Source organism: Pseudomonas sp. GW821-FHT03A09 (genome assembly GCF_059421065.1).
On record NZ_JBWKUX010000002.1, the window covers coordinates 315,534 to 373,204 of the forward strand.

Genomic DNA, 57,671 nt, shown 5'->3' on the forward strand with positions numbered 1-57,671 from the left:
GAAGCTGATCGACCTGCTGAACGAAGCCCAGGAGCGTGCCTACAACCTGGTGAAGGAAAAGAACCCGGAGCTGGCCGAGGCCGACCTGCGCAACATCGCCCGCGTGGTGGGCATTGGTGCGGTGAAGTACGCCGACCTGTCCAAGCACCGCACCAGCGACTACAGCTTCAACTTCGAATTGATGCTCAACTTCGAAGGCAACACCGCGCCGTACCTGCTGTACGCCTATACGCGTGTGGCCGGGGTGTTCCGTAAGCTGGGCAAGGACTTCAGCGAAGTCGAAGGCCAGATCGTTCTGGCAGCGCCGCACGAACAGGAGCTGGCGGCCAAGCTGGCGCAATTCGGCGAAGTGCTGAACAGCGTGGGCGAGAAAGGCACGCCGCACATCCTCTGCACTTACTTGTACGAAGTCGCCGGCCTGTTCTCCAGCTTCTACGAGAACTGCCCGATCCTCACCGCCGACGACGAAGCGCAAAAGCAAAGCCGCCTGCGCCTCGCCGCACTGGCTGGACGGACCCTCAAGCAAGGCCTGGAACTCTTGGGCCTGGAAACTCTGGAGCGTATGTAAGTTGGCTGCCAAGAAAAAACCTGCACCCAAGCGCGGCGCCAGCCGTTACCAGGCTCCGGCGAAGAAACCTATTCCGGGCTGGCTGTGGATGGCCATCGGCCTGGCGGTCGGTGCGTTTGTGGTGATCCTGATGAAACTGGAGCCGGGAAAAGGCGATGACGTCAAACGGGTCAAGCAAGAGCAGCAGAAGGCCACGAAAATAGCCGAGGCCAACAAGACTGTGCCAAGCCCGACCGCACCGGTGAAGCCGAAGTACGACTTCTACACCCTGCTGCCGGAATCGGAAGTGATCGTGCCGCCTGACGCCGTGCCGGAGAAAACCCTGCCGACGCCACAGGTGCCGACCACACCGGTCACGCCAGCGGAAGCGGCGAAGATCGACACTGCGCGTGCCCAGGCGGCACTGGCCGGGATTACCCCACCGCCACCGCCGCCGGTGGCCGCCCCCAAGGCGGCACCGGTGACCAAGTTCTTCCTGCAGGCGGGCTCGTTCCCGAAACAGGCGGATGCGGATCGCGTGCGGGCGCAGATCATTCTGTTGGGCCAGGCGGTGACGGTGGAGTCTGGCACGGTGAAGGATGCGACCTGGTATCGCGTGTTGGTGGGGCCATTCAGCAACCGCGAGCAGTTGACCGTGGCGCAGAAGCAATTGGCCGGTGCTGGCTTCAGCAACCTGTTGTTACAACAACGCCAGAGCCGCTGATCCAGGCACAACGCCGATCAAAATGTGGGAGCTGGCTTGCCTGCGATAGCGGTGTAACAGTCAATATTTTCAGTGACTGGCACACCGCTATCGCAGGCAAGCCAGCTCCCACATTTGTTTTGTAGTGTTCTTGAGCATGTGTAAGACCGATAAACACCACTCGTCCGCCACAACACCCTACGGTTGAAATCCCCCCCGCCACCCCCATATGAGTTTTCACCAGGGCATTTTCGCCCCGCTGCGTGGAGACTCTCCCCTTGACCACCATCGTTTCAGTTCGTCGCCACGGCAAAGTCGTCATGGGCGGCGACGGCCAGGTTTCCCTTGGCAACACCGTGATGAAAGGCAACGCCAAAAAGGTCCGTCGCCTGTACCACGGCCAGGTTCTTGCGGGCTTTGCCGGCGCTACCGCCGACGCCTTCACCCTTTTCGAACGCTTCGAAGGCCAGCTGGAAAAACATCAGGGCCACCTCGTACGTGCCGCTGTCGAACTTGCCAAAGAATGGCGCACCGACCGCTCCCTCAGCCGCCTGGAAGCCATGCTCGCCGTCGCGAACAAAGACGCGTCCCTGATCATCACCGGCAACGGCGATGTGGTTGAGCCTGAACATGGCCTGATCGCCATGGGTTCCGGCGGTGGCTATGCCCAAGCGGCCGCCAGCGCACTGCTGAAGAAAACCGACCTGTCGGCCCGGGAAATCGTCGAAACCGCCTTGGGTATCGCCGGCGATATCTGCGTGTTCACCAACCACAACTTCACCATTGAGGAGCAGGACCTCGCCGAGTAAGCCGTAGGCTTATTCCCGCTTGAGGCCGCCAAACACTATGTCCATGACTCCCCGCGAAATCGTCCATGAACTTAACCGCCATATCATCGGCCAGGACGATGCCAAGCGCGCCGTTGCCATCGCGCTGCGTAACCGCTGGCGCCGGATGCAATTGCCCGAAGAACTGCGCGTTGAAGTAACGCCGAAGAACATCCTGATGATTGGCCCGACCGGCGTCGGTAAAACCGAGATCGCCCGTCGCCTGGCCAAACTGGCCAACGCCCCGTTCATCAAGGTCGAAGCCACCAAGTTCACCGAAGTGGGCTACGTGGGTCGCGATGTCGAATCGATCATCCGCGACCTCGCTGACGCCGCGCTGAAGCTGTTGCGCGAGCAGGAAATGACCAAGGTCAGCCACCGCGCCGAAGATGCAGCCGAAGAACGTATCCTTGACGCCCTGCTGCCACCGGCACGCACGGGCTTCAACGAAGACGCCGCGCCGGCCTCGGATTCCAACACCCGCCAGCTGTTCCGCAAGCGTCTGCGTGAAGGCCAGTTGGACGACAAGGAAATCGAGATCGAAGTGGCCGAGCATGCTGGCGTCGATATTTCCGCGCCACCGGGCATGGAAGAGATGACCAACCAGCTGCAAAGCCTGTTTGCCAACATGGGCAAGGGCAAGAAGAAAAGCCGCAAGCTCAAGGTGAAGGAAGCGCTGAAACTGGTGCGCGACGAAGAAGCCGGGCGCCTGGTCAACGAAGAAGAGCTCAAGGCCAAGGCCCTGGAAGCGGTCGAGCAGCACGGTATCGTGTTTATCGACGAAATCGACAAGGTGGCCAAGCGCGGCAACGCTGGTGGCGTCGATGTATCCCGCGAAGGTGTACAACGCGACCTGCTGCCGCTGATCGAAGGTTGCACCGTGAACACCAAGCTGGGCATGGTCAAGACCGACCACATCCTGTTTATCGCCTCCGGTGCATTCCACCTGAGCAAGCCAAGCGACCTGGTGCCGGAGCTGCAAGGCCGCCTGCCAATTCGCGTGGAACTCAAGGCACTGACGCCGGGCGACTTCGAGCGCATCCTCAGTGAACCGCATGCCTCGCTCACCGAGCAGTACCGTGAGCTGTTGAAAACCGAGGGCCTGGGTATCGAATTCCAGCCGGACGGTATCAAGCGCCTGGCCGAGATCGCGTGGCAGGTCAACGAGAAGACCGAGAACATCGGTGCCCGTCGCCTGCACACCCTGCTTGAGCGCTTGCTGGAGGAAGTGTCCTTCAGCGCCGGCGACATGGCCGGTGCGCAAAATGGCGAAGCGATCAAGATCGACGCCGACTACGTCAACAGCCACTTGGGCGAATTGGCGCAGAACGAAGATCTGTCGCGTTATATCCTGTAAGGCTCATATAGAACTGCTTTGCTTCAAATGTGGGAGGGGGCTTGCCCCCGATGGCGGTCTGTCAGATAGATGTATATTGACTGACACACCGTTATCGGGGGCAAGCCCCCTCCCACACTTTTTAGCTTGGAGCCGGCTCCTCAGGGTTATCTCTAATGTCGAAATTTCCTACTGCTGTAAACCTGCACAAAACCTCCAATACCCTCGGCCTCACCTACGGGCCCGATGAGGTCTATCAGTTGCCCGCCGAACTGCTGCGGGTGCACTCGCCTTCCGCCGAGGTCCAGGGCCACGGCAAACCCATCCTGCAATTCGGCAAGCTCAACGTGCGCTTGATCAAGATCGAACCGGCCGGGCAGTACGCACTGAAACTGACCTTCGACGACGGCCATGACAGCGGACTGTTCACCTGGGACTACCTCTACCAACTAGCTGTACGTCAGGAATCACTGTGGGCCGACTACCTGGCTGAACTCAAGGCCGCCGGAAAAACCCGTGACCCGAACGAGTCTGTCGTACGGCTGATGCTCTAGCTCAGGCCTCTTGCTCTTTAGAGAGCATTTTCTAATTTCATCTGCTTGAATGCCCTGTCTCGTGGCCAACGATTGGCCCGCTTGCGAAAAAAATTAAACTCGGGTAACCAATGGAACTGGCAAGTTCCCTGCATTTGACGATGCGGTATCAACGGTCACCCGAGTCGCGTACCTGGCTTGTGTTGTGCATCGAAACTTGGCGCACAGCGGTACCCGGTACTCGTCTTTCGGACAATGGAGCGTCGTAGATGAGTAACAAGAACAACGATGACTTGAAACGCCAAGCCTCGGAAAACACCCTGGGGCTGAACCCGATCATCGCGTTACGCAAAAAGGATTTATTGGCCTCGGCGAAGATGGTGCTGACCCAAGCCATCAAGCAACCGTTGCACAGCGTCAAACACGTCGCCCACTTCGGCGTTGAATTGAAAAACGTGATGTTCGGCAAATCCCAGTTGGTGCCCGAGGGCGACGACCGTCGCTTCACCGATCCGGCCTGGAGCCAGAACCCACTCTACAAACGCTACCTGCAAACCTACCTGGCGTGGCGCAAGGAGCTGCACGACTGGATCGGCGACAGCAACCTGTCGGAACAGGACATCAGCCGTGGTCACTTCGTGATCAACCTGATGACCGAAGCCATGGCCCCCACCAACAGCGCGGCCAATCCGGCGGCGGTCAAACGTTTCTTTGAAACCGGTGGCAAAAGCCTGCTCGATGGCCTCTCCCATCTCGCCAAAGACTTGGTACACAACGGTGGCATGCCGAGCCAGGTCAACATGGGTGCCTTTGAAGTGGGCAAGACCCTGGGCACCAGCGAAGGCGCGGTGGTGTTTCGCAATGATGTGCTGGAGCTGATCCAGTACAAGCCGATCACCGAACAGGTTCACGAACGCCCGCTGCTGGTGGTGCCGCCGCAGATCAACAAATTCTATGTCTTCGACCTGAGCCCGGATAAAAGCCTGGCGCGTTTTTGCCTGCGCAATAACCAGCAGACCTTTATCGTCAGCTGGCGCAACCCGACCAAGGCCCAGCGTGAATGGGGCCTGTCCACCTACATCGAGGCGCTCAAGGAAGCGGTGGATGTGGTCACGGCGATTACTGGCAGCAAGGACGTCAACATGCTCGGCGCCTGCTCCGGAGGCATCACCTGCACTGCGCTGCTCGGCCACTACGCGGCACTGGGGGAGAAGAAGGTCAACGCCCTGACCCTGCTGGTGAGCGTGCTGGACACCACCCTGGACACCCAGGTGGCGCTGTTCGTCGATGAACAGACTCTGGAGGCGGCCAAGCGCCACTCCTACCAGGCCGGCGTGCTGGAAGGCCGCGATATGGCCAAGGTGTTCGCATGGATGCGCCCCAACGACCTGATCTGGAACTATTGGGTCAACAACTACCTGTTGGGCAACGAGCCACCGGTGTTCGACATCCTGTTCTGGAACAACGACACCACGCGCCTACCCGCCGCCTTTCACGGCGACCTGATCGAACTGTTCAAGAACAACCCGCTGGTGCGCGCCAACGCCCTGGAAGTGTGCGGCACGCCGATCGACCTCAAGCAGGTCACCGCGGATATCTATTCATTGGCCGGCACCAACGACCACATCACACCGTGGCAGTCTTGCTACAAATCGGCGCAACTGTTCGGTGGCAAGGTGGAGTTTGTGCTGTCCAGCAGTGGGCACATCCAGAGCATCCTCAACCCCCCGGGCAACCCCAAGGCGCGTTACCAAACCAGCGAAAGCCTGACCGGCAAGGCCTTGGACTGGCAGGAAAATGCCACCAAGCACACCGATTCCTGGTGGCTGCATTGGCAGGGATGGATGGCGGAGCGGGCGGGTAAATTGAAAAAAGCGCCGACAAGCTTGGGTAACAAGACCTACGCCGCGGCGGAAGCGGCACCGGGTACCTATGTCCATGAGCGATAAGCACGTGTGTGGTTGAAATGAGGTCAGTGTGGGAGCTGGCTTGCCTGCGATGGCGGTGGGTCAGCTGACTGATGGGCTAACTGACAGAATGCTATCGCAGGCAAGCCAGCTCCCACATGAACCGAGCTGTCCATTCGATCTTTGCACCACCTGACAGGGCTTGAGCATGCCGCAACCGTTCATCTTCCGTACCATCGACCTGGATGGCCAAACCATCCGCACGGCGGTACGTCCGGGCAAGCCTCACTTGACGCCGCTGCTGATCTTCAATGGTATCGGCGCCAACCTTGAGCTGGTGTTTCCGTTCGTCCAGGCACTGGACCCGGACCTGGAAGTGATCGCATTCGACGTGCCAGGGGTCGGCGGCTCCTCGACACCCAGCGTGCCCTATCGCTTTCCGGGCCTGGCCAAACTCACCGCGCGCATGCTCGATTACCTCGACTATGGCCAGGTCAATGCGGTGGGTGTGTCCTGGGGCGGAGCGCTGGCGCAGCAGTTTGCCTATGACTACCCGGAGCGCTGCAAAAAGCTGATCCTGGCGGCCACGGCAGCGGGGGCAGTGATGGTGCCGGGCAAACCAAAAGTGCTGTGGCTGATGGCCAGCCCTCGCCGTTATATCCAGCCATCCCACGTGGTGCGCATTGCGCCGATGATTTATGGCGGCTCGTTCCGCCGCGACTCCAAACTCGCCGCCGAACACGCCAGCAAAGTCCGCTCGGCCGGCAAACTGGGTTACTACTGGCAGTTGTTTGCCGGACTGGGCTGGACCAGCATCCACTGGCTGCACAAGATCCGTCAGCCGACCCTGGTGCTGGCGGGGGACGATGACCCACTGATCCCGCTGATCAATATGCGCCTGCTGGCCTGGCGCATTCCCAACGCGCAGTTGCACATCATCGATGACGGCCACCTGTTCCTGATCACCCGGGCCGAAGCCGTGGCACCGATCATCATGAAGTTTCTTGAAGAGGAGCGCCTGCGGGCTGTGATTCACCCGCGTCCTGCGGTGTAAGGACCACACCGCCGCGCAACTTGCCAGGAACCGGCTATGGTTCTGAATTGGCGTGCCTGCTTGATGACTTGACCAAGGAGTGTTGGATCATGCGAGAAAGATCCGTGACGAACCCGGCGCCCACCCCTGCTGCGTTCATTAATGCGCAAAATGCGATCACCGGTCTCAGAGGACGAGACCTGTTGTCGACCTTACGGAGCGTGGCAGCCCATGGCTTGCGCAACCCGGTACATACCGCCCGTCACGCCCTGGCGTTGGGCGGCCAGTTGGGGCGTGTGCTGCTGGGCGAAACCGTACATGAGCCCAACCCCAGCGACAGTCGCTTCATCGACCCCACCTGGAAGCTCAACCCGCTCTACCGGCGCAGCCTACAAGCCTATCTGAGCTGGCAGAAACAGGTGCGCCACTGGATCGATGACAGCTCACTGAACGCTGACGACCGCGCCCGCGCGCACTTCGCCTTCTCGCTGCTCAATGATGCCGTTTCGCCCTCCAACACCCTGCTCAACCCACTGGCCGTCAAGGAGCTGCTGAACTCAGGGGGCAACAGCGTAGTGCGCGGAGTGAGCAACCTGTTCGAAGACCTGCTGCACAACAATGGCCTGCCGCGCCAGGTGAGCAAGCACGCCTTCGAAGTGGGCAAGACAGTGGCCACCACGCCAGGCTCGGTGGTGTTTCGCAATGAGCTGCTGGAGTTGATCCAGTACAAGCCCATGAGTGAAAAACAGTACGCCAAACCGTTACTGATCGTGCCGCCGCAAATCAACAAGTACTACATCTTCGACTTGAGCCCCGCTAATAGCTTTGTGCAATACGCCCTGAAGAACGGCCTGCAAACCTTCATGATCAGTTGGCGCAACCCCGATGTGCGTCACCGCGAATGGGGCCTTTCTACCTATGTCGCAGCGTTGGAGGAAGCACTCAATGTGTGCAGGGCAATCACCGGCGCCCGGGAGGTCAACCTGATGGGCGCCTGCGCCGGCGGCCTGACCATTGCCGCCCTGCAAGGCCACCTGCAAGCCAAGCGCCAGCTGCGGCGCATCTCCAGCGCCACTTATCTGGTCAGCCTGCTCGACAGCCAGATCGATAGCCCCGCCACCCTGTTTGCTGATGAGCAAACCCTGGAAGCCGCCAAGCGCCGCTCCTACCAGCAGGGCGTGCTGGACGGTCGCGACATGGCCAAGGTGTTCGCCTGGATGCGCCCCAACGACTTGATCTGGAATTACTGGATCAACAACTACCTGCTGGGCAAGGAGCCGCCCGCCTTCGACATCCTGTACTGGAACAACGACAACACGCGCCTGCCTGCCGCGCTGCATGGCGACCTGCTGGACTTCTTCAAGCACAACCCCTTGAGCCACCCCGGCGGCCTGGAAGTGTGCGGCACGCCGATCGACTTGCAGAAGGTCACGGTGGACAGCTTCAGCGTGGCCGGAATCAACGACCACATCACACCGTGGGACGCGGTGTATCGCTCCACTCAATTGTTGGGCGGCGAGCGACGCTTCGTGCTGTCCAACAGCGGGCATATCCAAAGCATCCTCAATCCACCTGGCAACCCCAAGGCCAACTATGTCGAGAACCCCAAGCTGAGCAGCGACCCACGCGCCTGGTATTACGACGCCAATCACGTCGAAGGCAGTTGGTGGCCGCAATGGCTGGAGTGGATTACGCAACGTTCGGGCGTGCAGCGCGAAACCCTCACCGCCCTGGGCAACCAGAATTACCCACCGATGGAAGCAGCGCCGGGCACCTATGTGCGGGTGCGCTGAGCCCAACGAACCTTTTAAGAAGACTGGATGAAGACCCGCGACCGTATCCTTGAATGTGCCCTGCAGTTGTTCAACCAGAAGGGCGAGCCCAATGTGTCGACCATGGAGGTGGCCAATGAAATGGGGATCAGTCCAGGCAATCTCTACTACCACTTCCATGGCAAGGAACCGCTGGTGCTCGGGCTGTTCGAGCGCTTTCAATGTGAGCTGGCGCCCCTGCTTGATCCGCCCGCGAACGCGCAGCTGGAGGCCGAAGATTACTGGTTGTTCCTGCACCTGATCGTCGAGCGCATGGCCCACTATCGCTTTCTGTTCCAAGACCTGTCGAACCTGGCCGGACGCCTGCCGAAACTGGCCAAGGGTATTCGCAGTCTGCTCACGGCGCTCAAGCGTACGCTGGCTTCATTGCTGGCGCGGTTGAAGTCGGCAGGACAACTGGTCAGTGAGACCCAGGCACTGGGGCAATTGGTGGAGCAGATCACCATGACCCTGCTGTTTTCCCTGGATTACCAGCGGATTCTCGACCGTGAAGGCGAGGTGCGGGTGGTGGTGTACCAGATCATGATGTTAGTGGCACCGCATCTGCTGCTACCGATACGACAGGCGACCGAGAAGTTCGCCCTGAAGTATCTGGATGACCTGGACTAAAAATGTGGGAAGTGCAGTGCTTATCCGATCGCAATGAAAAACGCCCAACCTTCACAGGCCGGGCGTTTTTTGTGCCCCGAAAGAATCAGGACTGACTGGATGGCGTCGGGGTTACCGGCGTTGCAGTCGAGGCAGTAGCCGCATGCGTCGGCGCGGACACCGAGTTGGCTGTTGAAGCAGCCGGTGCTGGCGTTGCAGGTTTGGCTGCAACAGCAGGCTTCGCTGCGGGCTTCTTGGCCACTGCTGGCTTCTTCGCCGCGGCAGGTTTCGCCGCAGGCTTGGCAGCTACAGGCTTTGCAACAGCTGGCTTGGCGACGGGTTTGGCCACGGCTGGCTTGGCTGCCGATTTCGCAACAGCCGGCTTGGCAGCAGGTTTGGCAGCGGCGGTTTTAGCCGCAGGCTTGGCAACGGCTTTAGCTGCAACTGGTTTAGCCGCAGGCTTGGCGGCCGGTTTAGCTGCCGCAGTTTTGGCGGCGGGTTTGGCCGCTGCTTTAGCCGGAGCCTTGGCCGCAGGTTTGGCAGCCGGCTTGGCGGCAGCTTTTACCAGAGGTTTGGCGGCGGCTTTTGCAGCAGGTTTGGCAGCGGCGGTTTTAGCGGCTGGCTTGGCAGCAGGTTTGGCCGCTGCGGTTTTGGCCGGAGCCACTTTAGCACCGGTGAGTTTTTCGATTTGCTTGGTCAGGGTATCGACCTTGCTGTGCAGCGTCTTCAACTCCGCTTTGCTGGGCACGCCCAGTCGCGAAATGGCACTGTTGAGACGTTTATCGAAAGTCTCTTCCAACTTGCCCCAAGTGTCAGAAATGCTCGACTTGGCAGAACCCGCGCTTGCCTTTGCCGCCTCTACTTTCTTACCCACTGTAGTCTTGGTCAACTTCTCGGCCTTCTCGCCGTCTTTAACCAGGGTCTCGAAGTATTTACCGCCGTCACTGCTAACCTTCGAGTACACGCCTAAACCAGCAAGCCAGATCTTACGGGAATATTTTTCAACTTCCCCGATCCACGAGCTGCCTTCTTTCTGAGTTTTCTTTTGAACAGCCATCCCGTTGTCTCCTTAGTGTTTACGCGCGACACGTTCGAGCAATGCCGTCAGCTCTTCGAGCTTAGCAGAGAGTGTCTCCACGTCATGTTTAGACGCAATGCCGATCCGATTCAAGGCACTTGCAACACGCGTGTCAAAGGCTTTTTCAACTTTATCCAGTTGAACTTCTACCAGGCCTTTGACGCTGGAGACATTACTCTTTACTTGGTCAATCTGACTGTTGGCAGCATCAAGTTGTTCAACCACAACTTTTTTGCCTTTACTTTCAACATGTTGACCAGTCTTGACCAGCTCCTTGAAGTACTCGCTACCCTCGCTGCCGACCTTGGCATACGCGCCAAGACCCGCCAGCCAGATCTTGCGGGCATAGCTTCTAACGTCACTCAGGGCAGTGGACTGAACGTCGGTTTTTTTCTTCAAAATAACTTTGGCCATGGTGCACCTCACGCAAAATAGGGTGGAGGAACGGCCCGCAGGAGTTGAGGGCTTGGGCACAAAGTAGGGCGAAAAATTAGAATCGGCACCCTAAGCGCAGTGAATCAAGCCAGCGCCTTATCCAATGCCTTCTCGATTTCAGACTTGATAGTGCCGCTCATGGCCGACATCAACAGGCCCAGTTCCACATCAATACGCAGCGACTCATCGGCCACTAACACGGTGCCTTTGACCCCCGAGCGCTTGAGGTTCAAGGTATCGCCGGACCACGACGGCTCCAGGCCATATTGCTCCTTGAGTTTGTGCGCCAACTTCTCGGCCTTCGCCCGTGCGCCTTCCTTACCCAAGGTATGTGCACGTTCAACGGTAATACGGGCCATTGCAATGACTCCTCTTTATAGCGAGTGGAACACCTGCCATGCGGCAAAAGGTCTCGATGACCGTCCATCTTACCTGCAGCCTTGCCAAGACAAAGCAGGTCGTGGGGATTATCATGTCCCGCATTCTCTTTTGGTGACAGCGATATGACTGATCAGCGCAAAGGCAGCGATGCCGAACCCACCACTCACTTCGGTTTCAAGAACGTCCCGGAAAGCCAGAAGGCGGAAAAAGTCGCTGAGGTGTTCCACTCCGTGGCCGCCAAGTACGACCTGATGAACGACGTGCTGTCGGGCGGCATGCACCGCCTGTGGAAGCGCTTCACCATCGAGCTGTCGGGCGTGCGCACCGGCAACCGTGTGCTGGACATCGCCGGCGGCACGGGCGATTTGGCCGCCAAGTTCTCCAAGCTCGTCGGCCCCACCGGCCAGGTGGTGCTGGCGGACATCAATGGTTCGATGCTCAAGGTCGGTCGCGACCGCCTGCTGGACAAAGGTGTCGCCGGCAATATCGAATTCGTCCAGGCCGACGCGGAAAAACTGCCGTTCCCGGACAACCATTTCGATTGCGTGACCATCGCCTTCGGCCTGCGCAACGTCACCCACAAGGAAGACGCGATCCGCTCCATGCTGCGCGTGCTCAAACCGGGTGGCCGCCTGTTGGTGCTGGAGTTCTCCAAGCCGACCAACGCGCTGATGTCCAAGGTCTACGACACCTACTCCTTCGCCTTCATGCCGTTGATGGGCAAGCTGATCACCAATGACGCCGAGAGCTATCGCTACCTGGCCGAGTCGATCCGCATGCACCCCGACCAGGAAACCCTGAAGTCGATGATGGTAGAAGCCGGTTTCGACCGCGTGACCTACCACAACATGACCTCCGGCATCGTCGCCCTGCATCGCGGCATCAAGCCCTGATGTTGCTCGCCGGTCTTCTCGCCAGCGTGGAACACGGCCTCAACCGTGTGCTGCGCCTGGACAGCACCGCCCTGGCGCGGCTCGCGCACCTCAACGGCAAGATCATTGCCGTCGACTGCCGCAGCCCTGCCTTGCAGCTGTTCATCCTGCCCAGCGATGAAGGCCTGCTGCTCGCCAGCGACTGGGCCGCCGAAGCCGACTGTACCCTGCGTGCGCCGGCGTCGAGCCTGTTGCACCTGGCCTTGAGCCGCAACAAGACCGCTATCCTGCACAGCGCCGAAGTGGAGCTGGAGGGCGACAGTTCAGTGCTGATGGACCTGGCTGCCGTGCTGCAAGACCTGGAACTGGATTGGGAGTATGAGCTGTCACGTTGGATCGGCCCCGTCGCCACCCAACTGATCAGCGGCCACCTGCGCAGCCGCAAACGCTGGTACCAGCAAGGCTTCGCCAGCCTCAACCAGAACCTTGCCGAATACTTGAGCGAAGAATCGCGCACCCTGGTCGGAGAACGGGAAGCGCAAGCGCGCTTTCGTGAACTCGACAAGGCCAAAATCGACCTGGAACGCCTTGAGGCCCGCTTCGAGCGCCTGAGTCGTTCCCTTGATCCAAGCGATAACGCATGAAGCTGCTCGCCGTCCGCCGTTTGTTTCGTATCCAGCGCGTCGTAATCCGCTACCGCCTCGATGACCTGCTGTTCGCCCTGCCCTTGCCGTGGTTCCTGCTTGCGGTGCGCTACGTGCTGCCGTGGCGCTGGTTCCCGCGCAAGCCGCTGGAGCTGAGCCGTGGCGCACGTCTACGCCTGGCGTTGCAGGACCTGGGGCCGATCTTCATCAAGTTCGGGCAGATCCTCTCCACCCGCCGCGACCTGCTGCCGGAAGACATCGCCGACGAGTTGATGCTGCTGCAGGACCGCGTGCCGCCGTTCGACTCCCAGCAGTCGATGACGCTGATCGAAGAACAGTTAGGCAAGAAGATCAGCGAAGTATTCAGCCGTTTCGATGTCGACCCGCTGGCCTCGGCTTCCGTGGCTCAAGTACACGCCGCGCAACTCAAGACCGGCGAAGAAGTGGTGGTGAAGGTCATCCGCCCGGGCCTCAAGCCCATCATCGGCCAGGACCTGGCGTGGTTGTTCATCCTCGCCCGCGCTGCCGAGCGCTTCTCTGCCGACGCGCGCCTGCTGCATCCGGTGGACGTGGTTGCCGACTACGAGAAAACCATCTACGACGAACTCGACCTGCTGCGCGAAGCGGCCAATGCCAGCCAGCTCAAGCGCAACTTCGAAGGCTCGCCGCTGCTGTACGTGCCGCAAGTGTATTGGGACTGGTGTCGCCCCAAAGTGCTGGTGATGGAGCGCATCTACGGTGTGCAAGTCACCGACCTCGCCACCCTGGCCGACCAGCGTACCGACATGAAGATGCTCGCCGAGCGCGGTGTAGAGATCTTCTTCACCCAGGTATTCCGCGACAGCTTCTTCCACGCCGACATGCACCCGGGCAACATCTTCGTCAGCACCGTGAACCCGTGGAGCCCGCAGTACATTGCGATCGACTGCGGCATCGTCGGCAGCCTGACCCCGGAAGACCAGGACTATCTGGCGCGCAACCTGTTCGCCTTCTTCAAGCGTGACTACCGCCGCGTGGCGCAGTTGCACATTGATTCGGGCTGGGTGCCAGCGGAGACCAAACTCAATGAATTCGAAGCAGCGATCCGCACCGTATGCGAGCCGATCTTTGAAAAACCGTTAAAAGATATTTCCTTTGGCCAGGTGCTGATGCGCCTGTTCCAGACCGCCCGGCGCTTCAATATGGAAGTGCAGCCGCAGTTGGTCTTGCTGCAAAAAACCTTGCTGAACATCGAAGGCCTGGGCCGTCAGTTGTACCCGGACCTCGACCTGTGGAACACCGCCCAGCCGTTCCTGGAACGCTGGATGCGCGAGCGGGTCAGCCCGAAAACCTTGATTGGCAACCTGCACAGCCAGTTCGAACAGCTGCCGCACCTGGCCAACATGACCCGCGACCTGCTTGAGCGTATGTCCCAGCCCCACGCCCAAGACCCGGCACCGACGCGGCAAAAGCGTAAGGACGACTGGTTCCTGCGCCTGCTGGGCGGCGCGCACCTGGCGGGCGGTGTGATACTGGCCATCGGTGGACCGCTGAATGAGCTGGGTCACTGGCCAGCCGGCATCATGATCGCGGTGGGTGTTTATCTGATCGTGCGTCGATAGCCGATCCGGTTATACACTGTCGCAAATTGCCGGAGCCGAACATGAAAGACTGGCTGGACGAGATCAAGTGGGACAATGACGGCCTGGTGCCGGCCATTGCCCAGGACTACAAGACCGGGCGCGTGCTGATGATGGCCTGGATGAACCGCGAGGCCCTGAGCCTCACCGCCGCTGAGCAGCGCGCCATCTACTGGTCACGTTCGCGTGGCAAACTGTGGCGCAAGGGCGAAGAGTCCGGGCACGTGCAGACCCTGCACGAGATGCGCATCGACTGCGACGCCGACGTGGTGATCCTGATGGTCGAGCAGATCGGCGACATCGCCTGCCATACCGGCCGTCACAGCTGCTTCTATCGCGTGTTCGAGAACGGCGCATGGAAGGTTGTGGAACCGGTGCTCAAAGACCCGCACGCCATCTACTCCGCAGGACACTGAACATGAGCGATACCCTGAACCGTGTGGCCCAGGTGCTGGAAGACCGCAAAGGCGCGGACGCCGACAGCTCCTATGTCGCCAGCCTGTACCACAAGGGTCTGAACAAGATTCTGGAAAAACTTGGCGAAGAATCCGTCGAGACAATCATCGCCGCCAAAGATGCGCAAATCAGCGGCGATTACAGCGATGTAATCTATGAGACCGCCGACTTGTGGTTCCATAGCCTGGTCATGCTCGCCCAACTGGGGCAGCACCCACAGGCCGTGCTGGACGAACTGGACCGTCGCTTCGGCTTGTCCGGACACGCCGAGAAGGCCTCGCGCCCGTCCGCCTGAATAACTTTCACAGAGGAATTGCAGCATGGGCATTTTTGACTGGAAACACTGGATCGTCATTCTGGTGGTGGTGGTACTGGTGTTCGGCACCAAGAAACTCAAGAACCTGGGCACCGACGTGGGCGAGTCGATCAAGGGCTTTCGCAAAGCCATGAACGACGACGAAAAACCGGCCGACCCGGCCGCCAACCCGGTGCCACCGGCGCAGCCTGTGCACCCGCAGGCTACCCAGCCGATCACCGAGCGTCGCACCTTCGACGTGCAGGCTGAGAAAGTCCAAGAGCCGACCCGCAAAGACTCGTGAGCACTGACTAATGTTTGGTATCAGCTTCTCTGAACTGCTACTCGTCGGCCTCGTGGCCTTGCTGGTGCTGGGGCCGGAACGCCTGCCCGGTGCAGCGCGCACGGCCGGCCTGTGGATCGGGCGCCTGAAACGCAGTTTCAACGCAATCAAACAGGAAGTTGAACGGGAAATCGGCGCCGACGAGATCCGTCGCCAACTGCACAACGAACACATTCTGTCGTTGGAACAGGAAGCCCGGAAAATCCTGTCGCCGGTACAGGAGCCGGCCAAACCGGTGGAACCTGTGGCCGAAAACAGCATTGCGCCAGCCCCCGTCGCAGAAGCCACGCCCCCTGCGCCAACCGAGCCTGCGCCGACGCCTGTCGCGTCGCCCGCGCCCCATGACCCTACATTGCCGCCGCGAGCCCCATGAGCGCTGATAAACCGGAAAACGACCAGCACATGCCGCTGGTCTCGCACCTCACCGAGCTGCGTACCCGCCTGCTGCGTTGCGTAGCGGCCATCTTCATCATCTTTGCCGGGCTGTTCGCCTTTACCCAGCAGATCTATACCTTCGTCTCCACGCCATTGCGCCAGTACTTGCCGGCAGGCGCGACGATGATCGCCACCGATGTGTCGTCGCCGTTCCTCACGCCGCTGAAGCTGACCATGATGGTCTCGCTGTTCCTGGCGATCCCGGTGATCCTGCATCAGATCTGGGGCTTTATCGCGCCGGGCCTGTACAAGCATGAGAAGCGCATCGCCGTACCGTTGCTGGTGTCGAGCATCCTGCTGTTCTACACCGGCATGGCGTTCGCCTACTTCCTGGTGTTTCCGCTGATCTTCAAATTCTTCGCCGCCGCCACCCCGGCCGGCGTGGAGATGATGACCGACATCACCAGTTACCTCGACTTCGTGATGACGCTGTTCTTTGCCTTTGGCGTGGCCTTCGAAATTCCGGTGGCCGTAGTGCTGCTGGTATGGATCGGTGTGGTCGACGTCAAATACCTGCGCAAGATCCGCCCGTACGTGATCATTGGCTGCTTTGTGGTCGGTATGATCCTGACCCCACCGGATATCTTCTCGCAGACCTTGCTGGCCGTTCCGATGTGGATGTTGTTCGAAATCGGCATCCTGTTCGGCAGCCTGGTGAGCAAGCGCGGCGAGCACCCGGATGACCAAACCGACGACGACCAGCCGCCGGCGACCCAGCCGTGAACCTGCTGCTACTAGAAGAGGCCGACTTTATCGCGGCCGACCGAGTGGTCCTGCGTGATCGCCGCCTGGTGCACATGCAGGAAGTTCACCGTGCCGCCGTCGGCGACAGCCTGCGCGTCGGCCGCATCGGCGGGCTGATGGGCAATGCGCAATTGCTGCGCCTGGAAGCGGCTGAAGCCGAGCTGCAAGTCAGCTTCGACCAGCCGCCGCCGGCCAAGCTGCCCCTGACGCTGTTACTGGCCCTGCCACGCCCGAAAATGCTGCGCCGAGTGCTGCAAACCGTCGCGGCCATGGGCGTGCCGAAAGTGGTGCTGATCAACAGCTACCGCGTGGAAAAAAGTTTCTGGCAAACCCCGTTCCTGGAACCTGAAGCCATTCGTGAGCAATTGATTCTGGGCCTGGAACAGGCGCGAGATACGGTGCTGCCCGAGATCATTATCGAAAAACGCTTCAAGCCGTTCGTTGAAGACCGTTTGCCGGCCATGACCGCAGGCACCCTGGGCCTGATCGGCCATCCCGGTGATTACCCGGCCTGCCCGCGTGGGCTGGATGAAGCGGTCACGCTAGCCATTGGCCCCGAGGGAGGCTGGATTCCCTACGAAGTGGACCTGCTGACCAAGGCCGGCTTGCAGCCCGTGCAACTGGGTGCACGCATCCTGCGGGTCGAAACCGCCGTCACCGCCCTGCTCGCCCGCCTGTTCTAAACACTGTGGGAGGGGGCTTGCCCCCGATAGCGTCGGGTCAGCCAACACTTCTAGTACTGAGCCACCGCCATCGGGAGCAAGCCCCCTCCCACACTGGTGCAGCTTCGCTACAGAATCCCCAATGCAGGCCGATAACCTTTGAATAAGTCCAAGCCTTGTTCCAAAGGAGATCGCAGCATGTATCGTTGGTTAGCCGCAAAACTGGGGAATGTGAGCGTCAATCGCAAGCTGAGCATTGGCTTTGGCTTGGTGTTGATCCTGACGCTGTTGATCACCTTCACCGGCTGGACCGGCCTCGGCGACGTGATCAGCCGCGGCGACAAGCTGGGTTTTATCTCCAGCCTCAACAGCCTGACCAAAGACCTGCGACTGGCACGCCTGGACTTCGAGATGCGTCGCGGCGAGCAAGGCACGGATGCGGTCAATGGCCTGCTCACGCAGTTGGACAGTGGCCTGAAAACCGCCGAAGCCCTGATCGAACAGCCCGACGACAAGGCCCTGGTCGAGCAACAACTGGAAGCCCTGAATCAATTTAAAAAGGCCTTCGCCGCCATGGTCCAGGCCGGTCTCAAGCGCGAAGGCGCCCGCAGCCAACTGGGCGATACCGCCGACAATGCCGTGGCCAAGATCAACGAGATCGAAAAAACCTTGCTGCAGGGCGACAGCGTCGCCCAATTCAATAGCGTGGTGGACTTGAGCAAGCTGATCCAGCAATCGCGCTTCCAGGTTCGCGGCTACACCTACAGCGGCAAGACGGAAGCCGAACAGCCAGCCCTGGATGCCATCGACAACGCCCTGAAAAAAATCAGCGAACTGCAAGGCCAACTACCGGCGCCGTACCAGGCGAACCTGCAAGAATCCGGCGTGTCACTGCAAGCCTATCGCGCTGCCGTCAGCCAGTATCGTGACTCCCAGGTCGCCAGCGCGGCAGCCTTGGCGACGATGAACGCCCAAGGCGACATCCTGCTGAGCCACAGCGAAAAACTCACCACGTCGCAAACGGCAGTGCGTGATGCTGACGCGGCGCAGGCCAAACAACTGTTGCTGCTGGCCACCGTGTTGGCGTTGGTTTTCGGTATGGTCGCCGCCTGGGCCATCACCCGCCAGATCGTCATCCCATTGAACCAGACCCTCAAAGTCGCAGAGCGCGTGGCCTCTGGCGACCTGAGCCACAACCTCGACTCTTTGCGCCAAGACGAATTGGGCCAATTGCAACGCGCCATGCAAAGCATGACCGTGGGCCTGCGCGAGCTGATCGGCGGCATCAGCGACGGCGTGACACAGATCGCCAGCGCCGCCGAGCAGCTGTCAGCCGTGACCGAACAGACCAGCGCCGGGGTCAACAGCCAGAAGGTCGAAACCGACCAGGTGGCCACCGCCATGAACGAAATGGCCGCTACCGTGCAGGAAGTGGCGCGTAACGCCGAAGAAGCCTCCGAAGCCGCCGTGGCCGCTGACCAACAGGCCCGTGAAGGCGACAAGGTAGTCGGTGAAGCCATTGCCCAGATCGAACGCCTGGCCAGCGAAGTCGGCAACTCCACGGCGGCCATGGGCAATCTGAAGCGCGAAAGCGACAAGATCGGCAGCGTGCTCGATGTGATCAAGTCGGTGGCCCAACAAACCAACCTGCTCGCGCTGAACGCGGCGATTGAAGCCGCACGCGCGGGTGAGGCCGGACGCGGTTTCGCGGTGGTGGCTGATGAAGTGCGCAGCCTGGCCCAGCGCACCCAGAAGTCCACCGAAGAGATCGAAGAGCTGATCGTCGGCCTGCAAGGCGGCACCCAGCATGTGGCAACCATCATGGACAACAGCCGCAGCCTGACCGACAGCAGCGTCGAGCTGACCCGCCGCGCAGGCAGCGCCTTGGCGAGCATCACCCGCACGGTCTCGACCATCCAGGCGATGAACTCGCAGATCGCCACCGCCGCCGAACAACAAAGCGCCGTGGCCGAGGAGATCAACCGCAGCGTGCTGAACGTGCGCGACGTGTCGGAGCAAACGTCGTCGGCCAGTGAAGAGACCGCCGCATCCAGTGCAGAACTGGCGCGCCTGGGCATCTATTTGCAGACCTTGGTCGGGCGCTTCCGCGTCTGAGCTTTTAATCGCGGCGGCCAATCAAGGCCGCCGCAATTTATGAAACTTCCTACGCAGTTATCAGCCCGCCATCACCTCGAATCGTTTTAGCGTTTCAACGGAACGCTTTTCTGATTGGAGGTACATCATGTTTTCTCGGCTGACCCGCTTGCTGGTCAATGCCAGTGTCCGCCTTAAGCTCATCCTGGGCTTCGGCCAAGTACTGATCCTCAGCTGCCTGATCGCCGTTACAGGCTGGCAAGCATTGAATGACGCGCTGTATCGCTCCAGCAACTTGACGACCCTAGGGCAGCTGGCTCTCGACACTGAGGCCATGCGCGCTGATCGCATCGTATACCGCACCCTTACGGACGCCGACAGCCTGGGCAAGATGGCGATTAAGATTGAGCAAATTGATAGGCACCTGGCCTACCTTTCAAGCCGTTTGAAAGACCCCGCCGACCTGCAACGCCTGCAAGAAGCGACGCGACTGGTTACCGGTTTCAAGGCGGCATTGGTGGAACTGCCGCCCTTGATCGAGCAACGAGACAGCATTCGCCCTTCACTCAGAAGAGCTGCACTACAGGCCAGCGATACACTCGCCCAGCTCGCCAGCGAACTACCCGACCAACAAGACGAGCAAGCCTTGGAAGCCATTGAGCACCTGCGCCAAGCCATGGAGCAGGCCGAGAATCGCACTCAGAGCCCCGCGTGGGCCGCGCAATCGCTGCAAGCCTACGCCGAGGCCATTACCAAGGCCTTTGAGGCCCTGGAGGTCGCCCAGACCGCCGTCACCACACTGCCCGTCGACTCGGCCCTGCTCAAAACCGACCTGGCCAACTATCGCGAGCAATTGGCCAAGCTCAAGGAAGCTCAGCTCAACACTGAAGCCGTGCAAAACCGTTTTGAACAACAGCTCAATGACCTGCGCCAGCACAACCAACTGCTCAGTGAAGGCCAGAACGCCAGGCGCGATGACGAAGCGAGCCACACACGTCTACTGCTGGTCAGCGTCACAGTGTCTGCCTTGCTATTAGGCGCCCTGGCCGCGTGGTGGATCGCGCGACAGATTGCCGTGCCGCTGCGCGAAATCCTCACGGCCGCCCATCGTGTCGCCGACGGTGACCTGAGCCACGACATCGAGGTGGAGCGCCGCGACGAACTGGGTCAATTACAGCAAAGCATTCGGACAATGACCCGTAACCTGCGCACACTGATCAGCAACATCGGCGACAGCGCACGACAGATCGCCAGCGCCGCTACACAACTGTCCACTGTCACCGAGCAGACCCGTGACGGGATCAGCGTCCAAAAAGACGAAACCGATCAAGTGGCCACAGCCATGAATGAAATGCTCGCCACTGCCCAGGAGATTGCCCGACATGCCGAGCTGGCCTCGACGGCGGCAAATAGTGCTGACCAGCAGACCAGCGCCGGTGACAAAGTGATCACCCAGGCGACTGAGCAAATCGGCTGCTTGGCCAGCGAAATGGCACTCTCCAGCCGGGCCATGCTCGCCTTGCAGCAAGAGGGCCAAAAAATCGGCAGCGTGCTGGACGTGATCAAGTCGGTATCCCAGCAAACCAACCTATTGGCCTTGAACGCCGCCATTGAAGCCGCACGGGCGGGCAGCGCCGGCGAAGGCTTTGCCGTGGTAGCCGACGAAGTACGCAGTCTGGCCCAGCGCACCCAGGAGTCCGCTGAAGAAATCGAAGGGTTGATTCTGGGCTTGCACACCGGCACCCAGCGAGTGGCGGACATCATGGACAGCAGTCGCAACCTCACCGACAACAGCGTCGGCCTGACCCGCGATGCGAGTGATGCACTGGCCGCGATAGCCCGCACTGTGTCGATCATTCAGGAAATGAACCCGCAGATTGCGGCCGCCGCCGAGCAGCAAAGCGCGGTGACTGAGGAGATCAATCGTAGCGTGTTGAAAGTACGGGATGTGACGGAACAAACGGCCGCCGCCAGTGAGGAAACGGCGGCCGCCAGTGTTCAATTGACGAAGTTGAGCCTGGATCTACAGGCCCTAGTGGGCAGATTCCAGCTATAGGACCTGGCGCAGAAAGGCCTGGGCCCGCGGGTCTTTCGGTGCATCGAAGAACTCGGCCGGCGAGGCATCCTCCAGCAACTTGCCGTGATCGAAGAACAGCACCCGGTCCGCCACTTCACGGGCAAAACCCATTTCATGGGTGACGCAGACCATGGTCATGCCTTCCAGGGCCAGGGTTTTCATCACGTCCAACACTTCACCGACCATTTCCGGGTCGAGGGCCGAGGTGGGCTCATCGAACAGCATCACCTTGGGCTCCATTGCCAAGGCGCGAGCGATAGCTACGCGCTGCTGCTGGCCGCCGGACAGGCGTGATGGAAATTCGTTGGCCTTTTGCGCAATGCCGACCTTTTCCAGCAACGCCAGGGCCTTGGCCTCACGCTCTTTCTTACCACGCTTGCGCACGACCTTTTGCGCCAGGCACAGGTTTTCCAGCACGGTCATGTGGGGGAACAGGTTGAAGTGCTGGAACACCATGCCGACTTCGCGGCGATAAGCGTTCACGTCGGTTTTCGGGTCGGCCAGTTGCAGGCCGTCGATGCTTACCGAGCCCGAGTCGAACTCCTCCAGGCCATTGAGACAGCGCAGGAAGGTGGACTTGCCGGAGCCTGATGGGCCGATCACCACCAGCACTTCGCCCTTGGCCACCTGGGTGGTCACATGGTCCACCGCACGCACGACATGACCACGGGTGTCGAAGACTTTTACCAGATCGCGGACTTCAATCACTTTGCGCGAGCCTCCGCTCAAGCCGGCTGGCCATTTTCGACAGCGGCAGGTTGATCAGCAGGTACAGGCCTGCCACACAGAACAGGATTTCAAATGGCGAGAACGAGGTGGTGATCACTTCACGGCCGCTTTTGAGCAGCTCGGTAATGGCGATCACCGACACCAGCGACGTGTCTTTGACCAGGCTGATAAATTGCCCGGCCAGTGGCGGCAGCACGCGCTTGAAGGCTTGCGGCAACACCACATGGCGCATCGACTGGCTGGCGCTCAAGCCCAGGGAACGTGCGGCTTCGTTCTGGCCACGGGTGATGGACTGCACACCCGCACGGACGATTTCCGCCACATAGGCACCGGTGAACAGCGACAACGCAGCAACCCCGGCGAACTCCCGGGACAGGTTGAGAACCGTACCGATGAAGAAATAGAAAATGAAAATCTGCACCAACAGGGGTGTGCCGCGTACCAGTTCGACGTAGATCGTCGACAGATCGCGCAAAGTCGGATTATTGGAGAGGCGGCACAAACCGGTCGCCAAGCCAATCGCCAAGCCCAATATCCCGGACACCACCGACAGCCACAAGGTGGTCCACAAGCCCCACATCAGTGGCCCCAATGCCCAATGCCGGGTCACGCCGACCACGTCGCCTTCGGCCACGTCATCGCCACGTGCCACTTGCAGGCTGTTGTCAGCCACGGTCAGCTTTTGTTCCGCGCCGGCGTCGTTGCGCAGGGTGACTTCGGCCACATCGCCTTTGCGCACCAATTCAACGACGGTGGAAATATCAGCGGCACGCTGGGATGTTTCGGCCTGATAAGCGAAGTACTGCGGCACGCGATTCCAGCGCCATTCGTAGGACATCAACGAAGTGGCGTAGTACAAGGCACCGGCCAGGCCAACCAGCACGACCACGGTCAGCAGGTGCCAGGGCCATTGGGCTTTTTTCTGTTTCATTTCACTTTCCGGGATTGGTGTCGCTTGTCAGGCCGTCATCGCGGGCAAGCCCGCTCCCACATTTGATTTGTGAACACCGTCAAATGTGGGAGCTGGCTTGCCTGCGATGGGAGCGACTCGGTATTCAGCCAGCCTTATTCCATGTCCTTGAGCCACTCGGAGCTCTTGAACCACTTGTCATGGATGCGATCGTAGGTGCCGTCGTTGCGGATCTGGTGCAGGAAGTTGTTGATGTAGTTGATGCTGTCGTAATCGCCCTTTTTCAGACCAAACGCCAATGGCTCATAAGTGAAGGGTTCTTCGATGTACACCAGCTTGCCGTTGCCGACTTTTTTCTCGGCAACCACGTTGTAAGGCGCGTCATACACAAAGGCATCAGCCTTGCCGTTGACCACGTCCAGCACACCTTCCTGCTCGTTGTCGTAGCCGTGGTACTTGGCTTTGGAGATGAGTTTCTTGGCAACCATCTCACCGGTGGTGCCGAGCTTGGAGGTCAGGCGGAATTTCTCGTCGTTCAGGTCCTTGTAGGACTTGATGGTGCCTTCCAGGTCTTTGCGAATCAGCAGGGTCTGGCCGACCACGATGAAGGGTTCGCTGAAGTTCAGGCGCAGGTTGCGTTCCTGGGTCAGGGTCATGCCGCTGCCGATCATGTCGAACTTGCCGGTCAGGAAGGCCGGGATGATGCCGTCATAACCGGTGGAGACCAGCTCCAGCTTGACGCCCATGGACTTGGCCATGGCCTTGAGGATGTCGACTTCGAAGCCGATGATTTCACCGCGCTTGTCTGTCATTTCGAACGGCATGTAGGTCGGGTCCATGCCGACTTTCAGCGTGCCGCGCTTGACCGCATCATCGATGGCACCGGCCTGGGCCGCAGTGGCGGCGACCAGCGCCGTGACGCCGAGCATCAGCATCGAAAGATACTTTTTCATCATCAAGTCCCCTGAACGGTTCTTATAAGATCGGCGCGCAAAAGGGCTGCACCATTTCGGGGTGCGATCCTAACCCACTCGTTGCCCGTCACAAAGGTTTCACGGGTAAATGTTATCGGCGTATGTCGGAAATGCCTCACAACGGTGCAGCGAAGCGCAGCCGTAGACGCATCCGCCCAGAGAATCAGCCATTGATTGATGTGTAAGCAGTTATGAAATTCAGTCGATTTCGGCCATCCAATCGGTCTCCTTGAACCACTTGTCATGCAAGCGATCGTAGGTCCCATCCTGGGCGACCTGATTGAGGAAATGGTTGATCCAATTGAGGCTGTCGTAGTCGCCTTTCTTCAAGCCAAAAGCCAGGGGTTCGAAGGTGAAGGGCTGCTCCAGCGCCAGCAAAGTACCGTTCTCGGGTCGACTCATCACAATCAGGTTGTAAGGTGCGTCATGCACAAAAGCATCAGCCTTACCCTCTACAACCTGCCGCACACCCTCTTCCGAAGTGGCGAAACTGATCAGCCGAGCCGCACCCAGAAAACGTTGTGCCGCAGCCTCCCCCGTGGTGCCTTCTGTGGTGGCGACCCGGTACCCGGCCTCATCCAGGTCTTCGATACTGGTGACGGTACCGGCCAGGCGCGGGTGCAAGAGCACGGTTTGGCCCACCACGATAAAAGAGTCACTGAAATTCAGCTTAAGGTTGCGCTCCTGAGTGACCGTCATGCCGCTGCCAATCAGATCAAACTTCTTCGCCATCAGCCCGGGTATCAACTCGGTGTAAGGGACTGCAACCAACTCCAGCTCGACGCCCAGCGCACGGCTCATCGCCTGGAGCAGATCGATCTCGAAGCCGACAATACGTCCCTGTTTGTCCTTCATTTCAAAGGGCATATAGGTGGGCGTGGTACCGACCTTCAGCGTGCCACGGCGCACCGCATCGTCAATGGCGCCAGCCTGCAACAAGCCTGCGTGAATCAGTGCGAGAGCCCCCATCAGCCATGCCGAACCATACCTTTTGATCATGAATACCCCCGTAGCGCGTTGAGTTTGGGGGGGCGATGCTACCCCAGCAAAAGGTACGGTTGTACGCCTCGAACCAAGGTCTTTTGTTTCGAAATAACAAGGAGTTAGCGCTAAATGGAAGAAGCGCGAAACACTGTAGGATCAGCGTTTCAAGCGCCCCCGAAGTGAGCCTTCGGGGCGTCTGAATCAGGCTGGTTGAGCCTGGGACGACAGCGGTTGCAGCGGCAGCAACGGCGCATGCGGATCAGCCTTGATCGAAGCACGCCAGGCGCCAAGCCACTCGGCGTGACCTTCGCTCCAGACCTGTTGATGCAGGCGAGCCAGGGCGACCGGGTCACTGAGCAGGGCCAGGCGCTCAGCGTTGTTGAGGGCGGCGGGGCCGACCTTCAACGCATGGCGCACACGCTCGGCACGCAGGTGCTCGATCGGCTCCGCCTCGCGGTGACGCGAGGTCGCCAAGGCGCAGGCCAAGGCGTTCTGCTGCGGGTCGACCACCGAACGCACAAACCCGTCGTTCAGGGCGTGCCAACGGTTTTCGTGGGTGTACTGCTCGGTCGACAACAGTGCTTGCGGCGGGTTGTATTCCTCAGGAATCAGGAACAGGCTCTCGTCGCGGGACTTCAGACCCAGCTTGACCCGACTGGAAATGACTGACACCGGAATCGACAGCATCAGCGAACCAACAATCGGAATCAGCCACCACAGGAAGCTCGGGTTCAACCACACCACCAACAACGCCCACAGGAAGCCGAGAACCGTTTGCGGACCATGGCGCTTGACCGCCTCGCTCCACGGAGTGGAGTCGTCGTCACGTTGCGGCGAGTTCCAGGTCGCGGCCCAGCCGAGGAACGCGGCCAGTACGAAGCGGGTGTGGAAGATCATTCGCACTGGCGCCAGCAGCATGGAGAACAGCATCTCCAGCAGCATCGACAACGTCACCTTGAACTTGCCACCGAACTCTTTCGCGCCCTTGGCCCAGATCAGGATGATGCTCAGCAACTTAGGCAGGAACAGCAGCACGATGGTGGTGGAGAACAGCGCCACCGCCTTGTCCGGATGCCATTGCGGCCACAGCGGGTACAACTGGCGTGGTGCCATGAAGTACTGCGGCTCCATCAGGGTGTTCACCGCCAACAACGCGGTCGACAGCACCAGGAAGAAGAACCACAACGGCGCCGACAAATAGGACATCACGCCGGTCAAGAACACCGCACGGTGTACCGGGTGCATGCCCTTGACCAGGAACAGGCGGAAGTTCATCAGGTTGCCGTGGCACCAGCGACGGTCACGCTTGAGTTCGTCCAGCAGGTTCGGTGGCAGTTCTTCGTAGCTGCCCGGCAAGTCGTAGGCAATCCACACGCCCCAGCCGGCACGGCGCATCAGCGCCGCTTCAACGAAGTCGTGGGAGAGGATCGCACCGGCAAACGCACCTTTACCCGGCAATGGCGCCAGGGCGCAGTGCTCGATGAACGGCTTCATGCGGATGATCGCGTTGTGGCCCCAGTAGTGGGATTCACCCAACTGCCAGAAGTGCAGGCCAGCGGTAAACAGCGGGCCGTACACGCGGGTAGCGAACTGCTGCATGCGCGCATACAGCGTGTCCATGCCCGACGCACGTGGCGCGGTCTGGATAATCCCCGCGTCCGGCGTGGCTTCCATCAGGCGTACCAGGCTGGTCAGGCATTCGCCGCTCATTACGCTGTCGGCGTCGAGCACCACCATGTACTTGTAATCACCGCCCCAACGACGGCAGAAGTCGTCGAGGTTGCCGCTCTTGCGTTTTACACGGCGGCGACGGCGGCGATAGAAGATCTTGCCGAAGCCACCGGCTTCGCGACACACATCCAGCCAGGCCTGTTGTTCGGCGATGCAGATATCGGCGTCGTTACTGTCACTGAGCACGAAGAAATCGAAACGGTCCAGGTCACCCGTGGCCGCCACCGATTCGAAGGTGGCGCGCAGCCCGGCAAATACGCGGGGCACATCTTCGTTGCAGATCGGCATCACCAAGGCGGTGCGGGCATCCTGCGGAATCGGCTCATCGCCGGCACTTTTGCCGGAGATGCGGTATTTATCGTGACCGGTGAGCAGTTCCAGGAAGCCCATCAGCGCCGTCCAGAAACCCGCCGAAACCCAGCAGAACAAAATCCCGAACATGATCAGGATGCTGGTTTGCAGGGCGTAAGGCAGTACCTGGGTAGCGGTTTGCAGCAGGGTCTGGTTGCGAATCTCGTCAAAGTCGACCAGCGACCACCCCTGGTACGGCATGATGCCTTTCATGTACCAGCCGGCCACGATGGTCTGGCCGAGCATCAGGATCAGCAGGATATAGCGGCGGATCGAACCCACCGTACGCCAGCGCGCGGCCGGCAATACACGCTCGTCTTTCGGCGGCTTCGGCGGGTTGGTGCGACCGGTCATCCGGCGCCAGCCACGCACCAGGATGTTGGTGCGCCATGGCTCGGGCACCACCTTGGTCCGACGGATCGGCGGCGTGGCCTTCAGGCACACCCGGCCACTGGCGTCGAGCGCCAGCATTTCGGCGTCTTGCAATTCCTCGGCGGTACCGAGGGTCAAGCGAGAGCCCACCGATGCCTGGGCGGCATCGGTCGGTGCATCGAAGGTCTTGGACGACAGGCGTTCGTGCAACTCGCTGAAGGACGTACAGCCCGCCAGTTCGGCGCGCTGTTCGGCAGTCATCGGGAGATGCGCCAGGTACTCGGACAGAGTCTCGGGCGTAGCGTGTGAATTACTCATCGGCAGGCAACTGGTAGCTCCAGGTTTCGGTCAGGACTTGTTCGGTCTTGGCCGGTTCCGGTGTGGCTGGGGCAGCTTCTGGCTGCTTGGCTTCCTTGTCTTTTGCTTCTTTGGCGTCTTTCTTGGCTTGTTTCTCGTGCTGTTTAGCCAGCACTTTGTCAGCCTTCAGCACCTGGGTCGAAACCTTCTCAGGCTCCGGTTTCACGATGTCCTGGACCAGGGCTGCACGCATTTCGGTCGGCTTGCCTGCGTCCTTGATCTTCATACGCAGGGTCAAACGCCAGCCTTTGGTGTGCTCGTTGTAGCGCACGCTGTTTTCAACGATCTCGGCGTTATCGCCAACACTCACCTGGCTGCGCACCGGGGCGTCCACCGGCAGGTTCTTCAGGGACGGGCCCTCGAAGTCCACCAGATAAGCCACGCTACCGTCAGGTTGACGGATCAGATTGGATTGTTTCACGTCGCCGGTAGAACGCAGGGTCTGCTTGACCCAGGCGCTGTCGGCCGGATGCAGGTCTTTCTCGTCCATGGTCCAGTGCAGGCGGTAGCTGACGTCCAGCGGCTCGCCGACTTTTGGCAGCTCGGCCGGGCTCCAGAACGCAACGATGTTGTCGTTGGTCTCGTCTGCGGTAGGGATCTCTACCAGGTCGACGGAACCCTTGCCCCAGTCGCCTTCAGGCTCGATCCAGGCGCTTGGGCGCTTGTCGTAGTTGTCGTCCAGGTCTTCGTAGTGGCTGAAGTCGCGACCACGTTGCAGCAGGCCGAAACCACGAGGGTTTTCCACGGCAAAGTTGCTGACCGACAGGTGTTTAGGGTTGTTCAGCGGGCGCCAGATCCACTCGCCGTTACCGGCATGGATCGACAGGCCGCTGGAATCGTGCAACTCGCGACGGTAGTTGAGCACCTTGGACGGCTGGTTGGCGCCAAACAGGTACATGCTGGTCAGCGGGGCAACTCCCAGCTTGCTGACCTTGTCGCGCAGGTACATTTGGGATTTGACGTCGACAATGGTGTCGGTGCCAGGGCGCAGGGTCAGGCGATAGGCACCGGTAGCCCGTGGCGAGTCCAGCAGGGCAAAGATCACCAACTGTTTTTCACCCGGTTTTGGGCGCTCGATCCAGAACTCGGTGAAACGCGGGAATTCTTCGCCGGACGGCAATGCGGTGTCGATCGCCATGCCACGGGCGGACAGGCCATAGGACTGGCCCTTGCCGACGACACGGAAATAACTGGCGCCGAGCATAGTCATGATTTCGTCTTGCTTGTCAGCCTTGTTGATCGGGTACAGCACACGGAATCCGGCATAACCCAGTTGTTCGGTGGCTTTAGGATCAAACTTCACGTCGCCGAAATCGAAACGCGTCGGGTCGTACTTGATTTCGGTGACGCTGTCGGCGGTCACTTCGTTGATTTTCACCGGTGTATCGAAATGCATACCCTGGTGATAGAAGGACAGCTTGAACGGGGTGTTCTGATCGGCCCACTCGGCTTTTTCGTTGCGGAAACGAATCTTCTGGTAATCAGCGAACTTCATTTCGCGGAATTCGTTCGGCAAATTGCTGCGCGGAGCTTCGTATTTCTGCCCGGCCAGCTCTTTTGCCTTGGCCGACACATCATCCAGACTGAATGCCCACAGTTGACCCGCGCCGAACAGGCAAAACAGGGCAGAGCCCGTCACCAGTGCGTTTCGTAACCGTTTGGCAGACAATTTTGGTGCATTACAGGGACTAACAATCACGAGCAACCCTCGCCGAAAACAGATCAAAAAACCAACGGCCAGCTATCTATATGCCAGGTTGGCGAGCATTGTTCCGACTCCCCAGGGGCTAAATGATTCCCCAAAGGCCGTCGGACAAGTCTCTACCTAAGTCAAAAATGGACCAAACAACGCTGATCCCCATAGCGCGCGATTATCTAGTAGCCCGCGATACAACGCATCAGGGTCAACGAAGTATTTGTAGCGAAAGCCTGCGTTTTTAGGCATTAAAGTCGTTTTTAATACATTCATGTCTGTAAGAGGAATGTCACAGGGCCATCATTGACCAAATGCACCTGCATGTCAGCGCCAAAACGCCCTGACGCCACCTTGCCATGCAATTGTTGCGCTTGTAACAACAAGTGCTCGAAAAGCGCCGCCCCCAAGGCAGGAGGCGCCGCCGTGGAGAAGCTCGGCCGCAACCCACTCTTGGTATCCGCCGCCAGGGTGAATTGGGAAACCAGCAGCAAACCGCCGCCGATATCCTTCAAAGACAAGTTCATCTTGCCCTCATCGTCGCTGAACACCCGATAGTTAAGCAGCTTGTGCAAAAGTTTGTCGGCACTCTCGGGCGTATCTGAGGGTTCGACGGCGACCAGCACCAGCAAACCCTGGTCGATCGCGCCCACGACATCACCCGCCACCTCGACCCGGGCACAGCGCACCCGTTGCAACAAGCCCTTCATGCTTCTTCAGGCGGCAAGTCGAGCAGGCTGCGCGCCATTTCACCGGTCGCACGCACCAGTGCATCGGTGATGCCGGGTTCGGATGCAGCATGCCCAGCCTCGCGAATCACTTGCAGCTCACTGTTGGGCCACGCCTGATGCAGCTCCCAGGCGTTGTCCAACGGGCAGATCATATCGTAGCGGCCATGGATGATTACGCCAGGCAGATGGGCGATCTTGTGCATGTCGCGAATCAGTTGGTTGGGTTCCAGGAAGGAGTTGTTGGCGAAGTAGTGGCACTCGATTCGTGCGATGGACAACGCACGCTGCGGCTCGGCAAAGCGCTCCACTTGCGCCTGGTTCGGGCACAGGCCCAGCATGCGCCCTTCCCAGGTCGACCACGCCTTGGCCGCGTGCATCTGGGCGATCTGGTCGTTGCCGGTCAGCCGCTTGTGGTAGGCGCTGAGCAGGTCGTGTCGCTCATCCTGCGGGATCGGCGCGAGGTAATCCTGCCAGTAATCCGGGAACATGCGGCTGGCGCCCTCCTGGTAGAACCAGTGGATGTCCTGGGGGCGCGCCAGGAAAATCCCGCGCACGATCAGGCCATGCACGCGCTCCGGGTGGGTTTGCGCATAGGCCAGGGCCAGGGTCGAGCCCCAGGAGCCACCGAACAGCACCCATTTATCGATGCCCAGGTGCTCGCGGATGCGCTCCATGTCAGCGACCAGGTCCCAGGTGGTGTTGTTTTCCAGGTTGGCCCGAGGGGTAGAGCGCCCACAACCGCGCTGGTCAAAGGTGACGATGCGGTAAAGGTTCGGATCAAAATAGCAGCGGCTGTTGGCGTCACAACCGGCGCCAGGGCCTCCATGGATGAAGACAACGGGCAAGCCTTCGGGGGAGCCGCTTTCATCGACGTACAGGGTATGGGTGTCATCGACAGCCAGATCGTGCCGGGCGTAGGGTTTGATCTGCGGGTACCAAGTCTGCATTGCGCGCTCCGTAGGGTGTCGGGTTCATCCCTGGGGGGACGTCTGTTATTTTGCCGTCTGGCATCATAAACCCGAATTGTGCAATGAGCATGTCCTTGAGCACTTAGACCTGTGTCAGCACTTCGCTCTTGAGGAAATGCAGCAGATAGTCATACAGGCGATCCACCTCTGGCACTTGGCCGCGTGCGCGCAAACAGCCGTGGATCAAGCCTTTGCCTGGATACAACACGGCTTCGACACCGGCCGCTCGCAGGCGCTCGGCATACAACATGCCGTCGTCACGTAGCGGGTCGAACTGGGCCACGGCGATCAGGGCGCCAGGCAAACCGCGATAATCCTCGGCGAGCAGCGGCATGGCATAGGCCGATGGTTTGCCTGTGCCCTGCAAGTACAGCGCGAGATAACAATCGGTGTCAGCAGTGCTGAGCAACGGCGCGTCCATGCAATCACGACGGGACGGCAAATCGGCCGGGCCGCCCAAGCCTGGGTAAATCAGCACTTGGGCTCGGGGCAACGCTTGGCCGCCATCGCGCAGCCCCAGGCACAACGCCGCCGCCAGGTTGCCACCGGCACTGTCGCCGATCACCACCAGGCATTGCAGGTTGATGGCGTGAGGCCCTTGACCCGCCTGGATCGCCTGCCACACCGCGCGGCAATCGTCATAGGCTGCCGGGAACGGATGCTCCGGCGCCAGACGGTAGTCGATGGCGATCACCAGCACTTGCAACGCATTGGCCAGTTCGAAGCAGATGAAGTCATGGGAATCCAACCCACCGACTACCCACCCGCCACCATGCATATAGAGAAGGCACGGCCAGCCCGCGGTCGGTACGGGAGCCGTAGGTGCATAACTGCGTACGCCAACGCCCCCCAAGGAAAAGTCTGACACCTGAAGCCCTTCAGGCGTCGGCGGCGTAAACGCTTGGCACATGCGATCGTAGTTCTGGCGCAGGCCGGCCAGGGACGAGTCGTCGCTGGAGAAGGATTCGGTCTTGGCGACGAAAGTGCGCATCTGCGAAGAAATAGGGTATTCGGCCATGCATAGACTTCCCTGGCGATGGATATTCAATGTGGGAGCTGGCTTGCCAGCGAAGGCTATCTGTCAGTTGATACATCTTTGACTGATACACCGCTATCGCAGGCAAGCCAGCTCCCACATTTGGATTAGCATCCGGCTTAAAGTTTGAGGCTGGCTTGCACCGCCGCCACGCCATCACCGCCATCAAACGCCGTGACCCCGGCCAGCCAGCGTTGCAAATCCTCGGGATGATCGCGCAGCCATTGCCTGGCCACGTCCTGGGGCGATTGGCGCTCCATGATCGGCACCATCAATTGGCTTTCCTGGGCAGCGGTGAACGTGAGGTTTTCCAGCAACCGGTTGGCGTTGGGGCAACGCTCGGCGAAGTCCGGAGCAGTAACGGTGGATACGGTGGCGCGACCTTCGTCGGGGCCGAACACATCCTCACTGCCGGTAAGGTAGGTCATCTTCATATTGATGTTCATCGGATGCGGGGTCCAGCCGACGAACACCACGAACTCCTTGCGGTTCACTGCACGCTGCACCGCCGCCAGCATGCCGGCCTCCCCGGAAGCAACCAGCTTGAAGCCACCGAGACCAAAGTGATTGGTGTCGATCATTTTCTGAATGTCAGTGTTGGCGCCGCTGCCGGGTTCGATGCCATAGATCTTGCCGCCCAGCTTGTCCTTGAAGCGGGCGATATCGGCAAAGGTTTTCAGGCCCGCATCTGCAACGTACTGCGGCACGGCCAGGGTGGCCTGGGCATCGGCGAGGCTGGGTTTGTCGAAGACCTTGACCTGCTTGGCCGCCAGGAACGGTGCGATGTTGTTATCCATCGCCGGCTTCCAGTAACCCAGGAAGATATCCAGGCGTTTGTCGCGAATCCCCGCAAAGATGATCTGCTGCACGGCGCTGGTCTGTTTACTGTCGTAACCCAAGCCGTTGAGCAGCACGTCGGCCATGCCGGAAGTGGCGACCACGTCGGTCCAGCTGACCACGCCCATGCGGATGTTTTTGCAGGCGCTTGGCTCGGCGGCCATGGCATTCGCGCTGAGTAGTGCGGCGCCAGTGAGGGATAACAACAGTTTTTTCATGGGTGTGGGCTCACTCGGCTGTTTTTATTCAACAACCTTACCCAGCAGGGATGCTGTCAACACGAACGGTGGCGACTGGCAGTTGCACTGTGGCGACTGTACGAGCGTTATCGGGGGCAAGCCCCCTCCCACACTTGACCGAGTTCCCACATGAGAATGCGGTCGAATGTGGGAGGGGGCTTGCCCCCGATAGCAATTTCAGCCGTAGCGCTTTTGTCCCCAGGCTAGAAAAGCTTCCAGCAACTGCGTCAACACCACCTGGGTTGGCTGAGCCAAGTCTGGCCGATAGCGGAACGGCTCGAACTCTTCCATGTAGGTGCTCTGGCACAGCTCCAACTGCACGGCATGAATATCCTGCGCCGGATTACCGTAATGCCGGGTGATATGCCCACCCTTGAAGCGCCCGTTCAGCACATGGGTGTACTGCGGATGTGCGGCGCAGATAGCTTCCAACTGGCTGGCCAGCTCCGGATCACAGGAGGCGCCGTTGAAAGTGCCGAGGTTGAAATCCGGTAGCTTGCCGTCGAACAGGTGCGGGATCACCGAACGGATCGAGTGCGCATCGAACAACAACGCATAGCCGAACTCTGCCTTGAGCCGCGCCAGCTCCTCTTGCAGCGTGCGGTGATACGGGCCCCAGACCTTTTCCAGGTAGGTTGCGCGCTCTTCCTTGGACGGCTCCAGGCCTTCGCGGAACAACGGCACACCGTCGAACAGCGTCGCCGGGTACAAGCCGGTGGTGGCGCCGACGTACAACGGTTTGTCGTCGGAGGGCCGATTCAGGTCGATGACAAACCGCGAGTACTCGGCCGCCAAAGTGCTGGCGCCGAGCTCTTCGGCAAAGTCATACAACGCTGGGATGTGCCAGTCGGTGTCCGGCAGGCTTTGTGCCTCGGGAATCAAACCGCCCTCGACGGCGGGTGTCAGGCGCACACCTGCATGGGGCATGCTGATCAGCAGTGGCACACGGCCTTGTTTGAAAGTCAGAACCTTATCCACAACCACACTCCTCAAACAGTGACGTCGACGCCGTGGCGCACGACGCGTTTATCCAGCTCGCCACCCAGCCAGTAGGCCAGGTCGGCGGGACGGTCGATCTGCCAGGCGACAAAATCCGCGACCTTGCCCACTTCCAGGGAGCCATGGGTGGCGCCCATGCCCAAGGCCGTGGCCGCGTGCTGCGTGGCGCCGGCCAGGGCTTCTTCCGGAGTCATGCGGAACAAGGTGCAAGCCATGTTCAGCATCAGGCGCACCGACAATGCAGGTGAGGTGCCGGGGTTGAGGTCGCTGGCGATGGCGATTTTCACACCGTGCTTGCGCAGGGCGTCCATCGGCGGCAACTGGGTTTCGCGCAGGAAGTAGAACGCACCCGGCAGCAATACCGCGACGGTGCCGGAAGCGGCCATGGCGATGGCATCTTCTTCGGTCATGAACTCCAGATGGTCCGCCGATAGTGCCTGGTAACGCGCCGCCAGGCTGGAGCCGTGCAGCGAAGAGAGTTGCTCGGCGTGCAGCTTCACCGGCAGGCCGAGTTGCTGGGCAACCTTGAACACGCGCTCCACCTGTTCGGTGGAAAACGCCAGGTATTCGCAGAACGCATCCACCGCGTCCACCAGACCTTCAGACGCCAACGCCGGCAGCATCTCAGTGCAGATGTGGTCGATGTAATCGTCTGCGCGGTCCTTGTACTCCGGCGGCAACGCGTGGGCCGCCAGGCACGTGGCCCGCACGCTGACCGGCAGCGCGTCCCCCAGACGACGTGCTACCCGCAGCATTTTGCGTTCGTTGACCAGGTCCAGCCCGTAGCCGGACTTGATCTCTACCGTGGTCACGCCGTCTCGCAACAAACTGCGCAGGCGCTTGTGGGCGCTTGCGAACAATTCATCCTCGCTGGCGGCGCGGGTGGCGCGCACGGTGCTGGCAATACCGCCACCCTTGGCTGCGATTTCAGCATAGCTCACGCCTTGCAGGCGCTGCTCGAATTCGCCGCTGCGGTTGCCGCCGAACACCGTGTGGGTGTGGCAGTCGATCAGCCCGGGGGTGACCCACGCGCCTTGCAGGTCATGCACTTGGGCGTAGCCCGCCTTTGGCACTTCGCTGCGGGGGCCGATCCACTCGATGAGCGAACCTGCTGTGACCATGGCGGCATCCTCGATGATCGAGTATTTGCCGTGGGCCATGGTTGCGACGTGGCAGTGTTGCCAAAGCGTTTTCATCAACGCCTCCCTAAGTTAACGATGAGACAAAACCGGGTCGTAATGGACCTTGGCCGCTTGCCCGGCAGCGGGCTTGACCCACAGCAGATAGGCAACCACCAGCAGCACGATCCACACGGCACCGACCAGCAAAGCCGCCTGGGTGTCCGGGAAGTAACCCAGCACGCCAAACACAAACAGCATGAAGACGATGGCCGCTGCTGGCGCATAAGGCCAGAACGGCACCGGGAATTTCAGCTCGGCCACCTGCTCTTTAGTCATCGAGCGACGCATGGCGACCTGGGTGAACAGGATCATCAGCCACACCCACACGGTGGCGAAGGTGGCAATCGAGGCGATCAGCAGGAACACGTTTTCCGGGATCAGGTAATTGAGCACCACGCCGCCGAGCAACGCCGCGCCCATCACCACCACGGTCATCCACGGCACACCTTGCCTGGATAACTGAGCGAAACCCTTGGGCGCCTGCCCTTGCTGCGCCAGGCCGTACATCATGCGGCCAGCGCCGAAGATGTCACTGTTGATGGCCGACACCGCCGCCGAGATCACCACGATGTTGAGGATGGTCGCCGCCGAGCCAATCCCCAGGTTGCTAAAGATCTGCACGAACGGGCTGCCCTGGCTGCCGATTTGCGGCCACGGGTAGATCGCCATCAGCACAAACAAGGTCAGTACGTAGAACAACAGGATGCGCAACGGCACGGCGTTGATCGCCTTGGGGATCACACGTTGCGGGTCTTTGGCTTCACCGGCGGTGATGCCGATGATTTCGATGCCGCCGAAGGCAAACATCACCACCGCGAACGAGGCGATCAGGCCGCCCACACCGTTAGGCATGAAGCCGCCGTGGGCCCACAGGTTGCTCAGGCCTGCGGCCTGGGTCTCGCCCGCCGAGTGAATGCCGAACAACATGATTCCGAAGCCGCCGAGGATCATCGCGACAATCGCGCCGACCTTCAGCAGCGACAACCAGAACTCCATCTCACCAAACACTTTGACGTTGCAAAGATTCAGGCCGCCGATCAAAAACACGATGCCGAGTACCCAGACCCAGCGCGCGACTTCGGGAAACCAGAAGCCCATGTAGATGCCGAAGGCAGTGACGTCGGCCAGGCAGACGATGATCATTTCAAAGGCGTAGGTCCAACCGAGGATGAACCCGGCCATGGGGCCCAGGTAGGTACTGGCGTACTGGCCGAAAGAGCCTGCCACCGGGTTATGCACGGCCATTTCGCCGAGAGCGCGCATCACCATGAACACGGCGGCGCCGCCAATCAGGTAGGCCAGCAGCACAGCCGGGCCGGCCATCTGGATGGCGGACGCAGAGCCGTAGAACAGCCCGGTGCCGATGGCGGAACCGAGTGCCATGAAGCGAATATGTCGGGCTGAGAGCCCGCGTTTCAAACCTTTTTCTTGCTGGTGCATTTCTCTTCCCTAATTATTCTTATCCCGAGAGAACTTGAATCCGCTGAAGATCAAATGTGGGAGCTGTCGAGCCCCAGCGAGGCTGCGAAAGCGGTGGATCAGACAACGAAGATGTCGCCTGTGCCGACGTCTTCGCAGCCTCGCTGGGGCTCGACAGCTCCCACATTGAGCAGCGGTGAGCTTAGAGGCTCGGCAACAGCTTGGCCGGCACCAGCTCATTCAGGCAGCGACTGGCGAGCAGTTCGCTGGCCGCGTTGATGTCCGGAGCAAAGAAGCGGTCCTTGTCGTAGAAGCCTACTTTGGCGCGCAGGAGGCCACGGGCTTTTTCCAACTTCGCAGAGGTTTTCAGGCCATCGCGCAAATCCAGGCCCTGGCATGCAGCCAGCCATTCCACCGCCAGGATGCCACGGGTGTTTTCAGCCATTTCCCACAAACGTTTGCCGGCAGCCGGCGCCATCGACACATGGTCTTCCTGGTTGGCCGAAGTCGGCAGGCTGTCCACGCTATGAGGATGGGCCAGCGCCTTGTTCTCGCTGGCGAGCGCGGCAGCGGTCACCTGGGCGATCATGAAGCCGGAGTTTACCCCGCCATTGCCCACCAGGAACGGCGGCAGTTGCGACATGTGCTTGTCCATCATCAACGAGATACGACGCTCGCTCAGGGAGCCGATTTCAGCGATGGCCAATGCCATGTTATCCGCAGCCATGGCCACCGGTTCGGCGTGGAAGTTACCGCCAGAGATCACGTCGCCTTCAGCGGCAAATACCAGCGGGTTATCCGACACGGCATTGGCCTCCACCACCAACACTTCAGCGGCCTGGCGGAACTGGGTCAGGCAGGCGCCCATGACTTGCGGCTGGCAGCGCAGGGAGTACGGGTCTTGCACCTTGTCGCAGTTCTGGTGCGACTTGGACACTTCACTGCTGTCGCCCAGCAGGTCGCGATAGGCCGCAGCGGAATCGATCTGCCCACGCTGACCACGAGCCGCGTGAATACGCGCATCGAACGGCGAGCGCGAACCCAGTACCGCTTCAACCGTCAGGCCGCCGCAGGCCAGGGCGCCGGCAAACAGGTCTTCGCCTTCGAACAGGCCACGCAGCGCATAGGCGGTAGACACTTGGGTGCCGTTGAGCAACGCCAGGCCTTCCTTGGCGGCGAGGGTCAGCGGCGTCAGGCCGGCGACTTTCAGCGCTTCGGTGGCTTCCAGCCATTCGCCTTTATAGCGCGCCTTGCCTTCACCCAACAGGACCAGGGACATGTGGGCCAATGGCGCCAAGTCGCCAGACGCACCCACCGAGCCTTTGAGCGGAATATGCGGGTACACCTCGGCGTTGATCAGTGCGATCAGCGCGTCGATCACCTGGCGGCGAATCCCGGAGAACCCACGGCTCAGGCTGTTGACCTTGAGCACCATGACCAACCGCACCAGCGCATCGCTGATCGGCTCACCGACGCCGGCAGCGTGGGACAGCACCAGGGAGCGCTGCAGGTTTTCCAGGTCTTCACTGGCAATGCGGGTCGAAGCCAGCAAGCCGAAACCGGTGTTGATGCCGTAGGCGGTGCGGTTCTCGGCGAGAATCTGCTCCACGCAGGCGACGCTGGCGTTGATCTGCGCCGTGGCGCTGTCATCCAGGCTGAGGGTTACCGGCTGCTGGTAGATGGCCCGCAGTTGGGCGAGGCTCAGTTGGCCTGGAATCAGATTTAGCGCAGTCACATTCATACTCCTTGTGAATTATTTTCTTGAATAAGTGTTCAGTGCAAATTCGGTAATACGCGGTGCAGCAAAGCGGTGTCCTTGAGCAGCGCGGCGGTGGTCGCAATGTCCGGCGCCAGCCAGCGGTCCTGCTCGTACGGCGGGATCTGTTCGCGCAGCAAGCGCCAAGCGCTGTCGGTGCCCACGCCGAAACGCTGGTCCTTCAAGAACTCAAAAGCCTGGGCGGCCAACAGGTACTCGATGGCCAGGATCTGGGTGACGTTGGCCAGCAGTTGATGCAGCTTGAGCGCGGCGTTGGTGCCCATGCTCAGATGGTCTTCCTGCAAGCCCGAGGTGACGAAGTTGTCGAGCACCGCCGGTTGTGCCAACTGACGGTTCTGCCCGCACAGGGAGGCGGCGACGTACTGCACGATCATCATCCCGGAGTTGACGCCAGGGTTACTCACCAGGAATGCCGGCAAACCGCTGACGTGAGGGTTGATCAGGCGATCCAGACGGCGCTCGGCCACCGAGCCGATTTCGGCCATGGCGATGGCAAGCATGTCCGCCGCCAGTGCAACGGACTGCCCGTGAGGATTGGCCTGTGATACCACGCGGTAGTTGTCCGGCGTGCCGAGCACCAGCGGGTTGTCGGTGGCGCTGTTGAGTTCGGTCTCGATCTGGCGGGTGGCGTGTTCCACTTGATCACGCGCCGCGCCGTGGATCTGCGGGATCGAACGGATGCTCAACGCGTCCTGGGTGCGGATGCCTTTGCTGCTGGCGATCACTTCGCTGCCATCGAGCAAGGCGCGCAGGTTGATACCGACCTGCTGCATCCCCGGGTGCGGCTTGAGGGCGATGATTTGCTCATCGAACGCATCGATCTGACCGCGCTGGGCCTCGAAACTCATGGCGCCGATCACGTCGGCCCATTGCAGCAGATGATGCACATCGGCCAGGGCCAGGCAGCTCAGGCCGGTCATGCACGGCGTACCGTTGACCAGGCACAAACCGTCCTTGGCACCGAGCACCACCGGCTGCAAGCCTTCCGCACTCAATGCCTGTTGCGCCGGAACGATCTGGCCGCGATAGCTCACATCGCCAACGCCGAGCAAGGCCACGCCGATGTGCGCCATATGAGTCAGGTAACCCACCGAACCCTGGGACGGCACTTGCGGTGTGATGCCGTGGTTGAGCAACGCCAGCAGCGAATGCACCACCTGCGGGTGCAGGCCGGATTTGCCGTGGCTGTAGTTGATGATGGCCGCGCAAATGATCGCTCGGGTCTGCTCGTCACTCAGTACCGGGCCGACGCCGCAGGCGTGGCTCAGCAGGGTGTTACGCGACAGCTGACTGAGTTGCTCGCCCTTGAGCGACACGTTGCATAACGCACCCAGCCCGGTGTTCACACCGTAAGCACGTTCGCCGCTGGTGACGATGCGCTGCACGATGGCCTGGGCATTGTCGATCCGCGCCCAGGCGTGGCCCGAGAGTTCGAGTACGGCGCCGTGGCGGGCGACGGCGACTACGTCCTGCCAGCGCATAGGCGTGTCGGCGATGATGATTTTTGTTGCCTGGGACATCTTCATACCTTCTTCAATTCTGTTGCAGCTTCACTGGCCCTATCGGGGGCAAGCCCCCTCCCACACTTGAAGGTGTTCACAATTCAAAATGTGGGAGGGGGCTTGCCCCCGATGAGGCCAGCAGCCTCACTAACAAATCCAGATCAGACCACCGCCGCCCGCCGCTGAACAAACCGGTCCACATAGTCATCCGCCGGCGAATGCAGGATCTCGCGAGGCGTGCCGACCTGGATCAGTTGGCCGTCCTTGAGGATCGCAATGCGATTGCCGATGCGCACGGCCTCGTCGAGGTCGTGGGTGATGAACACGATGGTCTTGTGCAGGGTCTTTTGCAGCTCCAGCAACTGGTCCTGCATCTCGGCGCGGATCAGCGGGTCGAGGGCGCTGAAGGCCTCGTCCATCAGGATGATGTCGGTGTCGGCTGCCAGGGCGCGGGCTAGGCCAACACGCTGGCGCATGCCGCCAGAAAGCTGGTGCGGGTATTTGTTTTCGTAGCCCTTCAGGCCCACGGTTTCGATCCAGTGCAGCGCGCGCTCGGCACAGACCTGCTTGGTTTCGCCGCGCACTTTCAGGCCGTAGGCGACGTTGTCGAGCACGCTTTTGTGGGGCAACAGGCCGAAGCTCTGGAACACCATGCTGATCTTGTGCCGACGAAATTGTCGCAGGGCTTCCATGTCCAGTTGCAGGATGTCTTCGCCGTCCACCAGGATCGCGCCGCTGGTGGGGTCGATCAAGCGGTTGAAGTGGCGCACCAGCGTGGACTTGCCGGAGCCGGACAGGCCCATGATCACGAAGATCTCACCGGTGCCGATACTCAGGGACAGGTCGTTCACGCCGACCACGCAACCGGTCTCGGCCAGCACCTGGTCCTTGGTCTTGCCCTGGCCGATCAGCGACAGCGCATCCTTGGAGCGGGCGCCAAAAATCTTGAAGACGTTTTTTACTTCGATTTTGCTGACAGTAGTCATTTGCTCGCCTCATGCCGTGGACGACCATAGGCCTGGGTAATGCGGTCGATGACCACTGCGAGAATCACGATCGCCAGCCCGGCTTCGAGGCCACGGCCGACGTTGAGGGTCTGGATGCCGACGAGGACGTCTTCACCCAAGCCACGTGCACCGATCATCGAGGCGATCACCACCATGGACAACGCCATCATGGTGGTCTGGTTGATACCGGCCATGATGCTTGGCAGGGCCAATGGCAGTTGCACACCGAACAGTTGCTGCCAGCGGTTGGCACCAAAGGCATTGATGGCTTCCATGACTTCGCCGTCAACTTGGCGAATACCCAGGTCCGTCAGACGAATCAGCGGTGGCGCGGCGTAGATCACCGTGGCGAAAATCGCCGGGACTTTACCTAGGCCGAACAGCATCAGCACCGGAATCAGGTACACGAAGCTGGGCATGGTCTGCATGATGTCCAGCAACGGCATCAACACCGAACGCAGGCGATTGCTGCGCGCCGACAGAATGCCCAACGGGATGCCGATCAACACCGAGATCACCGTGGCAACCATCATCAGTGCCAGGGTTTGCATCAGCTTGTCCCACAGGCCAACCGCGCCCACCAGAAACAGCAAACCGACGATCACCGCCGTGGTGATCACCTTGCGGGTGGCGTGCCAGGCGACGCCGCCGACGATGGCCAGCATCAGCCACCAAGGCGCTGCGCGCAGCAAGCCTTCCAGGTTGACGATGGCCCATAGCAGGGTGTCGGAGATGTGCCGAAACACATCGCCATAGTTGGTGACCAGTGAGTCCACCCAACCGTTGACCCAGTCGGCGATGGAAAACGTAAAACTCTCAGGAAACATATCGTGCTCTCGATCCAGTGGGTTGTGGCCAGGCGCCCGGCTAGCCCTTCATGGGAGCCGGGCACGCTTGACCTACAAGGCCGCTTCGATTTTCTTGGCTGCGTCGTCGCTCACCCATGCGTGCCAGACTTCAGGATGTTCCTTGAGGAAAATTTTCGCCAGTTTTGGCGACTCAATTCGTTCCTTGGCCATGCGTCCCAGGTTCTGGTTCAGCAGGTCGATAGGCAGGTTGACCTTCTCCAGTACGGCCACCAGCTCCGGCGCCTGTTCGTGGAAGGTCTTGGACAGGCCGACCTTGATACTCACGCTCTTATCCACACCGGGCTTCTCTTCCAGCTTGACCAGGTCGACCTGGCCCATCAGCGGCGTCGGCGACCAGTAGTAGAACAGGATTGGCTCGCCACGCTTGTAGCTCGACAGCACGGCCGCATCCAGCGCCGGACCGGTGCCTGGTCGGAAGTTGGTGTAGGTATTTTCCAGGCCGTAGCTTTTCAGCATTTCGCTGTTGTCCAGCTCGCAGGTCCAACCGGCCGGGCAGTTATAGAAACGGCCCTTGGACGGTTCTTCCTGGTCCTTGAATACCGAGGCGTACTTGGCCAGGTCGGCAATGCTTTTCAGGTCCGGTGCCTTGGCTTCCAGCTTGCGCTTGGCATCGCCTTCGATCACGTAGCGCGGCACGTACCAGCCTTCGATAGCGCCGACAACAGGAGCACCGACACCGACGACTTTGCCGGCCTTCTCGGCCTTGTTCCAGACCTCACTGCGGCCCACCCATTCTTCGGCGAAGATCTGGATGTCGTTGCTGCTCAGGGCGTTTTCCATGGTGATGGAGTTGCCCGGCAGGCTGTCGGTTTTGCAGTCGTAGCCTTTTTCCAGCACGGTTTGCAGGATGTCGGTGAGCAACATGCCGCTTTCCCAGTTCAGGCCTGCGAATTTCACCGGTTTGCCAGATTCGCACCAGCCGGCCGCTTGGGCACCGGCACTCGCCAATACGCCCGCAGAGAACACAGTGGCCAACAGGGTCTTATGCATTTTCATTGTTGTGACGCTCCCAATCTTGAAATGGATTACGGCAGTCAGTAGGCATCCTGCCCTGTCCACGTCCCATCAGGCCTGTGCAGCCAGCCCGTTTGTCGTCGTTGGTGCAGCGCCCTGCTCTACCGGCAGGATCAGGTGTTCAGGAATTGCGCTGTGCCACTTTTTCGCGGCCCAGTAATACAGTGCGGCAGGCACCACCAAACCGATGATCCAGGAGATATCGGTGTCACCAAGGCTGGCGACCAGGGGGCCGGTGTAGAAATGCGTGGAGATGAACGGCATCTGGATCAGCACACCGAACACATAGATGCCGATACCCATCCAGTTCCAGCGACCGTACCGGCCGTTGGGATTGGACAGTGCCGGGATGTCGTAGCGCTCCTTGGTGATGCAGTAGAAGTCCACCAGGTTGATCGCGCTCCACGGCGTGAAGAACGCCAGCAGGAACAGAATGAACGCGGAAAAATCCTTGAGGAACGAGTCCTTGCCCAGCAGCGCCAGTGCGGCGGCAATCGACACCATCAGGAAGATGTACAGCAGGCGCACCGCACTGGAAATGTGCCGGCTGCCACGAAAGCCACTGATGATCGTCGCGATGGACATGAAGCTGCCGTAGGCGTTGAGCGTAGTCACCGTGACTTTGCCAAAAGCGATGCTGAAATACAGCAGCGCCGCGACAATCCCGGTACCGCCCAGGCCGACGATAAACGACACTTCATGGTGGGCGAATTGCGCACCGGCCAGGGCCGCCGCAAACACACCGAACACCATCGACGCCTGCGCACCGATCACCGACCCCAGGCCCACGGCCCAGAAGGTTTTCGAGGCGGATGTGCTACGCGGCAAGTAACGCGAGTAGTCCGCCACATACGGACCGAACGCAATCTGCCACGACGCCGACAGCGAAATCGCCAGCAGAAAACTGCTGAGGGAAAAATGCTTGTTGCCCAGCAACGCACCGACGTCGTTACCGGCCAGCAATTTGTAGAACAGGTAGATGAAAGCCACCACGCCGAGCACGCTGGCGACGCGGCCGATACCGTGGATGACGCGGTAGCCGAAGATGGTAAACACCATGATCAGCCCGGCGAACAACACGATGCCGACCCAGTCTTCCACATGCAGCAGTTGCGCCACCGCCTGCCCCGCCAGCAGCGAGCCGCTGGCCGAGAAACCGATGTACATCAGGCACACCAACACCAGCGGGATCACCGCCCCGTACACGCCAAACTGCACACGGCTGGAGATCATCTGCGGCAAGCCCAGTTGCGGGCCTTGCGCCGCATGCAACGCCATCACGCCACCGCCCAGCAGTTGGCCAATCAACAGACCGATCAACGACCAGAACACATCACCCCCCAACACCACGGCCAAGGCCCCGGTGACAATCGCGGTGATCTGCAGGTTGGCACCCAGCCACAGGGTGAACTGGCTCAATAGACGACCGTGTCTTTCCGCTTCCGGGATGTAGTCGATCGAACGCCTTTCGATCAACGGAGTGGTGTCATTTGCAGCCATGGGTGTTCAACCTCTGATGGATTGTTATGGTTACCAATTGCTCCTTTGTGGGAGCTGGCTTGCCTGCGATACAGACGACTCGGTCTTTCAGGTAGACCGCCGTGATGCCATCGCAGGCAAGCCAGCTCCCACAGGAACCGAGCCAGTCGTTACTTGATCATCGGCAGGTTCAGGCCCTGCTCTTTGGCGCAATCGATCGCGATCTGGTAGCCGGCGTCCGCATGACGCATTACACCGGTAGCCGGGTCGTTGTGCAGCACACGAGCGATGCGCTCAGCGGCTTCGTCGGTACCGTCGCAGACGATCACCATGCCGGAGTGCTGGGAGAAGCCCATGCCGACGCCGCCTCCGTGATGCAGCGACACCCAGGTCGCGCCGCTGGCGGTGTTGAGCAAGGCGTTGAGCAGTGGCCAGTCGGACACAGCGTCGGAACCGTCCTGCATGGATTCGGTTTCGCGGTTCGGGCTGGAGACCGAGCCGGAGTCCAAGTGGTCACGACCGATCACGACCGGTGCCGACAGCTCGCCGCTGCGTACCATTTCGTTGAACGCCAGGCCCAGCTTGGCGCGCTGGCCCAGACCTACCCAGCAGATACGTGCCGGCAGGCCCTGGAAGCTGATGCGCTCGCGGGCCATGTCCAGCCAGTTGTGCAGGTGGGCGTCGTCCGGGATCAACTCTTTGACCTTGGCGTCGGTCTTGTAGATGTCTTGCGGGTCGCCGGACAGCGCCGCCCAACGGAACGGACCGATGCCACGACAGAACAATGGCCGGATGTAGGCGGGTACGAAACCCGGGAAGTCGAATGCGTTTTCCACGCCTTCTTCCTGGGCCATCTGGCGGATGTTGTTGCCGTAGTCAAAAGTCGGAATGCCTTGCTTCTGGAATTCCAGCATGGCTTTGACGTGCACGGCCATCGACTGCTTGGCGGCCTTGATCACAGCAGCCGGTTCGGTCTTGGCACGGGCGCGGTATTCGTCCCAGGTCCAGCCGGCCGGCAGATAGCCGTTGAGTGGGTCATGGGCGCTGGTCTGGTCGGTGACCATGTCCGGGCGCACGCCACGCTTGACCAGTTCCGGCAGGATTTCCGCCGCGTTGCCCAGCAGGGCGATGGAGATGGCCTTGCCTTCCTTGGTGTACTTGGCGATGCGCGCCAGGGCGTCGTCGAGGTCGGTGGCTTGCTCGTCGACGTAGCGGCTGTTCAGGCGGAAGTCGATGCTGACCTGCTGGCATTCAATGTTCAGCGAGCAGGCGCCGGCCAATGTGGCAGCCAATGGCTGGGCGCCGCCCATGCCACCGAGGCCGGCAGTGAGTACCCAACGGCCGGTCAGGTCGCTGTTGTAGTGCTGACGACCGGCTTCGACGAAGGTTTCGTAGGTGCCTTGGACGATGCCTTGGCTACCGATGTAGATCCAGCTGCCGGCGGTCATCTGGCCGTACATGGCCAGGCCCTTGGCATCCAGTTCGTTGAAATGCTCCCAACTGGCCCAGTGCGGTACCAGGTTGGAGTTGGCGATCAGCACGCGCGGGGCGTTGCTGTGGGTCTTGAACACGCCGACCGGCTTGCCGGATTGCACCAGCAGGGTTTCGTCGTCATTCAGGTTGGTGAGGCTCTCGACGATCTGGTCGTAGCACTCCCAATTACGCGCTGCACGGCCGATACCGCCGTACACCACCAACTCTTTCGGGTTCTCGGCCACTTGCGGGTCGAGGTTGTTCATCAGCATGCGCAGCGGCGCTTCAGTCAGCCAGCTTTTGGCGGTGAGCTTGGTACCGTGGGCGGCACGGATTTCGACGTCACGGTATTTTGTAGGCTTGGTCACTGCTAGGACTCCTCGGCGATCGATGCGCGAACATGGATGGTGCGAAGGAGAGTCTTACGCACACATCTTTACTTGTACATACAAGCATATGCAATCGAGCGGCCAACTTGCCGAAGGCGTCATTGATATTTTTTGGGATTTTGTCTGCGAGCCTTGGAAATCCGGGCTTAGAGACTTGATGAAATTTCTTACGGAAGAGTTTTAGAGCGAGGAGGATTTGTCACGACGCCGTGGTTTTGCGCCACGCTGGGGCATTCGGTAACAAACTGGTGCAGGTACTGGAAACAGATTGTGTGAACACCACAAAACAAATGTGGGAGCTGGCTTGCCTGCGAAAGCGTCGTGTCAGTCAGTACATCTGACACTGATACACCGCTATCGCAGGCAAGCCAGCTCCCACAGTTTTAACCGCGTGCGGTCAGTTCGATCAGGCAGCAGCGGCCACTGACAGAGATATCCAGCAGGCCGGTATTACCGTCCACTTGCAGGCAATCGTGATGGCCCAGCTTTTGATCCAGCACCTTCACTTCATCGGCGACGCTGAATATCAATACGGTGTGTGCGGTACTGAAGAACTGTTGCACACCGTCCACCCATTGCAACCGCGCGTGGTAACGCTCAGGCGAATAAATCAGGTTGAAATCGCGGATCGGCCCACTGATCAAGCGACATGACACCTCGCTCTCCCCCTTGAACGCGAACGGCTGCAACGGCAACAACCCACGCTGTTCCTCGCCATCCACCGTCAACACCATCCCCGCGCCTTTGATCACGGTGATCACACGCTGATAGCCGGCGAAGGTAGAGAAGCCGCCCGACTCGCCGATATCGGCAATCGACAGGCGCCAGCCAAAACCATCCAGGCCAGTGCCTGCATCGCGGGTGATTTCTTCGGTGCTGCCGCCGCCATTTTTCCACGGCATGCGCACGTAATCGGTGGCGCGCCAGACTTTCACTGCACTCATTTACTGAAACGTCCTTCCAGGCTGTGACGGGAACCGGGGTGGATCAAACGCGCGGCGGTCACCGGCTGGCGACCGGACCAGGTACGCCGGCGAATCAACAGGCACGGCTCGCTCGGCTCGATCTGCAATAACTTGCATTCCTCGGCGTCGGCAAGGATCGCCTCGACCACGTGCTCGCCTTCAGTGAGCGGCGCGACCTGATTGAGGTAGGCGTAAGGCGTTTGCTGGGTAAAATCCTGTTGCAGGTATTCCGGCGCGACCAGGGCGTTGACGAAGCGGTCTTCGATTTGCACGGGAATGTCGTTTTCGAAGTGCACAATCAGCGAGTGAAATACCCGCCCGCCTTCGCGCATCTCCAGGGCGACGGCGCGCTCGGAACCGGCGGCCTCTTCGCCCAGGTGGATGACCTGGCAAGTGTGCCGATGGCCGCGGGAAGCGATCTCATCGGCAATGTTGTGCACTTCAAACAGCGCCGACTGGCTCTTGGGCTCGGCGACGAAAGTGCCAACACCTTGCATGCGCACCAGCAACCCTTCAGCGGTGAGCTCACGCAGGGCACGGTTGATGGTCATGCGACTGAAGCCCAGCTCGCTGACCAGCTCGCTCTCCGACGGCACGCGGTAATGGGGCGGCCAGTTGCCGTTGAGGATTTGCTGGCTGATCATCTGTTTGACGCGGGCATACAAGGGCGCCGGACTTTCGTCCATGTGGGCAGCCAGCGAAGAGTTGGCGGGCGGAGTCGGCACAGGGAATCCTTGCAGGGGGAAAAGATGCATAGATTGCCGGAGTTTACCGAGCAGGCAAACGTCTGTATATGTATATACAAATAAACACACGACCGGGGTGCCTTGATCATGTCCGCTTTCTTTGCCGAACGCGCACTGCTGCCTAATGGATGGGCCAACGATGTACGTCTTGAAGTCAGCGCCGAAGGGCTGCTGACAAAGGTTGAGGCCAATGCCAGTGCAGACGGCGCCGAACGGCTCAGCGGCCCGGTGTTGGCGGGTATGCCGAACCTGCACTCCCACGCGTTCCAGCGCGCCATGGCCGGTTTGGCGGAAGTGGCGGGCAACCCGAATGACAGTTTCTGGACCTGGCGCGACTTGATGTACCGCATGGTTGGCAAGATCAACCCGGACCAACTCCACGTCATCGCGCGCCAGCTGTATATCGAAATGCTCAAGGCCGGTTACACGTCAGTGGCCGAGTTTCATTACGTACACCATGACGCCAGCGGCCAGCCGTACGCTGATCGTACCGAACTGTCGCGACAGATCAGTCAGGCGGCAGCCAGCAGCGGCATCGGCCTGACGTTGCTACCCGTGCTGTACACCCATGCAGGCTTTGGTGGCCAGGCGCCGAATGACGGCCAGCGCCGATTTATCAACAGCACCGAAAACTACCTCGACCTGCAAGCGCGGCTCAAACCGATCCTTGCCGAACAGCCGGCGCAGGCTCTTGGCCTGTGTTTCCACTCCCTGCGTGCCGTCACACCACAGCAAATCAGTGAAGTGCTGGCCGCCAGCGACAAGGCGTGCCCGGTGCATATCCACATCGCCGAGCAGCAAAAGGAAGTCGATGATTGCTTGGCCTGGAGCGGAAAACGTCCGCTGCAGTGGCTGTATGACAATGTCGAAGTGGATGAGCGCTGGTGCCTGGTGCACGCCACCCACGCCAATCCCGAAGAAGTCACGCGCATGGCCAAGAGTCGCGCGATTGCCGGTTTGTGCCTGACCACCGAAGCCAACCTGGGCGACGGGATTTTCCCCGCCGTGGAGTTCCTGGCTCAAGGTGGACGCATGGGTATCGGCTCCGACAGCCACGTGTCACTGAGCGTGGTGGAAGAATTGCGCTGGCTGGAATACGGCCAGCGCCTGCGTGATCAGCGGCGTAATCGTTTGTATCGCAGTGATCAGCCGATGGTCGGCCGCACGCTGTTCGATGCCGCGCTGGACGGTGGTGCCCAAGCGCTGGGCCAACCGATCGGCCGGTTGGAAGTGGGCAAGCGCGCGGATTGGCTGGTGCTGGATGGCAACGATCCGTACCTGGCCACGGCGACCGAGGACGGGATTCTCAATCGCTGGTTGTTTGCTGGTGGGGATCGGCAGGTGCGGGATGTGTTGGTCAACGGCAAGTGGGTAGTGCGCGAGGGGCGCCATGCTGGCGAGGAAGAAAGCAGCCAGGCGTTCACGAAAGTCCTGAGGGATTTACTCGGCTAATAGGCGACACATAACAAATGTGGGAGCTGGCTTGCCTGCGATGGCATCAACTCGGTGTACCTGATGTACCGAGGTGACTGCATCGCAGGCAAGCCAGCTCCCACATTTTGATTGGCGGCGATCCAGAATTACTGTGAGGTCTTGGCCATCTGCTGATCCGACGTACGCCAGATCAACCGAGTGGTGTCATACCCTTGCTGTCGCGCCCTGCTCAGCAGGTCTTCGCGGGTATCGGCATTCACTGTCGGCGTGCGCGACAAGATCCACATATAGCGCCGGCTCGGGCTGCCAACAATGGCGGTCTTGTAGTCATCGCTGACGTAAAGCACCCAGTAGTCGCCCTTGGCGACGCCCGGCAACAGCGATGTGAACCAGTTATTGAATTCCACCCAAAGCTTGTCGGTCTTGCCCGGAACCTGCGGCGTGGCGGTGCCCTTGGCCTCTTCCCACTTCCATTCAGTCGTCAGACAGCGATTGAACACCGACATGTCGCCATCCGGCAGCAAGGTGTAGCGGGCTTCGGACTGCGCGCAGTTGCGCTGGAAGTACATCGGCAATCGGGCCAACTCATACCATGTGCCCTGGTAACGCTTGAGGTTGACGTTACTCGCGGTCTTGGGTTGCAGATCATCGCCAGAATGGCTGGCGCAGCCCGCCAAAAACAGGCTGGCACAAAGGTATATAACAAAACGCATCATTCTTTTTCTCCCGCAGGCTCGCGCCCCGGTTTACTTCAGGCCTTGCCCGGAAAACATCAGAACTTTGTCACCGGCGTACTGCACGCTGATAAAGCTGTTTTTATCGCCCCATGTGCAGCTGGACATACCCAGCGCACCAGAACAATCGGTCGGCTTGCCCAGCAACGACTCAACCTCAGCCTTGGCCATGCCGGCCGACAGTTTCGCGTAGTTTTCTTGGGTGACCTTGCTGCAAGCGGCTAACAGCACGCAAAAAGCCAGCAAGGCGAGACGGCGTAAAGACATGGAAAAGCTCCTGGAGAGACAAAGCAGCTGGGGTATCTGCCAGAAGCTTAGAAGGGAAAAGAGGTGTCTGGTTCCCGACAAGCAAAAACAAAAAAGCCCCGAAAACGCTGAAACGTTTCGGGGCTTCTTCAATGGCTGCGTAGCTTATTTCTTGTGATACGCGGTCACGCGCTCAACTTCTTCCTTCGAGCCCAGGAACACCGCCACACGCTGGTGCAAACCTTCCGGCTGGATATCGAGGATACGCTGATGGCCGTCGGTGGACGCGCCGCCCGCCTGTTCAACCAGGAAGGACATCGGGTTGGCCTCGTACATCAAGCGCAGCTTGCCCGGCTTGGACGGCTCGCGGCTGTCACGTGGGTACATGAACAGGCCACCACGGGTCAGGATACGGTGCACGTCAGCCACCATCGCGGCAACCCAGCGCATGTTGAAGTTCTTCTTCAACGGGCCTTCTTCGCCTTCCATCAACTCGTTCACATAGCGTTTCACGGGTTCTTCCCAGTGACGCTGGTTGGACATGTTGATCGCAAATTCCTGGGTGGAAGCAGGAATGCTGATGTCTTCATGAGTCAGCACGAAGCTGCCCATTTCGCGGTCCAGGGTGAAGCCTTTGACGCCGTCGCCCAAGGTCAGCACCAGCATGGTCTGTGGGCCGTAGATCGCGTAGCCGGCAGCGACCTGCTCGGTGCCTGGTTGCAGGAAGGCCTTTTCGTTCAGGGCTTCGTTTTGGCTCAGGTATTCGTTCGGGCAGCGCAATACCGAGAAGATGGTGCCGACCGGTGCGTTGATGTCGATGTTGGACGAGCCGTCCAGTGGGTCGAACACCAGCAGGTAGGCGCCTTTCGGGTATTTGCCCGGGATCTGGTAGGCGTTGTCCATTTCTTCGGACGCCATGCCGGCCAGGTGACCGCCCCATTCGTTGGCTTCGAGCAGGATCTCGTTGGAGAGTACGTCGAGTTTCTTCTGTACTTCGCCTTGGACGTTCTCAGTGCCCATGCTGCCCAGGACACCACCCAGTGCGCCCTTGGAGACGGCGTGGCTGATTTCCTTGCAAGCACGCGCCACCACTTCGATAAGGAAGCGCAGATCGGCAGGCGTGTTGTTGCTGCGGGTCTGCTCAATCAAATAGCGACTCAAGGTAACGCGGGACATGGAAGGCTCCGAAGAATGGGGGGCTTAAAAACCCGCGCAGTTTAACGCGAGTCGAGGCTTATTTCCTCTAATCAGAGGATTTAACGCCAATAGAGTTCACGGTTTGCCCTGCGGCTTGCGCAACAGACTGTAGGCCATCGCCCCCAGTGCCGCCACGCCGAGCAGTAGCACGGCCCATAGGCCGAGCTTCTTCCAGTCGCTACCGACTTCGGGCGAAACAGCGACGGCGGGGGTTTTGACCACAGCCTCTCCCGTCACCACGGCCTGGCCCAGGGTCTTGAGGCGCTCGGCACTGTAATCAGGAATCAGCGTCGATAGCGGCAAATTCGCCGCTTTCACCGACGCATTGCCCAGCGCCAGGGTAAATGGCGGCTCGCCCCGCGCCAGGAAGACCAATTGCGTGGCACGCACGGCAAAGCTCAGGGCGGGCGCTTCGACGCCCAGGCCACCACCACGCTCGTCCACCTGTAACTTGAGCTCGCCAACGGCCACGCCAGGCAACTGCAATTGATCCTGCACCACGTCCTGGCCGTTCTGGGTCAGGCGATACAACAAGGCATTGCTCAGTGGCTGCCAGGCCTGATTGACCTCACGGCGCCCCGATAAGGTCACAGGGGCCAACGTGTTGGGCTGCTTCAACTCGATACGCAGGCGCTCGACATGCAACCCCGTCGGCAATTGCCAGCTGTATTCGCCAGCCTTGAGGCGTACGCCCGACAACGGCTGCGACCACACCAACGGCATCGGCAGGCTGCTGCTGGTGGCACTGACCAACTTGGCCGAGGTCAACTGCGGCGCCGCCTGGCCCTGCCAGACCAGACGCAGATAACGCGCCGACTGCCCCGGCAAGCTCACGTCATGCTGTTCGACCCGTTCGTCGGCAAACGACAGGCGCGCCACTTGGCCATCGCCCCAGGACTCCCAGTGCTGCAGGTCATCGCTGGCTTCAATGCTGAAACGCTGGAAGCCATCCTGCTCGCGGCTCCAGTCCAGGCTTAGTTGCTGCAACGGAGCCTTGATCCCGCTGGCATCCAGAACCCAGCCGCGTAGCACCTGCTTGTCCGTCTTGGTGGCTGGACGGACTTCCAGCAAGGTGCCTTCGGCGGTGGATTTCATCACCACGCCAGGCAACGCTTCCTGCGCATCGGCGGCGTACAGCGGAAACCATTTCACATCGGCCACATCGCGGCTTTCGGTGCGCTGCGCTGACTGGCGTGACAGCGCATACGCCTGCGGCTCCCCGGCGGCGTTGAACACTCGCACGTCACTGAGATCCGCCTGACGGGCACTCAATTGCAGCGCCAGCGGCAACTCCACGCGATACCACGGGCCGCTGCCGCTCACGGCCAGCGGCACCTGCGTGGTGAAGTCGGCAGGTCCTTCCTGGGCGTAAACCGCCGAACACAGCATCCCTACCACCCACCCGCCCAGACTCAGCTTGCCCATCAAGAAGACGCTCCTTCGGTTTCAATCACAGGTTCGGCACGCTTGGGCGGCAGCGGTGCAAAGTAACCCACCACCAGCAACAACCCGCCCACGCCGATGAACGACACAATCCGCGCCAACCCGCCACGGTTGCTCAGTTCGACAAAGAACAGCTTGGCCACCACCACGGCAATCAGCGCCGCGCCGATCAGCCACACTTCGCGACGATGACGCAGGTGGCCGCCGATCATCAGGCCGAGGGCGATCAGGGTCCAGACGATGGACAGCCCGGCCTGGACCAGCATCGACTCCAGCAGTGCGTCCAAATGAAACGGTACGCCGCCCCAATGGTGGGCGGTACGCATCACCAACGCGGTAAAGAACGCAAACAGCGAAACACCCGCGACACCCTGGGCGACCCACTCGGCTAGCAGCCCGCGTTGCGGCGCCACACTGCGCGACCACAAGTACACACCCAACAGCGCGAACAACAAACCCAGGTCCAGCGGGTTGAGCAGCGGCACATACGGCAGCGGCTTGGCCGTGCCGTCACTGAAGATATTCGCCAGCCAGAACCAGCCGAGCATCAGCACCGCCAACGGCAACGCCGCCAGCACACGGTACTCACGCGGATAAGCCGACACCGGCCACGGCCAACTGCGCGGTGCAGCCGCCAGCACCAGGTACAGGCTCGGCAGAATCGCCCAACCCAACCAGCGCCAGGCGTTGTACTCGCTCGACAGCAACAACAGCCCGTAACGCAGCTCCAGGGCCAACACACCAATCAACATCCAGCAGCCCAGCACGTGAGCAATGCTCGACACCTTGCCTGGAACCACCGTCGCCAAGCGGCGCAGCGTGATGAAATGCACCCCAAACACCGCCAGCCAGGCCAGCCAGCCGTAGTGGGCCGCCGGGTGGTAATAAGCATGGGCAGACACCAGCAATACCAGGCCTGCCGCCGGCATCAGCAAGGTGCACAGCATGCCAAGCGAAGCCCAGCGCAAGCGTTCCGCCAAAAACGCCCAGATCGCCACGCTCACCGCCGCAATCGCCAGCAGGAACGGGCCTTGCAGCTCTTCAGGGATAAACCGTAGCACTTCGCCGATCAGCGCCATTGCCCACCACGCTGCCCCCCACACCAGCAACAGGTCGGACAGGCGTTGCAGTTTCAACACGGTAAACACCGCCGCATGGGGCTCACGCTGCAAGCGCCAAGCGCCGACCAGGGCGGCAAGCCCCAAGACCATCGGTGTCCAGAAACCGCTGTGGGCCAGTGGCCGCAAACCGTCGCTGGTCAATGGCCCGAGCAGCCCCGGCACCGCCAGCAGGAACGAGGCGCCGCCAACCAGCTGCAACAACAAGCCAAACACGAAGCTGACGCGTTGTTGCAGGTACAAGCTCAACCAGATGATCAACAAGCCACTGGCCGCCCACACACCGCTGGCGCTTTCCCATGGCAGGACGAACAGCACCGCTAGGTTGATCAGCACCAGACCGGCCAGCAACACCACCGACAACCCGCGCAACAGGCGTACGTCGCTGCGCACCATGTCATCGCGCGCGGCCAGCAGCATGCCGCCGACCAAGGCCAGTCCGATCAGTGAGGCAGTCAACAGGCCGGCCCAACCCGCGCTGAACACCGCCACGCCATCACCGCCCTGCAAGCGCAACAGGAACAAGGCGCCGCCCAGCAACTGCACGGCGAAAGCCGTGAACAGGAAGGTACGCGAGCTGATACGCAGGCCGATCAACAGCGTGACCAGACCGCCGATTGCCCAACTGATGGCTGTGCCTTGGGTCAGTAAAAACAGCGGTGCAAGCAGGTACAGGAAGCTCAAGCCCAGACTTGCCAGCACCGGCAGACCTTTGCGCTCCCAATCCGCCGCCTGCTCGGTGGACGCCTTGCGCAACTGATCGAAGCTGAACAGCAATGCGACACCCAACAGCAACGCACCCAGTGGCGCACCGTCGAGCAAAGTCAGTTCACCCACTCGCAGTTCACTGAGGAACGCCAGCGCCGAACCCAACTGCAGCAACAGGCCGAACGCCCGTGCCAACGGCCGATGCTGGCGCAGGCCAAGCCAGAAGATCCCGGCGCCTTCGACCGCCCAGGCGGCTGCCGTCCAGCGCGCATCGAGTCCCAAAGGAATCGCCAGGCTGGCAAAGATCACGCCCAATGCCAGGCAGGTTTCCGCCAGCAACAAGGCACGCCCACCACTGAGCAAGCGCGCCAGGCCCATGTAGATGATCCCAAGCCCCAGCGCACTGAACGCAGCGGCAAACTCCAGGTGCTGCACCAACGCGAACTGCAAGCCAAAGCCCACCAACGGCGGGCCGAACAGCATAGTGCCGTCGACGTAGTCACCCTTGGACGCCGACCAGCGCAGCAGCGCATCACGGCCCTCGGGCGCCTCGCCCATCTCCAGCAACTTGCGCCGGGCGAACAGCAGGCCGATGGCCAAATACATCAGGAAAAACAGGATCAGGAACGGCTCCGTGCTCCACAGCAGCTCCGGCGTATACGAGCGCATGCCCCACGCAAAGCCAATGCCGAAGGTGCCGACAAACCCGATCAGGTTGAGCAGGCGCCAGGCCTTGAACCAGGCAATGGCGAGGATGCCGGCGTTGAGCAGCGCAAAATAGCTGAACAGCGCCACATGATTACCGGCGCCGGTCGAGGTGAGGATCGGCGCGGCAAAACCACCCAGCGCCGCCGCGCAAGCCAGACCGAGGGCATCCTGGGTGATCGCCAGGATTGCCGAGAACACCGTGACCGCTACCAACAGGCCCAGCGCCGCACTCGGGTCAATCAACGGGTGCAGGCGCATCGCGGCGAACACGGTCAGGTACAGCACCGCAATACCGGTGCCTTGCAGCATCAAACCGTAGTTACTGTTGCGCAGTCGTAACCACCAGCCCAGGCCCAGCAGGCCGATGGCGGCAGCGGCGACACCCGCATACCGCAGCTCGATCGGCACCACCATGCCCTCGGTGGCGTAGCGCAACAGGAACGCCAGGCCGAGAAACAGCAGCACCACACCAACACGCAAAACCGTATTTCCGCCGAACAGCCAATTGCGTGCGCCGCTGATGGTGCGCTCGATCAGGTTGGGGCCACGTGGGACGACGGGCGCCTCAGGACGTGAAATGGGTTCTGGCGCCCAAACGTCATCCGGCAGCGGCTGGCTCGCTTCGGCGGCCATGATGGCGGGTGCGATGTCGGCAGGCAGCTCCCAAACCAGCTCGGGCATCGCGGTGACCGTCGCGGGCTCCGGGGCAGGTGTTTCGACCATGACCGGGCTGGTCGGCGCAGGCACTTCCAATTGATGCAAGCGCTCACCCAGGGCGATCAACGCCTTTTGCGTGGTTTCCAACTGGCCTGCCTGCTGCTCCGCCTTGGCCGCAAGCTGTGACAGCCGAATCGCCTGGCCGATGCCCAAACCCAGCAGCGCGCCAATGCCTGCATCGCTAAACGACTCGTCGAGTGTCCAGCCGAGCACCAGGCCAATCAGCATGAAAATCCATTGCATGGTCGATATCCCTAAGCAGCCCGAGGCGGGCAAACCGAGGCCTAGTATATCGACGCGGGCCCAATGTGAAAGCAAGCTTATGTGGGAGCCGGGCTTGCCCGCGATGCAGGCACCTCGGTGTATCTGTCACACCGAGGTGATGCTATCGCAGGCAAGCCAGCTCCCACATAAGCCCGCACACATGTTCAGGTCAGCGATGTTTAGTCGAGGGCTTTCCAGATCTCGGTAGCGTACTCGCGGATCGTCCGGTCCGAACTGAACCAGCCCATCCGCGCCGTATTCAACACCGCCGAGCGCCACCATGCCTTGGAGTCATGCCAATGCGCCTCGACCCGCGCCTGGGCGTCCCAGTAAGAGTCAAAGTCGGCACACACCAGGAAGCGGTCGTAGTCGATCAGTCCGTCGATCAACCCCACATAGCGGCCCGGATCATCCGGCGAAAACACCCCGCCACGGATCGCTTGCAGCACATCGTTGAGGCGATAGGACGCAGCGATATCGGGACCCGCGTTGAATTCGCCGGCATGCTTGCGCGCTTCCACCTGCTGCGCACTGAGGCCGAAGATAAACATGTGCTCGGCGCCGACGCGCTCGTGCATCTCCACGTTGGCACCGTCCATGGTGCCGATGGTCAGCGCACCGTTGAGGCCGAACTTCATGTTGCTGGTGCCCGAGGCTTCAAAGCCGGCAGTAGAGATCTGTTCGGACAAGTCCGCCGCCGGAATGATGCTTTCTGCCAGGCTGACGTTGTAGTTGGGCAGGAACACCACCTTCAGCAAGCCGCGCACGGTTGGGTCGTTGTTGACGGTGCGGGCGATGTCGTTGGTCAGCTTGATGATCAACTTGGCCTGGTGATAACTGGCCGCGGCCTTGCCGGAGAAAATCTTCACCCGTGGCACCCAGTCGGTGCCCGGTTCGGCGCGGATCGCCTGGTACAGCGCCACGGTGTG

General features: G+C 60.5%; 51 protein-coding genes and 1 pseudogene (2 of these 52 cut by a window edge). 21 read left to right on the plus strand and 31 right to left on the minus strand.

Annotation, left to right across the window (positions count from 1 at the left end; translation table 11 throughout):
* From argS to AC07V4_RS04210, 9 genes are all read left to right on the plus strand, one after another.
* Positions 1–568 carry the 3' portion of an arginine--tRNA ligase gene (gene argS / locus AC07V4_RS04170; protein ID WP_492637375.1) on the plus strand. It extends 1,169 nt beyond the left edge of the window, so the window shows 568 of its 1,737 coding nt (coding positions 1,170–1,737); its start codon lies off the left edge, out of view; it ends in the stop codon at positions 566–568.
* A gap of 1 nt (position 569) precedes the next feature.
* Positions 570–1,271 (plus strand): SPOR domain-containing protein, encoded by a 702-nt coding sequence (locus AC07V4_RS04175; RefSeq protein ID WP_492637376.1) that lies wholly within the window; start codon positions 570–572, stop codon positions 1,269–1,271.
* 257 nt (positions 1,272–1,528) lie between these two features.
* A complete protein-coding gene (hslV, locus tag AC07V4_RS04180) occupies positions 1,529–2,059 on the plus strand; it encodes an ATP-dependent protease subunit HslV (protein WP_010563201.1) in 531 nt (176 codons plus the stop codon).
* A gap of 37 nt (positions 2,060–2,096) precedes the next feature.
* Positions 2,097–3,434 (plus strand): ATP-dependent protease ATPase subunit HslU, encoded by a 1,338-nt coding sequence (gene hslU / locus AC07V4_RS04185; protein WP_492637601.1) that lies wholly within the window; start codon positions 2,097–2,099, stop codon positions 3,432–3,434.
* A 155-nt stretch (positions 3,435–3,589) separates the two neighbouring features.
* Positions 3,590–3,967 carry a gamma-butyrobetaine hydroxylase family protein gene (locus AC07V4_RS04190; RefSeq protein WP_431752843.1) on the plus strand — a complete coding sequence of 126 codons (378 nt, stop codon included), beginning with the start codon at positions 3,590–3,592 and terminating at the stop codon, positions 3,965–3,967.
* A gap of 248 nt (positions 3,968–4,215) precedes the next feature.
* Positions 4,216–5,895, plus strand: a complete 1,680-nt coding sequence (phaC, locus tag AC07V4_RS04195; protein WP_492637602.1) for a class II poly(R)-hydroxyalkanoic acid synthase — start codon at positions 4,216–4,218, stop codon at positions 5,893–5,895.
* A gap of 166 nt (positions 5,896–6,061) precedes the next feature.
* Positions 6,062–6,907, plus strand: a complete 846-nt coding sequence (gene phaZ, locus AC07V4_RS04200; RefSeq protein ID WP_492637603.1) for a poly(3-hydroxyalkanoate) depolymerase — start codon at positions 6,062–6,064, stop codon at positions 6,905–6,907.
* 89 nt (positions 6,908–6,996) lie between these two features.
* Positions 6,997–8,679, plus strand: coding sequence for a class II poly(R)-hydroxyalkanoic acid synthase (gene phaC / locus AC07V4_RS04205; RefSeq protein ID WP_431752846.1), 1,683 nt, complete (start codon positions 6,997–6,999; stop codon positions 8,677–8,679).
* 27 nt (positions 8,680–8,706) lie between these two features.
* Positions 8,707–9,327, plus strand: coding sequence for a TetR/AcrR family transcriptional regulator (locus AC07V4_RS04210; protein ID WP_431752847.1), 621 nt, complete (start codon positions 8,707–8,709; stop codon positions 9,325–9,327).
* An 85-nt stretch (positions 9,328–9,412) separates the two neighbouring features.
* Here the strand turns inward: AC07V4_RS04210 and AC07V4_RS04215 are convergent, their stop codons facing one another.
* The 3 genes from AC07V4_RS04215 to AC07V4_RS04225 all read right to left on the minus strand — a co-directional run bounded on the left by AC07V4_RS04215 (position 9,413) and on the right by AC07V4_RS04225 (position 11,178).
* The gene (locus tag AC07V4_RS04215; RefSeq protein ID WP_492637604.1) at positions 9,413–10,363 is read right to left on the minus strand and encodes a phasin family protein; all 951 of its coding nucleotides are present in this window, start codon (positions 10,361–10,363) and stop codon (positions 9,413–9,415) included.
* A gap of 12 nt (positions 10,364–10,375) precedes the next feature.
* Positions 10,376–10,798, minus strand: a complete 423-nt coding sequence (locus tag AC07V4_RS04220; protein WP_492637605.1) for a phasin family protein — start codon at positions 10,796–10,798, stop codon at positions 10,376–10,378.
* A gap of 104 nt (positions 10,799–10,902) precedes the next feature.
* Positions 10,903–11,178: a polyhydroxyalkanoic acid system family protein gene (locus AC07V4_RS04225; protein ID WP_060754559.1), complete on the minus strand. Its 276-nt coding sequence runs from the start codon at positions 11,176–11,178 to the stop codon at positions 10,903–10,905.
* Between the two features lie 144 nt (positions 11,179–11,322).
* Between AC07V4_RS04225 and ubiE the strand changes: the two genes are divergently transcribed.
* The 11 genes from ubiE (at position 11,323) to AC07V4_RS04280 (ending at position 21,420) form a co-directional block, all read left to right on the plus strand.
* The gene (gene ubiE / locus AC07V4_RS04230; protein WP_003171186.1) at positions 11,323–12,093 is read left to right on the plus strand and encodes a bifunctional demethylmenaquinone methyltransferase/2-methoxy-6-polyprenyl-1,4-benzoquinol methylase UbiE; all 771 of its coding nucleotides are present in this window, start codon (positions 11,323–11,325) and stop codon (positions 12,091–12,093) included.
* A complete protein-coding gene (locus tag AC07V4_RS04235; RefSeq protein WP_431750490.1) occupies positions 12,093–12,716 on the plus strand; it encodes a ubiquinone biosynthesis accessory factor UbiJ in 624 nt (207 codons plus the stop codon). The genes ubiE and AC07V4_RS04235 overlap by 1 nt, the downstream gene beginning before the upstream one ends.
* Positions 12,713–14,317, plus strand: a complete 1,605-nt coding sequence (gene ubiB / locus AC07V4_RS04240; RefSeq protein ID WP_492637606.1) for a ubiquinone biosynthesis regulatory protein kinase UbiB — start codon at positions 12,713–12,715, stop codon at positions 14,315–14,317. The genes AC07V4_RS04235 and ubiB overlap by 4 nt, the downstream gene beginning before the upstream one ends.
* Positions 14,318–14,358: 41 nt before the next feature.
* A complete protein-coding gene (hisI, locus tag AC07V4_RS04245) occupies positions 14,359–14,751 on the plus strand; it encodes a phosphoribosyl-AMP cyclohydrolase (RefSeq protein ID WP_431753164.1) in 393 nt (130 codons plus the stop codon).
* Between the two features lie 2 nt (positions 14,752–14,753).
* Positions 14,754–15,086, plus strand: coding sequence for a phosphoribosyl-ATP diphosphatase (locus tag AC07V4_RS04250; protein WP_003187881.1), 333 nt, complete (start codon positions 14,754–14,756; stop codon positions 15,084–15,086).
* A 25-nt stretch (positions 15,087–15,111) separates the two neighbouring features.
* Positions 15,112–15,390, plus strand: coding sequence for a twin-arginine translocase TatA/TatE family subunit (locus AC07V4_RS04255; protein WP_053140487.1), 279 nt, complete (start codon positions 15,112–15,114; stop codon positions 15,388–15,390).
* A 10-nt stretch (positions 15,391–15,400) separates the two neighbouring features.
* Positions 15,401–15,802 (plus strand): Sec-independent protein translocase protein TatB, encoded by a 402-nt coding sequence (gene tatB / locus AC07V4_RS04260; RefSeq protein WP_431753162.1) that lies wholly within the window; start codon positions 15,401–15,403, stop codon positions 15,800–15,802.
* The gene (tatC, locus tag AC07V4_RS04265; protein ID WP_431753161.1) at positions 15,799–16,587 is read left to right on the plus strand and encodes a twin-arginine translocase subunit TatC; all 789 of its coding nucleotides are present in this window, start codon (positions 15,799–15,801) and stop codon (positions 16,585–16,587) included. Before tatB ends, tatC begins: the two co-directional genes overlap by 4 nt.
* Entirely contained in the window at positions 16,584–17,291 is a 708-nt protein-coding gene (locus tag AC07V4_RS04270; protein WP_492637607.1) for a 16S rRNA (uracil(1498)-N(3))-methyltransferase, read from the plus strand. Before tatC ends, AC07V4_RS04270 begins: the two co-directional genes overlap by 4 nt.
* A 177-nt stretch (positions 17,292–17,468) precedes the next feature.
* Entirely contained in the window at positions 17,469–19,385 is a 1,917-nt protein-coding gene (locus AC07V4_RS04275; protein ID WP_495029357.1) for a methyl-accepting chemotaxis protein, read from the plus strand.
* 127 nt (positions 19,386–19,512) lie between these two features.
* Positions 19,513–21,420: a methyl-accepting chemotaxis protein gene (locus AC07V4_RS04280; RefSeq protein WP_492637608.1), complete on the plus strand. Its 1,908-nt coding sequence runs from the start codon at positions 19,513–19,515 to the stop codon at positions 21,418–21,420.
* Here AC07V4_RS04280 and AC07V4_RS04285 read toward each other — a convergent pair.
* From AC07V4_RS04285 to hutC, 22 genes and pseudogenes are all read right to left on the minus strand, one after another.
* Positions 21,415–22,149 (minus strand): amino acid ABC transporter ATP-binding protein, encoded by a 735-nt coding sequence (locus tag AC07V4_RS04285; protein ID WP_017849892.1) that lies wholly within the window; start codon positions 22,147–22,149, stop codon positions 21,415–21,417. The two genes, AC07V4_RS04280 and AC07V4_RS04285, sit on opposite strands and share 6 nt — an antisense overlap.
* Positions 22,142–23,101: an amino acid ABC transporter permease gene (locus tag AC07V4_RS04290; RefSeq protein ID WP_492637609.1), complete on the minus strand. Its 960-nt coding sequence runs from the start codon at positions 23,099–23,101 to the stop codon at positions 22,142–22,144. Before AC07V4_RS04290 ends, AC07V4_RS04285 begins: the two co-directional genes overlap by 8 nt.
* A 134-nt stretch (positions 23,102–23,235) precedes the next feature.
* Positions 23,236–24,033: a transporter substrate-binding domain-containing protein gene (locus tag AC07V4_RS04295; RefSeq protein WP_492637610.1), complete on the minus strand. Its 798-nt coding sequence runs from the start codon at positions 24,031–24,033 to the stop codon at positions 23,236–23,238.
* Between the two features lie 219 nt (positions 24,034–24,252).
* The gene (locus AC07V4_RS04300; protein ID WP_492637611.1) at positions 24,253–25,053 is read right to left on the minus strand and encodes a transporter substrate-binding domain-containing protein; all 801 of its coding nucleotides are present in this window, start codon (positions 25,051–25,053) and stop codon (positions 24,253–24,255) included.
* A 184-nt stretch (positions 25,054–25,237) separates the two neighbouring features.
* Positions 25,238–27,810 (minus strand): annotated as a pseudogene (gene mdoH / locus AC07V4_RS04305) (glucans biosynthesis glucosyltransferase MdoH); the annotation flags it as partial.
* Positions 27,803–29,491: a glucan biosynthesis protein G gene (locus tag AC07V4_RS04310; RefSeq protein WP_492637769.1), complete on the minus strand. Its 1,689-nt coding sequence runs from the start codon at positions 29,489–29,491 to the stop codon at positions 27,803–27,805. The pseudogene mdoH and the gene AC07V4_RS04310, both read right to left, overlap by 8 nt.
* 323 nt (positions 29,492–29,814) lie before the next feature.
* Positions 29,815–30,252 (minus strand): D-aminoacyl-tRNA deacylase, encoded by a 438-nt coding sequence (gene dtd / locus AC07V4_RS04315; protein WP_492637612.1) that lies wholly within the window; start codon positions 30,250–30,252, stop codon positions 29,815–29,817.
* A complete protein-coding gene (pip, locus tag AC07V4_RS04320; RefSeq protein ID WP_492637613.1) occupies positions 30,249–31,220 on the minus strand; it encodes a prolyl aminopeptidase in 972 nt (323 codons plus the stop codon). The genes dtd and pip overlap by 4 nt, the downstream gene beginning before the upstream one ends.
* Before the next feature lie 103 nt (positions 31,221–31,323).
* Positions 31,324–32,259 carry an alpha/beta hydrolase gene (locus AC07V4_RS04325; protein WP_492637614.1) on the minus strand — a complete coding sequence of 312 codons (936 nt, stop codon included), beginning with the start codon at positions 32,257–32,259 and terminating at the stop codon, positions 31,324–31,326.
* A gap of 137 nt (positions 32,260–32,396) precedes the next feature.
* Positions 32,397–33,332, minus strand: a complete 936-nt coding sequence (locus AC07V4_RS04330; protein WP_431751951.1) for a choline ABC transporter substrate-binding protein — start codon at positions 33,330–33,332, stop codon at positions 32,397–32,399.
* A gap of 198 nt (positions 33,333–33,530) precedes the next feature.
* Positions 33,531–34,331 carry an N-formylglutamate deformylase gene (gene hutG / locus AC07V4_RS04335; protein ID WP_492637615.1) on the minus strand — a complete coding sequence of 267 codons (801 nt, stop codon included), beginning with the start codon at positions 34,329–34,331 and terminating at the stop codon, positions 33,531–33,533.
* 11 nt (positions 34,332–34,342) lie between these two features.
* Positions 34,343–35,548 (minus strand): imidazolonepropionase, encoded by a 1,206-nt coding sequence (gene hutI, locus AC07V4_RS04340; protein WP_492637616.1) that lies wholly within the window; start codon positions 35,546–35,548, stop codon positions 34,343–34,345.
* A gap of 15 nt (positions 35,549–35,563) precedes the next feature.
* Positions 35,564–36,973 (minus strand): amino acid permease, encoded by a 1,410-nt coding sequence (locus tag AC07V4_RS04345; protein WP_431751954.1) that lies wholly within the window; start codon positions 36,971–36,973, stop codon positions 35,564–35,566.
* A 181-nt stretch (positions 36,974–37,154) separates the two neighbouring features.
* Positions 37,155–38,693 carry a histidine ammonia-lyase gene (gene hutH, locus AC07V4_RS04350; protein ID WP_431751955.1) on the minus strand — a complete coding sequence of 513 codons (1,539 nt, stop codon included), beginning with the start codon at positions 38,691–38,693 and terminating at the stop codon, positions 37,155–37,157.
* A gap of 32 nt (positions 38,694–38,725) precedes the next feature.
* Positions 38,726–40,249, minus strand: a complete 1,524-nt coding sequence (locus AC07V4_RS04355) for an HAL/PAL/TAL family ammonia-lyase (RefSeq protein WP_492637617.1) — start codon at positions 40,247–40,249, stop codon at positions 38,726–38,728.
* A gap of 143 nt (positions 40,250–40,392) precedes the next feature.
* Positions 40,393–41,217: a quaternary amine ABC transporter ATP-binding protein gene (locus AC07V4_RS04360; RefSeq protein ID WP_431749503.1), complete on the minus strand. Its 825-nt coding sequence runs from the start codon at positions 41,215–41,217 to the stop codon at positions 40,393–40,395.
* Positions 41,214–42,065, minus strand: coding sequence for an ABC transporter permease (locus AC07V4_RS04365; protein ID WP_431749504.1), 852 nt, complete (start codon positions 42,063–42,065; stop codon positions 41,214–41,216). Before AC07V4_RS04365 ends, AC07V4_RS04360 begins: the two co-directional genes overlap by 4 nt.
* A gap of 72 nt (positions 42,066–42,137) precedes the next feature.
* The gene (locus tag AC07V4_RS04370) at positions 42,138–43,103 is read right to left on the minus strand and encodes an ABC transporter substrate-binding protein (protein WP_492637618.1); all 966 of its coding nucleotides are present in this window, start codon (positions 43,101–43,103) and stop codon (positions 42,138–42,140) included.
* 69 nt (positions 43,104–43,172) lie between these two features.
* On the minus strand, positions 43,173–44,621 hold the full coding sequence (locus AC07V4_RS04375) for a purine-cytosine permease family protein (protein WP_431749506.1): 1,449 nt from the start codon (positions 44,619–44,621) through the stop codon (positions 43,173–43,175).
* A gap of 149 nt (positions 44,622–44,770) precedes the next feature.
* Positions 44,771–46,441 carry a urocanate hydratase gene (gene hutU / locus AC07V4_RS04380; protein WP_492637619.1) on the minus strand — a complete coding sequence of 557 codons (1,671 nt, stop codon included), beginning with the start codon at positions 46,439–46,441 and terminating at the stop codon, positions 44,771–44,773.
* Positions 46,442–46,845: 404 nt separating this feature from the next.
* Complete coding sequence (locus AC07V4_RS04385) at positions 46,846–47,406, minus strand: HutD/Ves family protein (protein ID WP_492637620.1); 561 nt, start codon at positions 47,404–47,406, stop codon at positions 46,846–46,848.
* The gene (gene hutC, locus AC07V4_RS04390; protein ID WP_492637770.1) at positions 47,403–48,113 is read right to left on the minus strand and encodes a histidine utilization transcriptional repressor HutC; all 711 of its coding nucleotides are present in this window, start codon (positions 48,111–48,113) and stop codon (positions 47,403–47,405) included. Before hutC ends, AC07V4_RS04385 begins: the two co-directional genes overlap by 4 nt.
* Before the next feature lie 147 nt (positions 48,114–48,260).
* Here hutC and AC07V4_RS04395 point away from each other — a divergent pair, with 147 nt between their 5' ends.
* On the plus strand, positions 48,261–49,625 hold the full coding sequence (locus AC07V4_RS04395; RefSeq protein WP_492637621.1) for a formimidoylglutamate deiminase: 1,365 nt from the start codon (positions 48,261–48,263) through the stop codon (positions 49,623–49,625).
* A gap of 128 nt (positions 49,626–49,753) precedes the next feature.
* On the opposite strand, the gene AC07V4_RS04400 is transcribed toward AC07V4_RS04395, so the two are convergent.
* The 6 genes from AC07V4_RS04400 to AC07V4_RS04425 all read right to left on the minus strand — a co-directional run.
* Positions 49,754–50,323: a lipocalin family protein gene (locus AC07V4_RS04400; RefSeq protein WP_492637622.1), complete on the minus strand. Its 570-nt coding sequence runs from the start codon at positions 50,321–50,323 to the stop codon at positions 49,754–49,756.
* A 30-nt stretch (positions 50,324–50,353) separates the two neighbouring features.
* On the minus strand, positions 50,354–50,608 hold the full coding sequence (locus tag AC07V4_RS04405; RefSeq protein ID WP_060754591.1) for a hypothetical protein: 255 nt from the start codon (positions 50,606–50,608) through the stop codon (positions 50,354–50,356).
* Positions 50,609–50,752: 144 nt separating this feature from the next.
* Positions 50,753–51,763 (minus strand): class 1 fructose-bisphosphatase, encoded by a 1,011-nt coding sequence (locus AC07V4_RS04410; RefSeq protein ID WP_003187818.1) that lies wholly within the window; start codon positions 51,761–51,763, stop codon positions 50,753–50,755.
* A gap of 96 nt (positions 51,764–51,859) precedes the next feature.
* Positions 51,860–53,209, minus strand: coding sequence for a DUF3999 domain-containing protein (locus AC07V4_RS04415; RefSeq protein WP_492637623.1), 1,350 nt, complete (start codon positions 53,207–53,209; stop codon positions 51,860–51,862).
* The gene (locus tag AC07V4_RS04420; protein WP_492637624.1) at positions 53,209–56,721 is read right to left on the minus strand and encodes a DUF2339 domain-containing protein; all 3,513 of its coding nucleotides are present in this window, start codon (positions 56,719–56,721) and stop codon (positions 53,209–53,211) included. Before AC07V4_RS04420 ends, AC07V4_RS04415 begins: the two co-directional genes overlap by 1 nt.
* Positions 56,722–56,921: 200 nt before the next feature.
* Positions 56,922–57,671 carry the final stretch of a glycogen/starch/alpha-glucan phosphorylase gene (locus AC07V4_RS04425; RefSeq protein WP_431751036.1) on the minus strand. The gene runs 1,701 nt beyond the window's last position, so only the last 750 of its 2,451 coding nucleotides appear in the window; the start codon falls outside the window, past its right edge; it ends in the stop codon at positions 56,922–56,924.

What these genes read in the sequence shown, in the direction of transcription:
- AC07V4_RS04330 (WP_431751951.1), bottom strand. Translation starts at nt 33,332, where the DNA reads ATGAAAAAACTGTTGTTATCCCTCACTGGCGCCGCACTACTCAGCGCG.
- AC07V4_RS04215 (WP_492637604.1), bottom strand. Translation starts at nt 10,363, where the DNA reads ATGGCTGTTCAAAAGAAAACTCAGAAAGAAGGCAGCTCGTGGATCGGG.
- AC07V4_RS04405 (WP_060754591.1), bottom strand. Translation starts at nt 50,608, where the DNA reads ATGTCTTTACGCCGTCTCGCCTTGCTGGCTTTTTGCGTGCTGTTAGCC.
- AC07V4_RS04355 (WP_492637617.1), bottom strand. Translation starts at nt 40,249, where the DNA reads ATGTCCCAGGCAACAAAAATCATCATCGCCGACACGCCTATGCGCTGG.
- AC07V4_RS04250 (WP_003187881.1), top strand. Translation starts at nt 14,754, where the DNA reads ATGAGCGATACCCTGAACCGTGTGGCCCAGGTGCTGGAAGACCGCAAA.
- phaC (WP_431752846.1), top strand. Translation starts at nt 6,997, where the DNA reads ATGCGAGAAAGATCCGTGACGAACCCGGCGCCCACCCCTGCTGCGTTC.
- tatC (WP_431753161.1), top strand. Translation starts at nt 15,799, where the DNA reads ATGAGCGCTGATAAACCGGAAAACGACCAGCACATGCCGCTGGTCTCG.
- AC07V4_RS04190 (WP_431752843.1), top strand. Translation starts at nt 3,590, where the DNA reads ATGTCGAAATTTCCTACTGCTGTAAACCTGCACAAAACCTCCAATACC.
- AC07V4_RS04365 (WP_431749504.1), bottom strand. Translation starts at nt 42,065, where the DNA reads ATGTTTCCTGAGAGTTTTACGTTTTCCATCGCCGACTGGGTCAACGGT.
- AC07V4_RS04420 (WP_492637624.1), bottom strand. Translation starts at nt 56,721, where the DNA reads ATGCAATGGATTTTCATGCTGATTGGCCTGGTGCTCGGCTGGACACTC.
- hslU (WP_492637601.1), top strand. Translation starts at nt 2,097, where the DNA reads ATGTCCATGACTCCCCGCGAAATCGTCCATGAACTTAACCGCCATATC.
- phaZ (WP_492637603.1), top strand. Translation starts at nt 6,062, where the DNA reads ATGCCGCAACCGTTCATCTTCCGTACCATCGACCTGGATGGCCAAACC.
- hisI (WP_431753164.1), top strand. Translation starts at nt 14,359, where the DNA reads ATGAAAGACTGGCTGGACGAGATCAAGTGGGACAATGACGGCCTGGTG.
- AC07V4_RS04255 (WP_053140487.1), top strand. Translation starts at nt 15,112, where the DNA reads ATGGGCATTTTTGACTGGAAACACTGGATCGTCATTCTGGTGGTGGTG.
- tatB (WP_431753162.1), top strand. Translation starts at nt 15,401, where the DNA reads ATGTTTGGTATCAGCTTCTCTGAACTGCTACTCGTCGGCCTCGTGGCC.
- AC07V4_RS04345 (WP_431751954.1), bottom strand. Translation starts at nt 36,973, where the DNA reads ATGCACCAGCAAGAAAAAGGTTTGAAACGCGGGCTCTCAGCCCGACAT.
- AC07V4_RS04235 (WP_431750490.1), top strand. Translation starts at nt 12,093, where the DNA reads ATGTTGCTCGCCGGTCTTCTCGCCAGCGTGGAACACGGCCTCAACCGT.
- AC07V4_RS04225 (WP_060754559.1), bottom strand. Translation starts at nt 11,178, where the DNA reads ATGGCCCGTATTACCGTTGAACGTGCACATACCTTGGGTAAGGAAGGC.
- AC07V4_RS04415 (WP_492637623.1), bottom strand. Translation starts at nt 53,209, where the DNA reads ATGGGCAAGCTGAGTCTGGGCGGGTGGGTGGTAGGGATGCTGTGTTCG.
- AC07V4_RS04325 (WP_492637614.1), bottom strand. Translation starts at nt 32,259, where the DNA reads ATGGCCGAATACCCTATTTCTTCGCAGATGCGCACTTTCGTCGCCAAG.
- AC07V4_RS04280 (WP_492637608.1), top strand. Translation starts at nt 19,513, where the DNA reads ATGTTTTCTCGGCTGACCCGCTTGCTGGTCAATGCCAGTGTCCGCCTT.
- AC07V4_RS04210 (WP_431752847.1), top strand. Translation starts at nt 8,707, where the DNA reads ATGAAGACCCGCGACCGTATCCTTGAATGTGCCCTGCAGTTGTTCAAC.
- AC07V4_RS04395 (WP_492637621.1), top strand. Translation starts at nt 48,261, where the DNA reads ATGTCCGCTTTCTTTGCCGAACGCGCACTGCTGCCTAATGGATGGGCC.
- pip (WP_492637613.1), bottom strand. Translation starts at nt 31,220, where the DNA reads ATGCAGACTTGGTACCCGCAGATCAAACCCTACGCCCGGCACGATCTG.
- AC07V4_RS04295 (WP_492637610.1), bottom strand. Translation starts at nt 24,033, where the DNA reads ATGAAAAAGTATCTTTCGATGCTGATGCTCGGCGTCACGGCGCTGGTC.
- AC07V4_RS04410 (WP_003187818.1), bottom strand. Translation starts at nt 51,763, where the DNA reads ATGTCCCGCGTTACCTTGAGTCGCTATTTGATTGAGCAGACCCGCAGC.
- AC07V4_RS04290 (WP_492637609.1), bottom strand. Translation starts at nt 23,101, where the DNA reads ATGAAACAGAAAAAAGCCCAATGGCCCTGGCACCTGCTGACCGTGGTC.
- hutC (WP_492637770.1), bottom strand. Translation starts at nt 48,113, where the DNA reads ATGGACGAAAGTCCGGCGCCCTTGTATGCCCGCGTCAAACAGATGATC.
- AC07V4_RS04370 (WP_492637618.1), bottom strand. Translation starts at nt 43,103, where the DNA reads ATGAAAATGCATAAGACCCTGTTGGCCACTGTGTTCTCTGCGGGCGTA.
- ubiE (WP_003171186.1), top strand. Translation starts at nt 11,323, where the DNA reads ATGACTGATCAGCGCAAAGGCAGCGATGCCGAACCCACCACTCACTTC.
- AC07V4_RS04385 (WP_492637620.1), bottom strand. Translation starts at nt 47,406, where the DNA reads ATGAGTGCAGTGAAAGTCTGGCGCGCCACCGATTACGTGCGCATGCCG.
- AC07V4_RS04275 (WP_495029357.1), top strand. Translation starts at nt 17,469, where the DNA reads ATGTATCGTTGGTTAGCCGCAAAACTGGGGAATGTGAGCGTCAATCGC.
- AC07V4_RS04400 (WP_492637622.1), bottom strand. Translation starts at nt 50,323, where the DNA reads ATGATGCGTTTTGTTATATACCTTTGTGCCAGCCTGTTTTTGGCGGGC.
- AC07V4_RS04375 (WP_431749506.1), bottom strand. Translation starts at nt 44,621, where the DNA reads ATGGCTGCAAATGACACCACTCCGTTGATCGAAAGGCGTTCGATCGAC.
- ubiB (WP_492637606.1), top strand. Translation starts at nt 12,713, where the DNA reads ATGAAGCTGCTCGCCGTCCGCCGTTTGTTTCGTATCCAGCGCGTCGTA.
- hutI (WP_492637616.1), bottom strand. Translation starts at nt 35,548, where the DNA reads ATGAAAACGCTTTGGCAACACTGCCACGTCGCAACCATGGCCCACGGC.
- hutH (WP_431751955.1), bottom strand. Translation starts at nt 38,693, where the DNA reads ATGAATGTGACTGCGCTAAATCTGATTCCAGGCCAACTGAGCCTCGCC.
- AC07V4_RS04300 (WP_492637611.1), bottom strand. Translation starts at nt 25,053, where the DNA reads ATGATCAAAAGGTATGGTTCGGCATGGCTGATGGGGGCTCTCGCACTG.
- dtd (WP_492637612.1), bottom strand. Translation starts at nt 30,252, where the DNA reads ATGAAGGGCTTGTTGCAACGGGTGCGCTGTGCCCGGGTCGAGGTGGCG.
- AC07V4_RS04360 (WP_431749503.1), bottom strand. Translation starts at nt 41,217, where the DNA reads ATGACTACTGTCAGCAAAATCGAAGTAAAAAACGTCTTCAAGATTTTT.
- phaC (WP_492637602.1), top strand. Translation starts at nt 4,216, where the DNA reads ATGAGTAACAAGAACAACGATGACTTGAAACGCCAAGCCTCGGAAAAC.
- AC07V4_RS04220 (WP_492637605.1), bottom strand. Translation starts at nt 10,798, where the DNA reads ATGGCCAAAGTTATTTTGAAGAAAAAAACCGACGTTCAGTCCACTGCC.